The organism is Bacillus sp. N12A5 (assembly GCF_026790125.1).
Classification (GTDB): Bacteria; Bacillota; Bacilli; order Bacillales; family Bacillaceae; genus Bacillus.
Map to the genome: position 1 here is coordinate 57,672 of NZ_JALAMR010000004.1, position 57,671 is coordinate 115,342.

At 46.3% G+C, this 57,671-nt stretch carries 48 protein-coding genes and 3 pseudogenes (2 of these 51 cut by a window edge); 34 read left to right on the plus strand and 17 right to left on the minus strand.

The window, feature by feature from the left end:
* The 4 genes from MOC09_RS05580 to niaP form a co-directional block, all read left to right on the plus strand.
* On the plus strand, positions 1-729 hold the 3' portion of the coding sequence (locus MOC09_RS05580) for a TerC family protein (protein WP_268360107.1). 45 nt of this gene lie to the left of the window's left edge; only the last 729 of its 774 coding nucleotides appear in the window; its start codon lies beyond the left edge, outside the window; its stop codon occupies positions 727-729.
* A gap of 83 nt (positions 730-812) precedes the next feature.
* The gene (locus MOC09_RS05585) at positions 813-2,426 is read left to right on the plus strand and encodes a YceG family protein (RefSeq protein WP_268360106.1); all 1,614 of its coding nucleotides are present in this window, start codon (positions 813-815) and stop codon (positions 2,424-2,426) included.
* 15 nt (positions 2,427-2,441) lie between these two features.
* Positions 2,442-3,533: a toxic anion resistance protein gene (locus MOC09_RS05590; RefSeq protein WP_268360105.1), complete on the plus strand. Its 1,092-nt coding sequence runs from the start codon at positions 2,442-2,444 to the stop codon at positions 3,531-3,533.
* Between the two features lie 121 nt (positions 3,534-3,654).
* Positions 3,655-4,857, plus strand: a complete 1,203-nt coding sequence (gene niaP, locus MOC09_RS05595) for a niacin permease NiaP (protein ID WP_268369851.1) — start codon at positions 3,655-3,657, stop codon at positions 4,855-4,857.
* A gap of 29 nt (positions 4,858-4,886) precedes the next feature.
* Here niaP and MOC09_RS05600 read toward each other — a convergent pair.
* A pseudogene (locus tag MOC09_RS05600) lies at positions 4,887-6,058 on the minus strand (MFS transporter).
* A gap of 68 nt (positions 6,059-6,126) precedes the next feature.
* Positions 6,127-6,370: pseudogene (locus MOC09_RS05605) on the minus strand (helix-turn-helix domain-containing protein).
* A 237-nt stretch (positions 6,371-6,607) separates the two neighbouring features.
* On the opposite strand from MOC09_RS05605, the gene opuAA reads away from it, so the two are divergent.
* The 3 genes from opuAA to opuAC are packed head-to-tail and all read left to right on the plus strand — an operon-like array spanning position 6,608 to position 9,595.
* On the plus strand, positions 6,608-7,864 hold the full coding sequence (gene opuAA / locus MOC09_RS05610) for a glycine/proline betaine ABC transporter ATP-binding protein OpuAA (protein WP_268360103.1): 1,257 nt from the start codon (positions 6,608-6,610) through the stop codon (positions 7,862-7,864).
* Position 7,865: 1 nt separating this feature from the next.
* Positions 7,866-8,714: a glycine/proline betaine ABC transporter permease subunit OpuAB gene (gene opuAB, locus MOC09_RS05615; protein ID WP_003241221.1), complete on the plus strand. Its 849-nt coding sequence runs from the start codon at positions 7,866-7,868 to the stop codon at positions 8,712-8,714.
* Positions 8,714-9,595, plus strand: a complete 882-nt coding sequence (gene opuAC, locus MOC09_RS05620; protein WP_268360102.1) for a glycine/proline betaine ABC transporter substrate-binding protein OpuAC — start codon at positions 8,714-8,716, stop codon at positions 9,593-9,595. Before opuAB ends, opuAC begins: the two co-directional genes overlap by 1 nt.
* A 38-nt stretch (positions 9,596-9,633) precedes the next feature.
* Here the strand turns inward: opuAC and MOC09_RS05625 are convergent, their stop codons facing one another.
* Positions 9,634-10,785 (minus strand): M20 peptidase aminoacylase family protein, encoded by a 1,152-nt coding sequence (locus MOC09_RS05625; protein ID WP_268369853.1) that lies wholly within the window; start codon positions 10,783-10,785, stop codon positions 9,634-9,636.
* Between the two features lie 146 nt (positions 10,786-10,931).
* Between MOC09_RS05625 and MOC09_RS05630 the strand changes: the two genes are divergently transcribed.
* The 5 genes from MOC09_RS05630 (at position 10,932) to MOC09_RS05650 (ending at position 18,005) form a co-directional block, all read left to right on the plus strand.
* Positions 10,932-12,365 carry a YfcC family protein gene (locus tag MOC09_RS05630; RefSeq protein ID WP_268369855.1) on the plus strand — a complete coding sequence of 478 codons (1,434 nt, stop codon included), beginning with the start codon at positions 10,932-10,934 and terminating at the stop codon, positions 12,363-12,365.
* A 115-nt stretch (positions 12,366-12,480) separates the two neighbouring features.
* Complete coding sequence (locus MOC09_RS05635) at positions 12,481-12,972, plus strand: DUF6773 family protein (protein ID WP_419901008.1); 492 nt, start codon at positions 12,481-12,483, stop codon at positions 12,970-12,972.
* Between the two features lie 256 nt (positions 12,973-13,228).
* A complete protein-coding gene (gene amyE / locus MOC09_RS05640; protein ID WP_268369858.1) occupies positions 13,229-15,208 on the plus strand; it encodes an alpha-amylase in 1,980 nt (659 codons plus the stop codon).
* 172 nt (positions 15,209-15,380) lie between these two features.
* Positions 15,381-16,346: an L-lactate dehydrogenase gene (locus MOC09_RS05645; RefSeq protein ID WP_268360098.1), complete on the plus strand. Its 966-nt coding sequence runs from the start codon at positions 15,381-15,383 to the stop codon at positions 16,344-16,346.
* 33 nt (positions 16,347-16,379) lie between these two features.
* Positions 16,380-18,005 (plus strand): L-lactate permease, encoded by a 1,626-nt coding sequence (locus MOC09_RS05650; protein WP_268369860.1) that lies wholly within the window; start codon positions 16,380-16,382, stop codon positions 18,003-18,005.
* A 40-nt stretch (positions 18,006-18,045) separates the two neighbouring features.
* On the opposite strand, the gene bmr3 is transcribed toward MOC09_RS05650, so the two are convergent.
* Positions 18,046-19,584 (minus strand): multidrug efflux MFS transporter Bmr3, encoded by a 1,539-nt coding sequence (gene bmr3 / locus MOC09_RS05655; RefSeq protein ID WP_268360096.1) that lies wholly within the window; start codon positions 19,582-19,584, stop codon positions 18,046-18,048.
* Between the two features lie 112 nt (positions 19,585-19,696).
* Here bmr3 and MOC09_RS05660 point away from each other — a divergent pair, with 112 nt between their 5' ends.
* The 3 genes from MOC09_RS05660 (at position 19,697) to MOC09_RS05670 (ending at position 21,694) form a co-directional block, all read left to right on the plus strand.
* Positions 19,697-20,161 (plus strand): MarR family transcriptional regulator, encoded by a 465-nt coding sequence (locus MOC09_RS05660; protein ID WP_268360095.1) that lies wholly within the window; start codon positions 19,697-19,699, stop codon positions 20,159-20,161.
* Between the two features lie 72 nt (positions 20,162-20,233).
* Positions 20,234-20,863, plus strand: coding sequence for a LysE family translocator (locus tag MOC09_RS05665; RefSeq protein WP_268360094.1), 630 nt, complete (start codon positions 20,234-20,236; stop codon positions 20,861-20,863).
* 69 nt (positions 20,864-20,932) lie between these two features.
* Positions 20,933-21,694: a YqcI/YcgG family protein gene (locus MOC09_RS05670; RefSeq protein ID WP_268360093.1), complete on the plus strand. Its 762-nt coding sequence runs from the start codon at positions 20,933-20,935 to the stop codon at positions 21,692-21,694.
* A 1-nt stretch (position 21,695) separates the two neighbouring features.
* Here the strand turns inward: MOC09_RS05670 and MOC09_RS05675 are convergent, their stop codons facing one another.
* Positions 21,696-23,036, minus strand: coding sequence for an amino acid permease (locus MOC09_RS05675; RefSeq protein ID WP_268360092.1), 1,341 nt, complete (start codon positions 23,034-23,036; stop codon positions 21,696-21,698).
* Between the two features lie 129 nt (positions 23,037-23,165).
* Here MOC09_RS05675 and MOC09_RS05680 point away from each other — a divergent pair, with 129 nt between their 5' ends.
* The gene (locus tag MOC09_RS05680) at positions 23,166-23,762 is read left to right on the plus strand and encodes a DUF1989 domain-containing protein (RefSeq protein WP_268360091.1); all 597 of its coding nucleotides are present in this window, start codon (positions 23,166-23,168) and stop codon (positions 23,760-23,762) included.
* Positions 23,763-23,895: 133 nt separating this feature from the next.
* A complete protein-coding gene (nadE, locus tag MOC09_RS05685; RefSeq protein WP_268369863.1) occupies positions 23,896-24,714 on the plus strand; it encodes an ammonia-dependent NAD(+) synthetase in 819 nt (272 codons plus the stop codon).
* Between the two features lie 46 nt (positions 24,715-24,760).
* Here the strand turns inward: nadE and tmrB are convergent, their stop codons facing one another.
* On the minus strand, positions 24,761-25,354 hold the full coding sequence (gene tmrB / locus MOC09_RS05690; RefSeq protein WP_268369865.1) for a tunicamycin resistance ATP-binding TmrB: 594 nt from the start codon (positions 25,352-25,354) through the stop codon (positions 24,761-24,763).
* A gap of 288 nt (positions 25,355-25,642) precedes the next feature.
* On the opposite strand from tmrB, the gene MOC09_RS05695 reads away from it, so the two are divergent.
* Positions 25,643-26,203: a shikimate kinase gene (locus tag MOC09_RS05695; protein WP_268360088.1), complete on the plus strand. Its 561-nt coding sequence runs from the start codon at positions 25,643-25,645 to the stop codon at positions 26,201-26,203.
* A gap of 25 nt (positions 26,204-26,228) precedes the next feature.
* Here the strand turns inward: MOC09_RS05695 and MOC09_RS05700 are convergent, their stop codons facing one another.
* The gene (locus MOC09_RS05700; RefSeq protein ID WP_268369866.1) at positions 26,229-26,990 is read right to left on the minus strand and encodes a class I SAM-dependent methyltransferase; all 762 of its coding nucleotides are present in this window, start codon (positions 26,988-26,990) and stop codon (positions 26,229-26,231) included.
* Between the two features lie 116 nt (positions 26,991-27,106).
* On the opposite strand from MOC09_RS05700, the gene MOC09_RS05705 reads away from it, so the two are divergent.
* The 7 genes from MOC09_RS05705 to putR all read left to right on the plus strand — a co-directional run bounded on the left by MOC09_RS05705 (position 27,107) and on the right by putR (position 35,572).
* The gene (locus MOC09_RS05705; protein WP_268360086.1) at positions 27,107-28,081 is read left to right on the plus strand and encodes a LysR family transcriptional regulator; all 975 of its coding nucleotides are present in this window, start codon (positions 27,107-27,109) and stop codon (positions 28,079-28,081) included.
* A 71-nt stretch (positions 28,082-28,152) separates the two neighbouring features.
* Positions 28,153-29,109 (plus strand): cephalosporin C deacetylase, encoded by a 957-nt coding sequence (cah, locus tag MOC09_RS05710; RefSeq protein WP_268360085.1) that lies wholly within the window; start codon positions 28,153-28,155, stop codon positions 29,107-29,109.
* An 83-nt stretch (positions 29,110-29,192) separates the two neighbouring features.
* Entirely contained in the window at positions 29,193-29,975 is a 783-nt protein-coding gene (locus MOC09_RS05715) for a nucleotidyltransferase domain-containing protein (RefSeq protein WP_268360084.1), read from the plus strand.
* 189 nt (positions 29,976-30,164) lie between these two features.
* Entirely contained in the window at positions 30,165-31,076 is a 912-nt protein-coding gene (gene putB, locus MOC09_RS05720) for a proline dehydrogenase PutB (RefSeq protein ID WP_268360120.1), read from the plus strand.
* A gap of 15 nt (positions 31,077-31,091) precedes the next feature.
* Entirely contained in the window at positions 31,092-32,639 is a 1,548-nt protein-coding gene (gene pruA / locus MOC09_RS05725) for an L-glutamate gamma-semialdehyde dehydrogenase (protein ID WP_268369868.1), read from the plus strand.
* A gap of 91 nt (positions 32,640-32,730) precedes the next feature.
* On the plus strand, positions 32,731-34,185 hold the full coding sequence (putP, locus tag MOC09_RS05730) for a sodium/proline symporter PutP (RefSeq protein WP_419900972.1): 1,455 nt from the start codon (positions 32,731-32,733) through the stop codon (positions 34,183-34,185).
* Positions 34,186-34,336: 151 nt separating this feature from the next.
* Positions 34,337-35,572, plus strand: a complete 1,236-nt coding sequence (putR, locus tag MOC09_RS05735) for a proline utilization transcriptional regulator PutR (protein WP_268357953.1) — start codon at positions 34,337-34,339, stop codon at positions 35,570-35,572.
* A 36-nt stretch (positions 35,573-35,608) separates the two neighbouring features.
* On the opposite strand, the gene MOC09_RS05740 is transcribed toward putR, so the two are convergent.
* From MOC09_RS05740 to MOC09_RS05750, 3 genes are all read right to left on the minus strand, one after another.
* A complete protein-coding gene (locus MOC09_RS05740; RefSeq protein ID WP_268357954.1) occupies positions 35,609-36,460 on the minus strand; it encodes a TIGR03943 family putative permease subunit in 852 nt (283 codons plus the stop codon).
* A gap of 4 nt (positions 36,461-36,464) precedes the next feature.
* The gene (locus tag MOC09_RS05745) at positions 36,465-37,349 is read right to left on the minus strand and encodes a permease (RefSeq protein ID WP_268369869.1); all 885 of its coding nucleotides are present in this window, start codon (positions 37,347-37,349) and stop codon (positions 36,465-36,467) included.
* Between the two features lie 97 nt (positions 37,350-37,446).
* Positions 37,447-38,301, minus strand: a complete 855-nt coding sequence (locus tag MOC09_RS05750) for an alpha/beta fold hydrolase (protein ID WP_268357957.1) — start codon at positions 38,299-38,301, stop codon at positions 37,447-37,449.
* A gap of 162 nt (positions 38,302-38,463) precedes the next feature.
* On the opposite strand from MOC09_RS05750, the gene ffoR reads away from it, so the two are divergent.
* Positions 38,464-39,474 (plus strand): ferredoxin--NADP(+) reductase, encoded by a 1,011-nt coding sequence (gene ffoR, locus MOC09_RS05755; RefSeq protein ID WP_268369871.1) that lies wholly within the window; start codon positions 38,464-38,466, stop codon positions 39,472-39,474.
* Between the two features lie 30 nt (positions 39,475-39,504).
* Here the strand turns inward: ffoR and cobA are convergent, their stop codons facing one another.
* From cobA to nirB, 5 genes are all read right to left on the minus strand, one after another.
* Positions 39,505-40,956, minus strand: a complete 1,452-nt coding sequence (gene cobA / locus MOC09_RS05760) for a uroporphyrinogen-III C-methyltransferase (RefSeq protein WP_268369872.1) — start codon at positions 40,954-40,956, stop codon at positions 39,505-39,507.
* Positions 40,957-41,215: 259 nt separating this feature from the next.
* Positions 41,216-41,536, minus strand: coding sequence for a nitrite reductase small subunit NirD (gene nirD / locus MOC09_RS05765; protein ID WP_014662717.1), 321 nt, complete (start codon positions 41,534-41,536; stop codon positions 41,216-41,218).
* A gap of 33 nt (positions 41,537-41,569) precedes the next feature.
* Entirely contained in the window at positions 41,570-43,987 is a 2,418-nt protein-coding gene (gene nasD / locus MOC09_RS05770; RefSeq protein ID WP_268369875.1) for an NADPH-nitrite reductase, read from the minus strand.
* A gap of 120 nt (positions 43,988-44,107) precedes the next feature.
* A complete protein-coding gene (nasC, locus tag MOC09_RS05775; protein WP_268369876.1) occupies positions 44,108-46,240 on the minus strand; it encodes an assimilatory nitrate reductase catalytic subunit NasC in 2,133 nt (710 codons plus the stop codon).
* Entirely contained in the window at positions 46,237-48,564 is a 2,328-nt protein-coding gene (gene nirB, locus MOC09_RS05780; RefSeq protein ID WP_268369878.1) for a nitrite reductase large subunit NirB, read from the minus strand. The genes nasC and nirB overlap by 4 nt, the downstream gene beginning before the upstream one ends.
* 165 nt (positions 48,565-48,729) lie before the next feature.
* On the opposite strand from nirB, the gene MOC09_RS05785 reads away from it, so the two are divergent.
* From MOC09_RS05785 to zinU, 5 genes are all read left to right on the plus strand, one after another.
* Positions 48,730-49,935, plus strand: coding sequence for an MFS transporter (locus tag MOC09_RS05785; protein WP_268357968.1), 1,206 nt, complete (start codon positions 48,730-48,732; stop codon positions 49,933-49,935).
* Between the two features lie 116 nt (positions 49,936-50,051).
* Positions 50,052-50,966 carry a GTP cyclohydrolase FolE2 gene (folE2, locus tag MOC09_RS05790; protein WP_268357969.1) on the plus strand — a complete coding sequence of 305 codons (915 nt, stop codon included), beginning with the start codon at positions 50,052-50,054 and terminating at the stop codon, positions 50,964-50,966.
* Entirely contained in the window at positions 50,963-51,547 is a 585-nt protein-coding gene (locus MOC09_RS05795) for a L,D-transpeptidase (protein WP_268357971.1), read from the plus strand. The genes folE2 and MOC09_RS05795 overlap by 4 nt, the downstream gene beginning before the upstream one ends.
* An 83-nt stretch (positions 51,548-51,630) precedes the next feature.
* Positions 51,631-52,803 carry an NAD(P)-binding domain-containing protein gene (locus tag MOC09_RS05800; protein ID WP_268357972.1) on the plus strand — a complete coding sequence of 391 codons (1,173 nt, stop codon included), beginning with the start codon at positions 51,631-51,633 and terminating at the stop codon, positions 52,801-52,803.
* A gap of 37 nt (positions 52,804-52,840) precedes the next feature.
* Positions 52,841-54,034 carry a zinc metallochaperone ZinU gene (zinU, locus tag MOC09_RS05805; RefSeq protein ID WP_268357973.1) on the plus strand — a complete coding sequence of 398 codons (1,194 nt, stop codon included), beginning with the start codon at positions 52,841-52,843 and terminating at the stop codon, positions 54,032-54,034.
* A gap of 46 nt (positions 54,035-54,080) precedes the next feature.
* Here the strand turns inward: zinU and MOC09_RS05810 are convergent, their stop codons facing one another.
* Together MOC09_RS05810 and MOC09_RS05815 are read right to left on the minus strand one after the other, a co-directional pair.
* Positions 54,081-54,761 (minus strand): amino acid ABC transporter permease, encoded by a 681-nt coding sequence (locus tag MOC09_RS05810; protein ID WP_268357975.1) that lies wholly within the window; start codon positions 54,759-54,761, stop codon positions 54,081-54,083.
* Positions 54,762-54,770: 9 nt separating this feature from the next.
* Positions 54,771-55,634, minus strand: a complete 864-nt coding sequence (locus MOC09_RS05815; RefSeq protein ID WP_268369880.1) for a transporter substrate-binding domain-containing protein — start codon at positions 55,632-55,634, stop codon at positions 54,771-54,773.
* A 400-nt stretch (positions 55,635-56,034) separates the two neighbouring features.
* Between MOC09_RS05815 and MOC09_RS05820 the strand changes: the two are divergent.
* The 3 genes and pseudogenes from MOC09_RS05820 to bglC all read left to right on the plus strand — a co-directional run.
* A pseudogene (locus MOC09_RS05820) lies at positions 56,035-56,491 on the plus strand (RDD family protein).
* 82 nt (positions 56,492-56,573) lie between these two features.
* Positions 56,574-56,906 (plus strand): YckD family protein, encoded by a 333-nt coding sequence (locus MOC09_RS05825; RefSeq protein ID WP_268357977.1) that lies wholly within the window; start codon positions 56,574-56,576, stop codon positions 56,904-56,906.
* A gap of 152 nt (positions 56,907-57,058) precedes the next feature.
* A protein-coding gene (bglC, locus tag MOC09_RS05830) for a 6-phospho-beta-glucosidase (protein WP_268369881.1) crosses the window boundary here: on the plus strand, positions 57,059-57,671 show its 5' portion. The gene runs 821 nt beyond the window's last position; only the first 613 of its 1,434 coding nucleotides appear in the window; its start codon is at positions 57,059-57,061; its stop codon lies beyond the right edge, outside the window.

Consider the following 57,671-nt stretch of genomic DNA (forward strand, 5'->3'; position numbering starts at 1 on the left):
GATTGGAAAATGTGGGGGGAAGTGCTTTCTGATCCCGTTTCATGGGGTTTGATCGGCTCCCTTGTTGTTTTGGAAGGCCTTTTATCGGCCGATAACGCGCTTGTTCTTGCGGTCATGGTCAAACACCTGCCGGAAAAACAGCGGAAAAAAGCGTTAACGTATGGTTTGTTTGGAGCTTATATTTTCAGATTTATTTTCATCGGGCTTGGCATGCTCCTCATTAAGTTTTGGTGGATCAAGGTGCTTGGCGCGCTTTATCTCGCTTGGCTCGTCATTAAGCACTTCTGGATTGGCGAGAAAGAAGAGGAAACGGACGGCATCAAGAAAAACTCTTGGATGGTCCGCACGTTCGGTATCTTCTGGGCGACTGTTATTTCAGTTGAATTAATGGACCTTGCCTTCTCAGTGGACAGCATCCTGGCCGCATTTGCGGTATCTGAAAAAGTATGGGTGCTTCTGATCGGCGGTATGCTTGGTATTCTAATGATGCGTACAGTGGCAAAAGTTTTCCTTGTCCTGATTGATAAAATTCCTGAGCTGGAAAACACAGCATTCGTGTTAATCGGAATTATCGCGCTGAAAATGGCGGCGAGCGCTTTCCATTACGAAATGCCGCACTCTGTATTCTTCATTATCATAATCGCTGCATTTGCGGTCACATTGATCATTCACTACATCAATAAACAAAAGCAGGTGCGCGAACAAACAGCCGCTTCAAAAGAAGAATAAAACAAAACAAGGAGGGAGGTTCAATTTCCTTCCTTTTTTGTTACCGAAATATCGTCCGATGACAAACCGGAAAGGAGGAAATGATGAGACAAGAAGAATTAACCATTCATAAAGCGGTTCCGGCTGATGGAGATTGGAAAAGCCTGCTGTTCCAGCCATTGCCCGAGCGGGAACACTATGAAACAGAACAAGGCCTTTCTTTTTCTCGTCTTGCCGGGCAGGTATTGGGTACGCCTATTGATGAAACGGATTACTATAACGAGCTGTATGAGCTGTCTGTAAACGATCGCATTACCATTTTGAGTGAAACGCTTGATAAAACAATCGAGCCGGAAACATTTCAAAAGCTCCAGCATATTCATTCCATCAATCAGCAGGAAAAAGGGCTGTCAGTCAGCCGCTTCGTTGCCTTTCTGGACGGGGAAAGACTGATTGCGAAGCACTCGAACCCCTTGATGCACCGCCATTTAAGAAAAGCGCTGATGACGCTTTTACATACCTTTGCAGACCAGCATGAGCAGGGGCTGAATCATCCGGATTTTCGCAGAGTGCTGCTGGATGTCTCGAAGTTTTCTTTGAATCACCTGAATCCTTGGCTGGAAAAAACCGATATAGAGCGGGAGATGCCTAAGGTTGTTTGGTACGGGGATGCGACGAAAAGCCAGCTCTATTTCTTATATTATCTGATGTTAGTGGGCTGCGATGTCCTATTGTTCCATCCTGCGGGAATCGATCAGCTGGCGCTTGTTGACCCGAAGCAGGAGCTCAGTTTTACGGAAAAGCTCCCGGATGTTTCGGAGCTTCAGCCGTTTCCGAAAGAAAAACCAGACCGGAAATCAACGGTTGCCTACCGCTCAACAAAAGAAATTGAACATGTGCTGAATCACGAGGAATCCATGCTGTACAAGCCGTGGCAGTTCAGAGATCATACACCGATGTCTGTAACGCTGAAAACGACCTATGATGAACTGTTTTTAATCACGAAAGAGCGTGCCTTTATTCGTCCGAATTTCAAAGCCGATAAACATTCCATCGAGATACCGAATGTATTCGCAAAGATAATGGGTGTGTCGAAAGACAATAAGGAATATTGGAACAGGCTCCATACATTAGCGGATTATCAGGAAACAGAGATGGTAAGACGCTTTCCGTTTACAGAAGAAATAAAATCGAACTATCAATTTCACTACAGCCACGCGCTCGACCATGAAGGGAACATTGATCCGGATAAGCTGATGGCAAGCAATATATGGCAGTATAAGCAGCTTCCTGCGGGCGTTCAGACGGCTATTGCCAAGACGATTTCGAGAATGTGCAGGCACCCGCGGCTTAAGGCTTTGCATCAGGAACAAGTCAAGGATGTTCAAATCTACTTGTTTAAACAAACCACAAACCTGCCTGTTAACCTGCTGAAGTTAATTCAAATGTTCGACTATGCCCAGACTGTTCCGAAACTTGTTTTATATCATACGGAAATGAGCGGCGGACTCACGCGTTCAGATGCTGCTGCCCTGCTGTTCCTGAATGAAATCGGAATCGATATCATCATTTATAATCCTCCCGGCCATCAGGATATTGAGCCGTTTATTGAAGAGGACCAGTATGATATCCATTGGCTGGACGACATGGTGTTTCAGCAGGACTATAAAGAGCCTTCCCTTGTGAAAAGGCTGTTCAGAACGATTACTCAAAAGTAAGGAGAGAAGAAAAGCATGACCACAGAAAATCAAAACCCGCTTGTTCTCGATAAAAACGAAGAAATTTCCCAGCAAAAGGCTGACGATATCCGTCTCCAGCTCCGTCAGGAACCAGAGGTAAAGCGGCTTGCACAGCAGATTGACGTCAAAAACCAAATGGAGCTGCTTGAGTACGGAAAGGAGCCGGCCGTTGAAATTTCCAAGTTCTCTGACCGTATCTTAGGGATGATGAAAACAACAAGCGTGACAGACTCCGGCACAATGCTGACTCAGCTTGGGAAGATCATGGACCGCTTCGACAAAAATGATTTTGATGAGCCAAAGGGATTGATGGCGAAAATTTTCAAACGCGGCGGCAGCATGATTGAAAAAATCTTTAAAAAGTATCAGACGCTTGGCGGAGAGATTGAAAAAATCCACGTTGAGATTTCGAAATACAAAGATGAGATGACGAAGACGAACTACACGCTCGATGAAATGTATGAAAACAATATCAAGTATTATATGGAGCTTGAAAAATACGTCGTTGCCGGACAAATGAAGCTGGAAGAGATGCAGTCAATCCTTCCTTCGTATGAAGAAAAAGCGGCAAGCGGAAACCAGCTGGCGCAAATGCAGCTCGATACACTGCGCAACGGCATTCAGGCCCTTGAGGAACGGGTATATGATTTGGACATGGCACGAATGGTGGCTCTTCAAACGGCACCTCAAATCCGTCTCCTGCAGCGCGGTAATGCAAAGCTGATCGGGAAGATCAACTCCGCGTTTATCATTACCATTCCAATTTTCAAAAACGGCATCATTCAAGCTGTTACCGTCAAACGCCAAAAGCTTGTGGCTGACTCCATGAGCGAGCTTGACCGCCGGACAAACGAAATGCTGAGACGAAATGCCGAAAACATCTCGAGCCAAAGTGTTGAAATTGCCAGAATGGCCGGCAGACCGAGCATAGATATTGAAACGATCGAATCGTCCTGGAACACGATCGTCAGCGGCATGCAGGAAACCAAACAAATTGAAGAAGAAAATAAACGCCTCCGTGAAGACGGCGCAAGACGAATTGCCCAGCTTCAGGATAATATTAAAAAAGCAGCCTTGCAGCAATAAAAAGATCCCCGCTTGTGAAACATAAGCGGGGTTTTTCATTTACATGAATTAGCTAATGACAATGTGTAAAGACAGGTGTAAACTTAAACGGTAATCATTTTGTATATCAGAGGTGTTGGCAATGGGAAAACAACAGCCTATATCCCAGCGTAAACTGCTGGGCGTCGCCGGTTTGGGGTGGCTGTTTGACGCAATGGATGTCGGAATATTATCGTTTATTATCGCCGCGCTCCATGTCGAGTGGAATCTATCGCCTGAAGAAATGAAATGGATCGGAAGCGTTAATTCCATCGGCATGGCTGCGGGTGCGTTTTTGTTTGGTCTGCTGGCTGATCGAATAGGCCGCAAAAAAGTGTTTATCATTACCCTTTTATGCTTTTCGATCGGAAGCGGCATTTCAGCTTTTGTGACGAGCTTATCAGCATTTCTTATGCTTCGTTTCGTGATCGGGATGGGGCTTGGCGGCGAGCTTCCAGTCGCTTCAACACTTGTTTCGGAAGCGGTTGTGCCTGAAAAGCGGGGAAGAGTGATTGTGCTTCTGGAAAGCTTTTGGGCCGTAGGCTGGCTCGTGGCGGCACTGATTTCTTACTTTGTGATACCGAGCTTCGGCTGGCAGGCTGCTTTGCTGTTAACCGCACTGACTGCTTTTTATGCGCTATACCTGCGGACGAGTCTGCCTGATTCGCCGAAATATGAGGCGCTTTCTGACAACAAGAAATCGGTGTGGGAGAATGTAAAAAGCGTCTGGGCAAGACAGTATCTGCGGCCGACAGTGATGCTGTCGATCGTGTGGTTCTGCGTGGTGTTTTCTTATTACGGCATGTTCCTATGGCTCCCGAGTGTCATGCTGCTGAAAGGCTTCAGCATGATTCAAAGCTTTGAATACGTTCTTCTGATGACGCTTGCTCAGCTTCCCGGCTATTTTTCTGCCGCGTGGCTGATCGAAAAAGCGGGCCGGAAGTGGATACTCGTCATTTACCTGATGGGTACGGCAGGGAGCGCCTATTTCTTCGGAACGGCGGATTCCTTAGGCCTTCTGCTTACAGCTGGAATGCTGTTATCGTTTTTCAACCTTGGCGCGTGGGGCGTGCTGTATGCCTATACACCGGAGCAATACCCGACAGCGATTCGCGCGACAGGTTCAGGAACGACAGCAGCGTTTGGAAGAATTGGCGGCATCTTCGGGCCTCTGCTCGTCGGAACGCTCGCAGCCCGTCATATTTCGTTTTCAGTCATCTTTTCAATCTTTTGCATTGCCATCCTGCTTGCGGTAGCGTGTATTTTGATTATGGGAAAAGAAACGAAACAAACGGAACTGGAATAGGAAAAGCACCTCATTCAAGAGGTGCTTTTTTACATTTGCACTCGGGCTTTGGTTTGTCGTTTTTTGGTTTTGCTGATTGACTGGTAGAGCGTCATGGACAGGATGAACAGAACGGCAGTAAATCCTGTAACAGCTCCGAAATGCTCCGTGCTCTGATATAAAAAACCTGCAATACTTGTGCCGATAGTGATTCCGGCATACATAGCGGCATTGGAAAGGGAAGTGATGGTTCCTCGTGCGTTTGGTGAAATGGATTGAAAGACACCCATCATTAACGGAAAGATGATGCCGGCTGTAAAGAAAGTGAGAAAAAAGCTTGTTTCTACTAAAAACAAGGTAGGAAAGAAGGGAAGACAGCAATAGAGAGCACTCATCAGCAGCATGCCGTTGATCAAGGTCTTAAATATGCCCAGTTTTGCTGAAATCCGGCTACCGATAAGGCTTCCGAGCATATTTCCCAGACCGAGTACAAGCATCGCGGCCCCGATCTGCGACACGTTTAAATGAAAATCCGCAGAAAGCCACGTACCGAGAAAGCTGAACGAAGCAAAATTTCCGGTTTGAAAGAGAAAATAGGCAAGCAGGATAAATGATGCTTTCGGCAGTAAAAACAGCTCACGATATGGTTTGAATATGAACGGACGGTGTGCAAAATCAGAAGGGCGAATATCAGGCATAACGGCCGCCAGCATCAATAGAAGAATAAGAGAACAGGCCGACAGAACAAAAAAGGGTGTATGCCATGTAAAGGAAGCCAAAAATCCTCCGATAGGCAGTCCGAGCATCTGTGAAGCGGCCAATCCTGCTGTCGCAATCCCCATGCTTTTAATGATCTGAGAGGGCTGGACGATGACAGGGATGGACGCCCAAACTTGAGGTGTCACAAATGCAGCACTAACGCCTGCAGCAAAACGGAACAGGCACATGGCGGCAAAAGAGGGAGCCATGCCGCATAAAAACGTGGATACAATAAAGCCTGCAAGTCCCCACAGCATGACTGTTTTCCTATTAAGCCGGTCTGAGAACGGGCCCGCGATCAAAGCGAACAGCGCATAACCGAGCGCATAAGCACTAACCATCCAGCCTGACAAATCGGTAGAGACACCAAACTGATTCTGTAAAAGCGGGAGAAGCGGCGAAAGCAAAAAGGTATCCGTGCCGATAACAAACATCACGCTGAAAAAAGCCAAATACGTCTCAAATAAAATCACTCCTATAGTTTTATAATTTTGAAACTATGAAACAGATAAGTATAGAGAAAACCCTTTGTTAGAGGGTTTCCAAAAAGCCAGGCAGGTATGTTTGAAATGTGTCTTCACGCAGACTGACATATTTTGTCCGCGAATCTCCGGGTTGCCGTTAACCCCGCTTCACGCAGCGTTTTAAAATGATAAGATGCTGTGGTTTTGACAATATTGCATTTTTCACCTACTTCACCGCAGCTGAGTTCTTTTCCGCTGACATAAAGCGTACGGATAATGTCAATATTTTCCAGTCGAGAGCAGGAAGTAATAACATGAAAGAGGAATTCAGTTCCATTTAAAGCGTTTTCAACTAAAGATGGGCGAAATATCACCCGTAAAATACAATTATAAAGGAGGATTACAGAGCATTTAGAAGCATAAATAAGGTCATGTGGTCACATGGATGTTTATAATGAAATGGTACAGAATAAAAGAGAATATGCTGTTTGTGTGGGATGTTACATAAATGTTACGGTAATAAAGATTGCTTAATATGGAGGGAAAATATGAGTGTAGATGAGAAACCAATTAAGATAAAAGTCGAAAAAGTCTCTAAGATTTTTGGGAAACATACAAAGAAAGCAGTTCAAATGCTTGCCAACGGAAAGACAAAAAAAGAGATCCTGAAAGCGACCGGATCAACCGTTGGGGTAAATCAGGCAGATTTTGATGTATATGATGGTGAGATATTTGTCATCATGGGTCTATCAGGGAGCGGTAAATCAACTTTAGTACGGATGTTAAACCGGCTTATTGAACCGACTGCCGGAAATATTTACATTGATGGTGACATGATAACAAATATGTCTAAAGACCAGCTCCGGGAAGTCCGCCGGAAGAAAATCAGCATGGTCTTCCAAAAGTTCGCTCTGTTTCCGCACAGAACGATACTTGAAAACACAGAATACGGACTTGAGCTTCAAGGTGTAGACAAACAAGTGCGGCAGCAAAAAGCGCTTGAGTCCCTAAAACTTGTCGGACTTGAAGGATTTGAACACCAATATCCTGACCAGCTTTCCGGCGGGATGCAGCAGCGCGTCGGCCTTGCCCGCGCGTTGACGAATGATCCAGACATCCTTCTGATGGACGAAGCGTTCAGTGCGCTCGATCCATTGATTCGTAAAGATATGCAGGATGAGCTTCTTGATCTTCACGATAATGTCGGAAAAACAATCATCTTTATTACGCACGACTTGGATGAAGCGTTGCGGATCGGTGACAGAATTGTTTTAATGAAGGACGGTAACATCGTTCAAATCGGCACGCCTGAAGAAATCCTGATGAATCCATCTAACGAATATGTTGAAAAGTTCGTCGAGGATGTTGATTTGTCTAAAGTCCTCACAGCAGGCCACATTATGAAACGCGCTGAAACAGTGCGGATTGATAAAGGGCCTCGCGTAGCATTGACATTGATGAAAAACCTTGGAATTTCTTCAATTTACGCAGTGGATAAACAAAAGAAATTGTTAGGTGTTATCTATGCGTCTGACGCGAAAAAAGCGGCTGAGTCTGATTTGTCACTTCAAGACATCTTGAATACAGAATTTACGACTGTACCAGAGAATACGTATCTGACAGAGATTTTTGACGTTGTATCTGATGCGAATATTCCAATTGCGGTTGTAGATGAGAAGCAAAGAATGAAAGGGATTGTCGTGAGAGGCGCACTGATTGGCGCACTTGCCGGCAATAACGAGTATATCAATGCTGAAGGCACCGACGGACAAACACAAGATCCTTCTGCACAGGAGGTGAAATAAGATGGATAGACTGCCTAGAATACCTTTAGCAGATATCATTGACCGTTTTGTTGACTGGATTACAATGACGTTTGGCGGATTCTTCGATGGAATCGCAAACGGTTTGGCCGCTTTTGTAAATGGAATTGTCAGCGGACTTGGATTTATCCCATCTATTTTGTTAACAATTATTTTCGCTGCACTTGCGTGGTGGATCAGTACAAGGGGAATTGCGTTATTTACGTTGATTGGTTTCCTCCTGATTGATTATTTAGGATATTGGGATCCGATGCTGCAAACATTGGCGCTTGTTTTGACTTCTGTCATTATTTCGATTGTGGTCGGTGTTCCGATCGGAATTTGGGCGTCCCAGAAAGAGACGGTTCGCCGTATTGTAACGCCTATTCTTGATTTAATGCAGACAATGCCTGCTTTCGTATATCTATTGCCGGCGATTTTCTTCTTTAACATCGGTGTTGTGCCGGGGGTTGTTGCATCTGTTATCTTTGCGATGCCGCCGACAATCCGCATGACTGTTCTCGGTATTAAACAAGTGCCGGCGGATCTGATTGAAGCGACTGAGGCGTTCGGTTCTACGACAGCTCAGCGTTTGTTTAAGGTTCAGCTCCCGCTTGCGACAAAAACCATTTTGGCCGGGATTAACCAGAGCATCATGCTTGCGTTATCAATGGTTGTTATCGCTGCAATGGTCGGTGCACCGGGACTTGGTTCTGAAGTATACAGCGCCGTTACACAGCTGAAAACCGGGGTCGGCGTAGAGGCCGGTATCGCTATCGTTATCGTTGCCATTACGCTGGACCGCATTACTCAAAATATTAAAGTGAAGAAGAAAAGCAGGGGGAATGCCTGATGCTTAAAAAAATCATCGGTATCGGCGTTTCCGCCATGCTGGCGCTCTCACTTGCGGCTTGCGGTTCAGAAAACGATGAAAATGCATCCGCAGCAGAACAGGTGAATAAGACTATCATCGGGATTGACCCCGGTTCAGGGATTATGTCCCTAACCGATAAAGCGATGAAGGATTATGACCTAGATGACTGGACGTTGGTTTCGGCGTCAAGCGCCGCGATGACTGCAACGCTTAAAAAGTCATACGACCGTAAGAAACCTATTATCATTACAGGATGGACTCCGCACTGGATGTTCTCCAGATATAAGCTGAAGTATCTCGATGATCCGAAACAATCTTATGGCAGCGCAGAGGAAATCCATACGATCACACGCAAAGGCTTCAGCAAAGAACAGCCGAATGCCGTAAAGCTACTGAGCCAGTTTAAATGGTCGCAAGACGACATGGGCGAAGTCATGATCAAGGTGGAAGAAGGCGAAAAGCCTGCAAAAGCCGCCGCTGAGTATGTGAAGAAGCACAAGGATCAGATTGCGGAGTGGACAAAAGGCGTTCAAAAGGTGAAGGGAGACAAAATCAACCTTGCCTATGTGGCGTGGGACAGTGAGATTGCAAGTACAAACGTTGTTGGCAAAGTCTTAGAAGACTTGGGCTATGACGTAACGCTTACTCAGGTAGAGGCCGGTCCAATGTGGACCGCGGTAGCGACGGGAAGCGCCGACGTATCCCTTTCCGCATGGCTGCCAAACACCCATAAAGCATACGCCGCCAAATATAAAGGCAAATATGACGATATTGGCACCAGTATGACTGGCGTGAAGATGGGGCTTGTTGTGCCTCAATACATGAAAAACGTCAACTCAATTGAAGATTTGAAGAAATAATGAAGAAAGCAGCCTGTAGCCAGGCTGCTTTTTTTGCGTTAAGAAGCGTTAGTGGCAGCAAGTGATTCCGCCTTCTGAAATGTTTTGAGCACGGCGTTCGCTAAAATGTGAATGCCGTTGAACATCGCATTTCTATCAAAGGTCATGTGCGGATGGTGGAGCCCCGGCTGGAGCCCGCAGCCTAGTCCGAGCATCGTTGTTTTCAGATTCGGCACCTTCACGGCGTAAAAATGAAAATCCTCGCCTCCAGTGGTGACAAGCGGTTCATCGAGCTGCTCAGCCCCGATGATATCTGTGATTGCTTCTGCCATGATTGCTTCAGCTTCTTTGTTTTGTGTTGCCGCAGGAAGGCTGTGCTCCTTTTGCAGCTCGATCTTTGCGCCGAATGCCGCAGCGGCCGCTTCACATGCTCTTTCTGTTTCGACGATTAACGTCTCCATGGCTTCATTGGTCTGTGCGCGCAAATCAAGGCTGAACGACGCTTTCCCAGGAATAATATTGGAGCTTTCCCCGCCGGCTTGAAGTTTGGTCATTTTGACGGTATGCGGGATTTTCGGGTCAATATGAATGAGCCCGAGCTTATGTACAAGAAAGGCCGCAACTTCAATGCTGTTTTTTCCAAGATGCGGACGCGCGCCATGGGCCTCCTCTCCGATAATTGTTCCCTCAATATGCTGGCTTGACCCGTGCAGAATAGACGGAGCACAGCGGCCGTTCTGTGTTTCCTGAATCGGACGGACGTGAACGCCGTACAGGTAGTCAACATCATCAAGCACGCCTTCTTCTATCATTTTCAAGGCGCCGCCGCCTTTTTCTTCTGCCGGCTGAAAGATAAAACGGATTGTGCCCTTCGGAAGCTCGGGCTGTTTTTTCAGCAGCATTAACGTGCCCAGCGCCATTGTCATATGTGAATCGTGTCCGCAGGAATGGTTGGCGCGGAATGTGCCATTGACCTCCTGCCACAGCGCATCAATATCGGCGCGTACCGCTACAACCGGTGAGCCTGAACCGATTTCGCCGACAACTCCGGTGCAGTCTGAAAAAGTCCGCGTCCGGCATCCCAAATCCTCCAGCTTTTGTTTAAGAAATGCAGTTGTCTCATATTCCTTCCAGCTGACTTCAGGGTTCGCGTGCAGATGCTCGAAGATGTCCATAATGGTTTGTTTTATGTCTTCGGAGAGCTTTTGCATGGGAAGAAGTACCTCCTTCTATCAAAATGAATTTCTCTTCTTTCCTTTATTTATATTGAAACAGGAAGATAGGCTGTATATAATATAGCACATATTTATACTTTTCAGAATAATGAATATTTTCAAATAGAGGGGATGGATCGAACATGAGTATGCCAGCAGCCGAAACACAGCCTAAGAAAAAACGAACGACATTTAAAATGCCTGACGCCTATGTCCTCTTATTTATCATTGCTTTCATTTGCGCCGTTGCTTCATATGTTGTGCCGGCGGGAGAATTTGACCGCGTAACAAAGGGAGATATTACGACTGCGGTGCCGGGAAGCTATCAATCAATTGAACAGTCACCGGTCAGCCTGATCAGCTTTTTTACGTCTCTTCAGGATGGAATGGTCGGATCAGCGCCAATCATCTTTCTGATTTTATTTACAGGCGGCACCATTGCCATTTTAGAAAAAACGGGTGCCATCAACGGCCTGATTTACAATGTCATCAGCAAATTCCGCACCAAGCAATTATTATTTATTTGTATTGTCGGCGCATTGTTCTCCATTCTCGGAACAACCGGGATTGTCGTGAATTCAGTTATCGGTTTTATTCCCATCGGTATCATTGTTGCACGATCCTTAAAATGGGACGCGGTCGCTGGCGCCGCTGTTATTTACATCGGCTGCTACGCTGGATTTAACTCTACTATTTTATCACCGTCCCCCCTCGGTTTATCGCAATCCATCGCGGAGCTGCCGCTTTTTTCGGGGATTGGCCTGCGTGTTGTGATATACATATGCTTTTTGCTGTCTTCTATTATTTATATCTATCTTTATACAAGAAAATTAAAAAAATCAAAGGATGCCAGTGTGTTGGGGACAAATTGGTTTCCGGCGGCAGGAATGGGTCAAGCTGATCCAGAAGAAGATCAGTCAGTGCCGTTTACTGTTCGACATAAGCTGATTTTGGCTGTCGCGGGATTGTCGCTGATCGGGTTTTTATACGGCGCTTTAAAGCTGGGCTGGTCTGATTCCCAAATGGCTGCGACGTTTATTTTTATTTCTGTCCTTGCCGGTTTAATAGGCGGGCTTGCGGCAAACGATATTGCCAAAACCTTCATTACGGGCTGCCAAAGCCTTGTATATGGGGCACTGATTGTCGGGATGGCACGAAGCATTTCTGTCATTCTTGAAAATGGCAAGCTCCTCGATACAGTCGTGAATGCTTTGGCATCGCTTCTGGATGGATTCAGCCCGGTTGCCGGGGCGATCGGCATGTATATCGCCAGTGCGCTGCTTCATTTTCTCATCTCTTCAGGGTCTGGAGAAGCCGTTGTATTTATTCCCATCCTGGCACCGCTCGCTGATTTGATGGGAATTACGAGACAGGTTGCAGTGGAAGCGGTTATGCTTGGAGAAGGAGTCGTCAACTGTGTAAATCCGACATCCGGCGTCCTTATGGCGGTGCTTGCCGCCAGCGGCATTCCGTATATCAAGTGGCTGCGGTTTATGGTGCCGCTTGCTTTGATTTGGTTTTTGATCGGGCTTGTCTTTATTGTGATCGGCGTCATGATCAATTGGGGGCCGTTTTAACGATTGCTGCCCGCCGGCTTGTACGGCGGGCTTTTGAGTTATTCATTGCAGAAGCGCAGGCTGTTATTGTAACATGTAAGCCATAAGCCATTCGTAAAAATGCGGGAGGAAGGTCATGAATAATCTGCGTAATAGACTTTCAGGCGTGAATGGGAAAAATAAGAGAGTAAAAGAAAAAGAACAAAAAATCTGGTCGGAGATTGGGATGATAGCGGGTGCTTTTGCGCTTCTTGATGTGATGATCCGCGGCATTATGTTTGAATTTCCGTTTAAAGAATGGGCTGCAAGCCTTGTGTTTTTGTTCATGATCATCTTATATTACTGCATCAGGGCAGCGGCATCTGGAATGCTCATGCCGAGAATAGACACCGAAGAAGAACTGCAAAAACGGGTGAAGCAGCAGCGAATAGAATCAATTGCGGTCGCCTTTGCAGTAGTGGTGCTTACGATGTACGACAGGGGGATTCCCCATACATTCTTCGCTTGGCTGAAAATGATCCTTCTTTTTATCGTCTGCGGCGGCGCTCTGTTTCTGCTTCGGTATGTGATTGTGAAGCTGGCTTACAGAAGGGCGATAAAAGAAGAAGCAGAGAAGAAATCATCTTAGTGAGATGGTTTCTTTTTTTGTTTGTGAGGGGAACGTCTCACAGTTCGGGGGCAGCGTTTTCTATTTGGATAGGAATATAGATTTGAATTCTCTCTATCAAGTTGTTTTGCTGGGATGAATGTGATAATTTGAAATGTAAGCGTTAACAAAATTCTCCAGACTTCACATTCGTTTGAAAGGAGGAAGCGGAAGAATTAGTAAGAGGGATTTTTGACTCCACAGTAAGTTTTTAAAAATCAAATAAGGAGTGTCAAGAATGCTTGGAAAACGTTTTAAAACCTCTTTACTGCCGTTATTCGCTGGGCTTTTATTGCTGTTTCATTTGGTTCTGGCAGGACCGGCGGCTGCGGGTGCTGAAACGGCGAACAAATCGAATGAGCTTACAGCACCGTCGATCAAAAGCGGAACCATTCTCCATGCATGGAATTGGTCGTTCAATACGTTAAAACACAATATGAAGGATATTCATGATGCAGGATATACAGCCATTCAGACGTCTCCGATTAACCAAGTCAAGGAAGGGAACCAAGGGAATAAAAGCATGTCAAACTGGTACTGGCTGTATCAGCCGACATCGTACCAGATTGGCAACCGTTACTTAGGGACCGAGCAAGAATTTAAAGACATGTGTGAAGCCGCTGAAGAGTATGGCGTAAAGGTCATTGTTGATGCGGTCATCAATCATACCACCAGTGATTATGCTGCCATTTCCAATGAGATTAAGAGTATTCCAAACTGGACCCATGGAAACACACAAATTAAAAACTGGTCTGACCGATGGGATGTCACGCAGAATTCATTGCTGGGGCTGTATGATTGGAATACACAAAATACACAAGTGCAGTCCTATCTGAAACATTTCTTAGAAAGAGCATTGAATGACGGCGCAGACGGATTTCGATTTGATGCGGCCAAACATATAGAGCTTCCGGATGATGGGAATTACGGCAGTCAGTTTTGGCCGAATATCACAAATACATCTGCGGAGTTCCAATACGGAGAAATCCTGCAAGATAGTGCCTCCAGAGATGCTGCATATGCGAATTATATGAATGTGACAGCATCTAACTACGGCCATTCCATAAGATCTGCTTTAAAGAATCGCAATCTGAGCGTGTCAAATATCTCCCATTATGCATCTGATGTGTCTGCGGACAAGCTAGTCACATGGGTGGAATCGCATGATACGTATGCCAATGATGAGGAAGAGTCTACATGGATGAGTGATGACGATATTCGGTTAGGCTGGGCAGTGATTGCTTCTCGGTCAGGCAGTACGCCTCTCTTCTTTTCCAGGCCTGAGGGCGGCGGAAATGGTGTGAGATTCCCAGGGATAAGCCAAATAGGCGACCGAGGAAGCGAGCTATTTAAAGATCAGGCCATCACTGCGGTCAACACATTTCACAATGTAATGGCTGGCCAGCCTGAGGAACTCTCGAATCCGAATGGAAATAACCAGATATTCATGAATCAGCGCGGGTCACATGGCGTTGTGCTGGCAAATGCAGGTTCATCCTCTGTCACCATCAATACGTCAACGAAATTACCTGATGGCAGGTATGCTAATAAAGCTGGTGCCGGTGCATTTCAAGTAACGGATGGCAAACTGACAGGCACGATCAATGCCAGATCTGTGGTTGTTCTATATCCTGACGATATTGCAAATGCGCCTCACGTCTTCCTTGAGAATGTCAAAACAGGAGTCACCCATTTTTTCAATGATCAACTGACGATTACCCTGCGTGCAGATGGGAATACAGCAAAAGCTGTGTATCAAATCAATAAAGGGCAAGAGACAGCGTTTAAGGATGGAGACCAACTAACGATAGGAAAAGGAGATCCATTTGGAAAAGCATACACCATCACATTAAAAGGAACGAACAGTGAGGGCGTAATGAGGACTCAGGAATACAGCTTTGTAAAAAGAGATCCGTCTTCGGCCAAAACAATTGGCTATCAAAATCCAAACCATTGGGGCCAAGTAAATGCTTATATCTATAAACATGATGGGGGCAGGGCGATAGAATTAACCGGATCCTGGCCCGGAAAACCTATGGCTAAAAATGCAGATGGAATTTACACGCTGACGCTGCCTGCGGATACGGATACAACGAACGCCAAAGTGATTTTTAATAATGGCAGCGCCCAAGTGCCCGGTCAGAATCAGCCCGGCTTTGATTACGTGCAAAACGGGTTATATAATGACTCAGGCTTAAGCGGTTCACTTCCTTATTGAGGGCAAGCGATCAGAGGAAAAAATCAAAAGAAACCATCCTAGATGGTTTCTTTTTTGTTCATAAATCAGACAAAACTTTTCTCTTGCAATAGTTTGTGAAATGTTGCACAATATAAATGTGAAACACTTCACAAACAACATCAGAGAAAAACATACCCTGGAAGGATGATTAATGATGAACAAACATGTAAATAAAGTAGCTTTAATCGGAGCGGGTTTTGTTGGAAGCAGTTATGCATTTGCGTTAATTAACCAAGGGATCACAGATGAGCTTGTGGTCATTGATGTAAATAAAGAAAAAGCAATGGGCGATGTGATGGATTTAAACCACGGAAAGGCATTTGCGCCGCAACCGGTCAAAACATCTTTCGGAACATATGAAGACTGCAAGGATGCTGATATTGTCTGCATCTGCGCCGGTGCAAATCAAAAGCCTGGTGAGACACGCCTTGAATTAGTAGAAAAGAACTTAAAGATTTTCAAAGGCATCGTCAGTGAAGTCATGGCGAGCGGATTTGACGGCATTTTCTTAATCGCGACAAATCCTGTTGATATTCTGACTTACGCTACATGGAAATTCAGCGGCCTGCCAAAAGAGAGAGTGATCGGAAGCGGCACAACACTGGATTCTGCGAGATTCCGTTACATGCTGAGCGAATACTTTGGCGCAGCGCCTCAAAACGTGCACGCGCATATTATCGGAGAGCACGGTGATACTGAGCTCCCTGTCTGGAGCCACGCGAATGTCGGCGGTGTGCCTGTCAGTGAACTCGTTGAGAAAAACGATGCGTACAAACAAGAGGAGCTAGACCAAATTGTAGATGACGTGAAAAACGCAGCTTACCATATCATTGAGAAAAAAGGTGCGACTTATTATGGCGTTGCGATGAGCCTAGCCCGCATAACAAAAGCCATTCTTCATAATGAAAACAGCATTTTAACTGTCAGCACATATTTGGACGGGCAATACGGCGCAGATGACGTGTACATCGGCGTTCCGGCTGTCGTAAACCGCGGAGGTATTGCAGGCATTACTGAGCTGAGCTTAAATGAGAAAGAAAAAGAACAGTTCCTTCACAGCGCAGGCGTCCTTAAAAACATTTTAAAGCCTCATTTTGCAGAACAACAAGTCAACTAAAAATGCAACTATAGAGTAAAGGGCTGATTGTCAATGTGGGAGCAGTTGTATGATCCGTTTGGAAACGAGTATGTGAGCGCACTCGTGGCGCTCACTCCGATTCTCTTTTTTCTATTGGCTTTAACTGTTTTTAAAATGAAAGGCATTCTTGCGGCATTTCTTACCCTAGCCGTCAGTTTCTTCGTCTCTGTTTTGGCATTTCATATGCCGGTTGAAAAAGCAATTTCTTCTGTTTTACTTGGAATCGGGAGCGGGCTATGGCCGATTGGCTACATCGTCCTGATGGCGGTGTGGCTGTATAAAATCGCAGTGAAAACCGGTAAATTTACCATTATTCGTTCCAGCATTGCCGGCATTTCGCCTGACCAACGATTACAGCTATTATTAATTGGTTTTTGTTTTAACGCGTTTTTGGAAGGCGCGGCCGGTTTTGGTGTTCCGATTGCGATTAGTGCGGCACTGCTCGTCGAACTTGGATTTAAACCGTTAAAAGCGGCGGCGCTCTGCTTGATTGCCAACGCAGCCTCCGGAGCCTTTGGGGCGATCGGGATTCCTGTGATCACAGGGGCGCAGATTGGTGATTTGTCTGCTCTTGAGCTGTCACGGACTTTGATGTGGACGCTGCCGATGATCTCATTTTTCATACCGTTTCTGCTTGTTTTCCTATTAGACCGAATGAAAGGAATCAAACAGACATGGCCTGCCCTGTTGGTTGTGAGCGGTATCTATACAGCGGTTCAGACGCTGACAATGGCGGTGCTCGGGCCGGAATTAGCAAACATTTTGGCGGCCTTATTCAGTATGGGCGGGCTTGCGCTCTTCCTCCGCAAGTGGCAGCCGAAAGAGATCTACCGTGAGGAAGAGGCCGGCGATGCTGGTGAGAAAAAGGCATACAGTGCCGCTGACATTGCGAAAGCGTGGTCTCCCTTCTACATTTTAACTGCGGCGATCACCATCTGGAGCCTTCCTGCCTTCAAAGCGCTTTTCCAAGAAGGCGGACTGTTATATCAGACAACCCTTCTATTGAAAATTCCTTTTCTGCATCAGCAAATTATGAAAATGCCGCCGATTGCGCCATCTGCCATGCCGTTAGATGCAGTCTTTAAAGTCGACCTGCTGTCAGCGACTGGTACAGCAATTTTAGCGGCAGTCATCGTGACAGGGCTGTTCAGCCAAAACTTCTCTTATCGGGATGCCTTTGCTTCCTTGAAGGAGACTGGAAAAGAGCTGTGGGTGCCGATTATGACGATCTGCTTCGTGATGGGATTTGCCAATCTGGCCAACTTCGCAGGGCTCAGCTCTTCAATTGGGTTGGAACTGGCGAAAACAGGAGACTTGTTCCCGTTTGTCAGTCCAGTTCTCGGCTGGATCGGAGTGTTCATTACGGGTTCTGTTGTCAGCAATAACGCTTTGTTCGGACATTTGCAGGTTGTCACCGGAGCGCAGATCGGTGCGGGTTCTGATTTATTGTTAGCTGCAAATACAGCGGGCGGGGTGATCGCGAAACTTGTTTCTCCTCAGTCTATCGCCATTGCCGCCGCAGCGGTAGGCCAGACTGGCAAGGAATCTAAACTGTTTAAACGGACAGTGGCGTACAGCCTGATTCTGTTATTGATCATTTGTATATGGACGTTTATTCTAGCCAAATTAGGAGTGTAATAAAAAAAGCAGTACATGCCAGCCATGTACTGCTTTTTTGTTAATTTGCTTTCTTCTCCATTTCCGCTGTTGTTTTTACTCTGGCTTTACCCATAAACAAAACGGTAACTGCCGCGAGGACAATCGGAATCAAAGCGAGCAAAAAGACATATGTGATGCTTGATGACATCGCGTCAATGATGCGATTGAGGATCGCCTCAGGAATTTGGGAGCGTGTTCCTGCTTGGAAAATCTCCTGCGGGTCGCCGATATTTTGCGCGGCGCCAGAGCCCGCTGAGCCTTTCATGCCGCTGAAGGCGTCGCTCAGCTTGTTTGTGAATACGTTTGTTTGCACCGTTCCGAAAATAGTGACGCCCAGGGTCATCCCGAATGACCGCAAAAATGAATTTGTAGAGTTTGCCGACCCCCGAAAACGAGGTTCAAGATCATTCATTGATGCTGCCGGAAGCAGGGAGAAGTTAAAGCCTACCCCAAATCCTGAAATCATCATAAAGACGGTCAGCCAAACCCGTGCTGTGTCAGGCGTCATGTTGGATAGAAGCAGCATGCCGATAAAGAAAGCCGTAACAGATATCAGCATCAAATTGCGGAAGCTTGCCTTCGTTTGGAAGATCCCGCCGATCATGCTCCCGATGACTGACCCAATCATCATCGGCGTCAAAATGAAGCCAGCGCTCGTCGCTGAGCTGCCGTATACCGCCTGAACGAAAATCGGAATAAATACCGCTAAAATAATGAATGTTCCGCCATACAGGAATGCGAGAATCTGCGCTGTGGCAAACAAACGGTTTTTAAACATCCAGAAAGAAATAATCGGCTCTTCCGCTTTTCTCTCCACAATAAAAAAGGCAATGAAGAAAACGGCGAATACAATAAACAGGCCAATGATCTGAATGGAATTCCAATCGTATGTTTTGCCGCCAAGCTCAAGGGCGAACATCAGGCATACAATAGATACGACTAAGGTAATCGCACCGCCCCAGTCAATTTTCTGTTTTCTGTGCTCCAAAGATTCTTTGTAGTAGCGGATAATGAAAAACAATGACAATGCACCGATCGGCACATTAATGTAAAACACCCAGTGCCAGCTGATCGCATCTGTAATGATCGCGCCTAACAGCGGCCCAAGAACACTTGATAATCCGAATACAGCACCGAACATGCCGGACATTTTTCCGCGTTTTTCCGGCGGGAACAAATCAAAGATAATGGTAAAGGCAATCGGCAGGAGCGCGCCGCCTCCAATCCCTTGAATGGCCCGGTAAATGATCAGCTGATTCATCGTCTGTGCAATTCCGCATAAAGCCGACCCGATTAAGAAAAAAATAAGTCCAAACAGGAAAAAGCGTTTTCGGCCGTACATATCGGAAAGCTTTCCGTAAATCGGCATTCCAGCCATGACCGCCACCATATAGGATGCCGTCACCCAAGCGAATTTATCAAAGCTCCCAAGATCCGCTACGATGCTGCCCATTGCGGTCGCAACAATCGTATTGTCCATTGCAGACATCAAGATGCCCAGCAGGAGACCGAGGACCACAAATTTAGTGGAAGCCTGTTTTGCTGATGTGGTGTCCATTTGCTCTACCTCCTCTTACTTTTCTATGTAAGTTCTGCTATCATGATAATAGTTTGATCGTTAAATATCTCGATTATCAAGATAAATTTGATTCTATAGGGAGGACTGTCAGTTGTCAACAAGAAATTCCAGAAGTGAGTTGGAAAAGACTGCCGTTCAGCTTTTTCGGAAATTGGGCACGAGAACGGTTCTGTTTCATCAGGCAGCCGCTCAGGCTCTCGGTCTATTTCCCACCGATTTGAAATCAGCTGACATCTTAAATGAAGCGGGACCGATGACGGCCGGAGAGCTGGGGAAAAAGACGGGCCTCAGCACGGGTTCAGTCACGGCGCTTGTTGACCGGCTGGAAAAAGCGGGGTATGTGGCTCGTGAAAAGGACCCGAACGACCGCAGAAGAGTTATCATCGTTCCGTTGACCGCCTCGAAAAAACATGTGAAGGATTTGTTCCGCTCTCTGTCAGAGTCGACGATGGATTTGTGCCGCGAGTATACGGAAGAGGAACTGGAACTCATTTTCAGCTTCGTAGGCAAAGCTGCCGATATTATGGAGGAAGAGCTTAAACGTCTGAAACAGTAACAAAATTGTGCATAGCTTGGCCCGTTCCCGAATAAATTGTACAAGTTACGTAAGAGAAGGGAGTACGGGCCGGTGAACATTTTTTTGAGCTATATTGTGCTGGGACTGTCCTTGTCTGCGCCTGTGGGACCAGTGAATGCGGCGCAAATAGACAAAGGAATTAAAAACGGTTTTTGGCATGCATGGATTTTTGGTTTAGGCGCCATGACAGCGGACGGACTGTACATGCTTTTTATCTATTTCGGGCTGTCACAGTTTTTGACCGCTCCATTCGTGAAAACATTTTTGTGGCTCTTCGGCTTTTTTGTTCTGACCTATACCGGAATTGAAACACTGAAAAATGTTAGAGAACCGATGGATGTGCGAAGCTCGCGGGGAAAACCGTCATACAGGAAAACGTTCACTTCGGGTTTTCTTATTTCACTCTCAAATCCTTTGAGCATCCTTTTTTGGCTTGGAATTTACGGGAGCATTCTTGCGAAAACAGCAGAGGCCTACAATATGAATGAGCTTCTGATCTATAGCTCCGGCATCATGATCGGCATATTAATTTGGGATTTTTGCATGGCTATTACAGCCAGCATGTTCAGAAATCTGCTTCATGAAAAGCTCTTGAGAGGATTAACCGGAATTGCAGGTATATCCCTTCTTGTATTCGGCTTTTACTTCGGTTATCAGGGCATCAAACAGTTATTGGGCTGATTCATGAAGGACAGTCACCCGACGCCGCCAGTTTTAATATAGTATTCAGATGATACTGGAGGTGGATCAATGGTGAAGGGGATTTACACCAAAAGTTTTCTGGAACGTATGCAAGAAGAGCTTCCTGAATGGCAAAGAATCGCTTTTGAGCTGCTGGCAGAAACTCTGGCGGACGACGCGGATACGTTTCCGTGCATTCCCGGACGCCAGGCGTTTCTGACTGATCAGCTTCGGATTGCTTTTGCCGGAGATCCGCGGGAAAACCGTACAGCGGAGGAACTGGCTCCGTTGCTTGCGGAGTACGGCAGGATATCGCGGGACACGGGAAAATACGCATCCCTCGTTGTGTTGTTTGATACTCCGGAAGACTTGGCGGAGCATTATTCGATTGAAGCATATGAAGAGCTGTTTTGGAGCTTTTTAAATAAACTGAGTCATCAAGACAAAAAAGAGTGGCCGGAAGACATTCCGGCCGATCCCGAGCATTATAAATGGGAGTTTTGTTTTGACGGTGAGCCGTACTTTATTCTGTGTGCTACACCGGGGCATGAGGCGAGACGAAGCCGTAGCTTTCCCTATTTTATGATCACGTTTCAGCCAAGATGGGTGTTTGATGACTTAAATGGATCAACCGCATTTGGCCGCAACATGAGCAGGCTGATCCGCTCCCGGTTAAAAGCCTACGATCAAGCCCCTGTTCATCCGCATTTAGGCTGGTATGGAGGAAAGGATAACCGTGAATGGAAACAGTATTTCCTCCGTGACGACGAACAACAGGTATCAAAGTGCCCGTTTTCTTATTTAAAAAACATGTTCAACAAAATGAAATAAATCACGGGCTTGCAGGGCTGTCTTTATGTCCCTGCTTTTTTTGATAAATCATGGTAACGATGGCAATGACCACGAGAAAACCAATGCTCACAAAAAAACCGGGCCGGCTTGATTTTTCAAACAGTGTACCGGATACAGCCGCTGCAATCAGAACCATCGCTAAATAAATTTGCGTTTTTCCCATTCCTTCAGGATCAGTCAGCTTTTTGCTGGAGAACAGGATAAACAGCCAAGTGTATAAAAGCATAAGCCCCGCAGCAGTCGTCATGTGCTCATAAATGTTTTTGGGCAGCACTAAAGACAGAATGATGGATAGGACAAGCCCCGCAAACGTCAGTCCCAGTGCCGGCCAGCATATTTTTTTGCCTTCCTTTAAGGTAAAGCATTTTGGCGCGTCACCGTCATCAGCCATCGTACAAAGCAATGTCGTAACGGCAAAAAGCGAAGCAACGAGGGTCGAGAATCCGGCGATGATAAAAATCCCATTAAATATATCAAGGATGATCTCAAGGTTATATCCTTTTAATGACGTAATGAACGGGCTGTCCTGCTCAGTAAACCTGTGTAATGGAACAAGCAGCAAGGCCAGTCCAATCGAAATAATATAAATAATCGCCAGCGTCGCCAGCATCAGTTTTCCTGATTTAGACGCTTCTTCTGGTTTTTTTAAGTGAACCGCCATCAGCCCCATGACTTCAATTCCGCCAAATGCGTAAAACGCGTAGATTAAGCCTGTCCACAGCCCCATGGCACCATATGGGAAAAACTCACTCGTCTTATTTGGAACCTGTACATCGGGCCTTCCGCCGGACAGGATGCCGCATAATGCCAGGATGGCAATGACAATGAACATAAAAATAGCGGCTGTTTTGATGACCGCCAGCACGTTTTCTGTCTTCTCAAAAACAGACAGCCCGGTAAAGATAATCAGTAGCCCAAGTACCGCGTAGATTGAAGCAAATACCCATAGCGGCACCTGAGGAAACCAGTGCTTCGTAAATAACGAAATGGCTGTCAGCTGGCTTCCGGTAATCAGCATTTCTGATGACCAGTACACCCAGCCGTTGCTGAAGCCGGCCCACCTGCCAAACGCTTTTCGCGCATACGCACAAAACGAGCCTTTTTCAGGCTGCTTTGCCGACAGCTTGGCAAGCTGCTCGAATACAAAATACGTGCCGATCGCCCCAATTAGAAATGAAAGCAGAACGGAAAAGCCGCTTTTGACTATTGCAATGCTGGAACCGAGAAAAAATCCTGTTCCGATTGTGCATCCTATCCCGATTAATGACAGCTGCCACCAGGCTAGATTTCCTTTTTGCTGATCTTTTTTTGTTTGACTCATAATCATTTCAACCCCTTTTATCTAAGGTTAGATTGCGACCCGCCCGAAGCTTATATACATCGGATTTTTGCCTCTTTTTACATGGAGAAGGCGGAGGACGCTCATACTAATGAAAAAAGGAGCGAGCCGATGACACAGCAATATATCGTGGAGCCGAAGAAAGGGCTTGGGCTGAAACTGAAAAAGGGGCAGATTTTGAAGGTGGTTGATGTTGAAGGGCAGCAGGTTGCTGATTTTGTCGCGTACCATGCCAAGGATTTTTATGAGCACCTCGATCAGGGCGCGACAATTGATGCAAATCACTCCATTCATGTGAAAGTCAACGATCATATCTACTCGAATCTGTACAAACCGATGCTGACGCTGATTGAGGATACGGTCGGCAAGCATGATCTGCTACTTCCCGCCTGCCGTCCTGACATGAACAGGCTCTTATACGGCAAGCAAAAGGATGAGTTTCAGGATACGTGCTATGACAATATGAACCGTGCGCTTGAGCAGTTTGGCGTGCCGAAGCCTCACATGCATTATCCGTTTGCGATTTTTATGAATACTGTCCTTGATGAGAAAGGGAACTTGTCTGTGGAAACGCCGCTTTCGAATGCCGGTGATTATGTAAGGCTTCGGGCAGAAATGGATTTGGTTGTCGCGTTTTCTTCCTGCCCAATCGAAAAAGGAAAGTGCAATGGCGAAAGTGTCACGTCTATACGCGTGGAAGTCAGCTGATCTCTCTTGTTCACTGTGAATGAAGACCTGTGCTATATTTAATAGGGATACATAACTGGCATGATTCATTTTCATCAATTAGGGGAAATGATCAAATAAGTAACAGCGAAACTGTACAGGAGGAATGATTGGGATGAGCATGCAGGAAAAGATTATGCGTGAATTACATGTAAAGCCCTCAATTGATCCAAAGCAAGAAATTGAGGACCGAATCAATTTTTTAAAACAATATGTAAAGAAAACCGGCGCTAAAGGCTTTGTATTGGGAATCAGCGGCGGACAGGATTCAACTCTTGCGGGGCGCCTTGCCCAGCTTGCGGTGGAACGCATTCGCGAGGAGGGCGGAGACGCTCAATTTATCGCGGTCCGTCTTCCGCATGGCACACAGCAGGATGAAGACGATGCCCAGCTTGCTTTGAAGTTCATTAACCCGGACAAATCATGGAAGTTCGATATTAAATCGACCGTCAGCGCTTTTTCTGATCAATATGAGCAGGAAACGGGCGATAAGCTGACTGACTTTAATAAAGGAAACGTAAAAGCAAGAACAAGAATGATCGCTCAATACGCGATCGGCGGACAAGAAGGCCTTCTTGTCATTGGCACTGACCATGCCGCTGAGGCTGTGACTGGTTTCTTTACGAAGTACGGTGACGGCGGAGCGGACCTCCTGCCGCTGACTGGATTGACGAAGCGTCAGGGAAGAAGCCTGCTGAAAGAGCTGGGTGCACCGGAACGCTTATACTTAAAAGAACCAACTGCCGATCTGCTCGACGATAAACCGCAGCAGGCGGATGAAACAGAGCTTGGCATTTCCTACGAGGAGATTGACGATTATCTCGAAGGGAAAGAAGTATCAGCGACAGTGTCAGAAGCGCTGGAAAAACGCTACAGCATAACTGAACATAAACGTCAGGTTCCGGCGTCTATGTTTGATGACTGGTGGAAATAAGATAAAGAAAGCCCGCTCTCAGAGCGGGCTTTTGTGTGTGCAGTCTTTATTTGAAGCGGATATGATTCAGCTTTATCAGTAATCTGTCAGTGAACCTTTGGAGACTGCCCCTCTTGTCAGGGTCTAATGCAAGATTGGCTCTCGCGGCAATGGCTTCTGCCGCATCCTGAATCGACAGGCTGTCTGTTTCAATGTGGTCCGCAAAGATTGGTGATGATAATCCCTCAATACAGCGGTCAATTTGTTTGGCTGCCCATGAGTTTTTTCCTTCCGCTCTTGTGCGCAGCCGTTTTAACAAGGTTTCCTTTGAAGCCATCAGCGTAAAATGGTAAACGGTTCTGCCGTCCTGTCTGAGTCTGCCGATGATCTCATTGAAGTATTCAGGATGTACAATCGTCATGGGCACAATAATGATCCCGCGGTATGTATCGGTCAGGGAGGCAAGCAGGCTGTAATTGAACGTCCGCCATAAGGGATAGCTTTGAAAATCGTCCTCCGCGATCTCCGGCGGTATCATGGAGCGCATCGCAAAACCCATTTTCTCAGGATCATACACGTAGGATGGTTTCAGCCTTCTATGCAGTTCGAAAGCTGTTTGTGTTTTTCCGGAACCAAAAGCCCCGTTTATCCATATAATCATCGCCATCTCTCCCTTCCTATTTATCATACAAAAAAAGGCCCTTCCAACGAAGAGCCAGCGGCAAAAACATAAAGGCAGAAGATTTTAATGCTTTTTTGCGTCGAAGTATTAAAATATCTGCCGGAATGTTGTACAATGAATGTCATTCAGGCAAAAACGGTTGAACGGTAAAGCGAAGATGATAGGCTTGAACAGTAAAGGGCGGGAAAGCCGCTATCTATATAAATATTCGCTAATTAAGCATATAATGAATATAAAATTTCATTCCTTAGGAGGATTTCGCCGAAGATGAACGCTAAACGAGCCATCCCAGTAAGAGAAAGAAATATCGTCCTGATCGGATTCATGGGTGTAGGAAAAACAACAATCGGCCAATTGGTCGCGAAAAAATTATATAGAGATTTTATCGATATTGACCAAGAGATCGAAAAGGATTTCAATATGTCAATTCCTGAGATGTTTGAGAAAAAGGGAGAAGACTTTTTCCGGAAAACGGAGAAGGAATATATTTTAGACATCTGCCATCATAAACGATTCAAAATCGTATCTCTGGGCGGCGGATCTTTTAAACAAGAGGAAATTAGAAAGTGCTGTCTGGAAAACTGTCTCGTGCTTCATCTGGACCTGTCATGGGAGAACTGGAAGCAGCGCGCGGATTTATTGATTGAGAGCCGTCCTGTACTGCATAACCGTTCAATGGATGAAATGGAACAGCTGTTTAATGAAAGAAAAGTCATTTATGACAAGCACAATTCAAAAGTGGCAACAGACAACCTCTCCCCGGAAGAGGTTGCCGATTACATTGTTGAGACATTAAAAATTGGCTGGGATCTTTATCAGCCGATGTAAAAAGCCGTGCGCTGCGCACGGCTTTTTATCGTTTTATCCCTTGTATCAAAATCGCTTTTAAACAAAAAGAGTGGGGCTCTCCGTTTCGGTTTAATGTAATACAGAACGTGTCGCGTGCTTCGTCTGATGCGTGATTCAAGTGGGCAATGATTTGTTTTTCCCGGACAGCGGGGGTTCCACCCCGTTTGATCCAGTTTTTGTATTGAATCGGCAAATTCCACTTTTGGATGTCTTGATAGGCCAGCTGATTAGCGATGAACATCGACTGCCATTCAGATAGGGAGCTCTCCCGCACGTGGGATGGATCTCGGAGCCGGTTCAAATGATTGACAAACTCATCAAGATTGGGATCTTCAGGCGCGTAATGGTCAACCAAGAGAAAACGTCCGTCCTTCTTCAGCACGCGTGCAACTTCAGTGATGGCTTTGCGAACATCTGAAAAATGGTGGGCCGCGTATCGGCAGGTGACGATATCAAATGAATCGTCGGGGAAGGGGAGTGACTCAGCCGTTCCTTGCCGAAAGCTTATGTTTTCCGCTCCTTTTTCTTGCACAAACGAGGATGCAACCTCGACCATTTCCTTCGTCGCATCAACGCCGATGCATTCCTGTACATATGGGGAAAAAGCCAGCGCCGTATGGCCTGCACCCGCTCCGATATCCAGCACCCGCTGCTCTGCCCGGCATTCCGCCGTTTTGATCATCAACCCCAAATCTTCCCCCTCGGCAAATACCTTCTCATCCCGATACATCTCGGCGTTTTTAGAAAACGGTGTTTCATTTGTCATCAAAACCATCTCCTTTTTTTTGCAAATGTTAATATGGATTATGTTAGCAACTTCTGTTATGATTCGTCCAAGATATAAAAATGATAAAAACGATAGGTTCAACCTATGGAGGCTGTATGGATATTAAAGTGATGGAATACGCAGCGGAAATCGCCAGGCACCAAAGCTTTACAAAGGCAGCGGAGCATCTTCATATCGCTCAGCCATCTCTCAGCCAGCAAATCAAAAAGCTTGAGGCTGAGCTGGGGCTTACTCTCTTTCACAGATCCCACGGCTCTGTTACGCTGACACCTCACGGCAGGCGTTTCATTGAAAAAGCCGAGAACATCATTCGTTCCAGAGATGACTTGCTCCGGGAAATGCAGGAGCGGTCGCAGGGGCTCGGGCACAAGCTCTCCATTGGAATTCCTGCTGTAACGGGGAGATATATCTTTCCTCCTTTGCTGAAGCAATTTTTGGCGCGCTATCCGCATGTGGAGGTTCAGCTAGTTGAAAAAGATCCAGTTTCTTTAGAGGAGATGACGGCAAAGGGAGAGGTTGATCTATCTGTATTATCTTTGCCGATTGAGGATGAGCGGCTATCTATTACACCCTTGCTCACGGAGCCGATTGTGCTGGCAGTGCCGAGAGAAAAACAAAGGTGGATGCCGCCGGAAATGATCACGCTGATTGATAAGGCGCTTGAAGAAGAGGAAGGCCGTCAGCCGTGTGTGCCGCTTGAAATGGTGAGACACGTTCCTTTTATTCTCTTAAAAGAAGGCTTTGGTTTTCGCAGGACAGTTCTCGACCTCTGTGCGGAAAGCGGCTTTAAGCCGAATACAGCTTTTAAGACGAGCCATATTGAAACCGCGCAATCCCTTGTGGCCAATGGGTTAGGCGTGACAATGGCGCCGAATATGGTCAGAAGGGATAAAGATCCGGGAGTAATCTATTTATCTATACAATCCGCGCCATCACGCACCCTCGTCTTTGTATTTTTAAAGAACCGCTACGTCAGCCTGACAGCTCAGGCCTTTATGGTACTGAGCCAGGAAAGTCTTAAACAAACGTTTGATGAGGACAGCCTGGAAAACAAGAGTGAAAATATTTAGAAAATTATACGGGAACGTGGTAGTATAAGAATACAAATTAAATCTTATAAAACAAAGGAGAATAATCGGAAATGCAACTATTCGATATGCCGCTCGACCAATTGCAAACGTATAAGCCTGAAAAAACAGCTCCGAACGATTTTTCTGAGTTTTGGAAATCATCTTTGGATGAACTTGCGAAAGTCCAAGCAGCACCTGATTTACAGCTGGTTGATTATCCTGCTGACGGAGTAAAAGTGTACCGCCTCACATATAAAAGCTTTGGAAACGCCCGCATTGCCGGATGGTACGCGGTGCCTGACAAGAAAGGCCCGCATCCGGCGATCGTCAAATATCACGGTTACAACGCAAGCTATGACGGTGAGATTCATGAAATGGTGAACTGGGCGCTCCACGGTTACGCCGCATTTGGCATGCTTGTCCGCGGTCAGCAGAGCAGCGAGGATACGAGTATTTCTCCGCACGGTCATGCTTTGGGCTGGATGACGAAAGGAATTCTTGATAAAGATACATACTATTACCGGGGAGTTTATCTGGATGCCGTCCGCGCGCTTGAAGTCATCAGCAGCTTTGAGGAAGTCGACGAAACAAGAATCGGTGTGACAGGCGGAAGCCAGGGCGGCGGCTTGACGATTGCCGCAGCGGCTCTGTCAGACATTCCGAAAGCCGCGGTTGCCGATTATCCTTACTTAAGCAACTTTGAACGGGCTATTGATGTGGCGCTTGAACAGCCATACCTTGAAATCAATTCCTTCTTTAGAAGAAATGGCAGCCCGGAAACAGAAGAACAGGCGATGAAGACACTTTCATATTTCGATATTATGAATCTCGCTGACCGAGTGAAGGTGCCTGTCCTGATGTCGATCGGACTGATTGACAAGGTCACGCCGCCTTCTACCGTGTTTGCCGCCTACAACCATTTGGAGACAGAGAAAGAGCTGAAGGTGTACCGCTATTTCGGACATGAGTATATCCCTGCCTTTCAAACAGAAAAGCTTGCTTTCTTTAAGCACCATCTTAAAGGCTGATAAATGTGAAAAGCCGCCGCACATCATCAGGCGGTTTTTTTCTGCAAACTGCCGGAATGAGAACAGACTGGAGACGAATAGATATGAAACAAAGGATCATTGATGAATTGAAACGAATCGAGCGATCATACGGAGTTAAAATCGTATACGCCGTTGAGTCAGGAAGCCGCGCATGGGGATTCCCGTCGCAGGATAGTGATTATGATGTCCGCTTTATCTATGTGCCGAAAAAGGAGTGGTATTTTTCAATTGTGCAGGAGCGGGATGTCATTGAGGAACCGATTCACGATTTACTGGATATCAGCGGCTGGGAGCTGAGAAAGACGCTGCGCCTCTTTAAAAAGTCAAACCCCCCGCTCCTTGAATGGCTGTCCTCAGATATCGTGTATTACGAAGCTTTTACGACCGCAGAGCAGTTAAGAAAGCTGCGGACGGAGGCATTTAAGCCTGAAGCAAGCGTGTATCACTATATCAACATGGCGAGGAGGAACGTTAAGGATTACCTTCAAGGGCAAGAGGTCAAAATCAAAAAGTATTTCTACGTGCTTCGGCCTATTTTGGCCTGTAAATGGATTGAAAAGCACGGAACCATTCCGCCAATGGACTTTACGGTTTTGATGGATGAACTTGTTGCTGAACCCGAACTGAAGGCAGAAATGGAAACCTTGCTTGAACGGAAAAGAAGAGGCGAGGAGCTTGACCTCGAAGCAAGAATCGATGTCATTCACCAATTCATTGAAACAGAAATCGAAAGAATCATGGAAGTGGCAAAAACGCTGAAGGCAGAAAAAAAGGATATCACAACCGAATTGAATCGTTTGTTAATGAATACGGTTGAAGAAGTGTGGAAGGATGGAGGAAGCTGATGTTTTTTGTCGCTTCCTTTTCTCCTTTATTCGACAAGATGTCCCCCGACTTTCTAACTATCTGATTGTGGCAAACCCACAAAAATTATCAGAATCTTTGTATTTTGGGAATATTGTGAACCTAGGTTTTGTCCATTTACAATAAACTCATACAAATACTTCTTAGATTGCGGGGTGTTGAGGTTGGAAGTGATCACAAGAGATTTTTTCTTATTTTTATCCAAAAGCGGCTTTCTCAATAAAATGGCGAGGAACTGGGGAAGCCGGGTAGCAGCGGGTAAAATTATCGGCGGGAATGATTTTAACAGTTCAATCCCGACCATTCGACAGCTTAACAGCCAAGGCTTGTCAGTTACTGTCGATCATTTAGGCGAGTTTGTGAACAGCGCCGATGTCGCAAGGGAGCGTACGGAAGAGTGCATTCAAACCATTGCGACGATTGCGGATCAGCAGCTGAACTCACACGTTTCTTTAAAAATGACGTCTTTAGGTCTCGATATAGATATGGATCTAGTGTATGAAAACATGACGAAAATTCTCCAAACGGCGGAGAAGCATAAAATCATGGTCACCATTGACATGGAAGATGAAGTCAGATGCCAGAAAACACTTGATATTTTCAAAGATTTCAGAAAGAAATACGAGTATGTGAGCACAGTGCTTCAAGCCTATCTGTACCGGACGGAAAAAGACATTGACGATCTGGATTCTTTACACCCGTTCCTTCGCCTTGTAAAAGGAGCTTATAAAGAATCAGAAAAAGTAGCCTTCCCGGAGAAAAGCGATGTCGATGAAAATTACAAAAAAATCATCAGAAAGCAACTCTTAAACGGTCACTATACAGCGATTGCCACACATGACGACAAAATGATCGACTTTACAAAGCAGCTTGCCAAGGAGCATGGCATAGCCAATGACAAGTTTGAATTTCAAATGCTGTACGGCATGCGGTCGCAAACCCAGCTCAGCCTCGTAAAAGAAGGTTATAACATGAGAGTCTACCTGCCATACGGCGAAGATTGGTACGGCTATTTTATGAGACGCCTTGCAGAACGTCCGTCAAACATTGCATTTGCTTTCAAAGGAATGACAAAGAAGTAAAAAGGAGAGATTAACATGACAACACCTTACAAACACGAACCATTCACAAATTTCCAAGATCCAAACAACGTGGAAGCGTTTAAAAAAGCGCTTGCGACCGTAAGCGAATATTTAGGAAAAGACTATCCGCTTATCATTAACGGTGAGAGAGTGGAAACAGAAGCGAAAATTGTTTCCATCAACCCGGCTGATAAAGAAGAAGTTGTCGGCAGAGTGTCAAAAGCTTCCCAAGAGCACGCCGAGCAAGCGATTGAAGCAGCTGCGAAGGCGTTTGAAGAGTGGCGCTACACGTCTCCTGAGGAAAGAGCGGCTGTCCTATTCCGCGCTGCTGCCAAGGTCCGCAGCAGAAAGCATGAATTCTCCGCTCTGCTTGTAAAAGAAGCAGGGAAGCCTTGGAACGAGGCGGATGCTGATACGGCTGAAGCGATCGACTTCATGGAGTATTATGCACGCCAAATGATCGAACTGGCAAAAGGCAAACCGGTTAACAGCCGTGAAGGCGAGAGAAACCAATATGTGTACACGCCGACTGGCGTAACAGTCGTTATCCCGCCTTGGAACTTCTTGTTCGCGATCATGGCAGGAACAACAGTGGCGCCAATCGTTACTGGAAACACAGTGGTTCTGAAACCTGCCAGCGCAACACCTGTCATCGCTGCAAAATTTGTTGAGGTGCTTGAAGAGTCAGGGTTACCGAAGGGCGTAGTCAACTTTGTTCCAGGAAGCGGAGCGGAAGTCGGAGACTACCTTGTTGACCATCCGAAAACAAGCCTTATCACATTTACGGGATCAAGAGAAGTTGGTACGAGAATTTTCGAACGTGCGGCGAAAGTTCAGCCGGGCCAGCAGCACTTAAAGCGTGTCATCGCTGAAATGGGCGGTAAAGATACGGTTGTTGTCGATGAGGATGCGGACATTGAATTAGCGGCTCAATCCATCTTTACATCAGCGTTTGGCTTTGCGGGACAAAAATGTTCTGCAGGTTCACGTGCAGTAGTCCATGAAAAAGTGTATGATCAAGTATTAGAGCGTGTCATTGAAATTACAGAATCAAAAGTAACAGCAACACCTGACAGTGCGGATGTTTATATGGGACCTGTCATCGACCAAGGTTCTTATGATAAAATTATGAGCTATATTGAGATCGGAAAACAGGAAGGGCGTTTAGTAAGCGGCGGCACTGGTGACGATTCGAAAGGATACTTCATCAAACCGACGATCTTCGCTGACCTTGATCCGAAAGCAAGACTCATGCAGGAAGAAATTTTCGGACCTGTCGTTGCATTTTCTAAAGTGTCAAACTTTGATGAAGCTTTAGAAGTGGCAAACAATACTGAATATGGTTTGACAGGCGCGGTCATCACAAACAACCGCAAACACATCGAGCGTGCGAAACAGGAATTCCATGTCGGAAACCTGTACTTCAACCGCAACTGTACAGGCGCTATCGTCGGCTACCATCCGTTTGGAGGCTTCAAATTGTCCGGCACGGATTCAAAAGCAGGCGGACCGGATTACTTGGCACTGCACATGCAAGCAAAAACAATCAGTGAAATGTTCTAAAGCGGGACTAAATGGGCATCCTCCCTGCGGGGATGTCCATTTCATCCATATACTATAAAAAAGAGGAGGAAGTGCCATAGAAAACACACAGCTGATTATCTCGATTTGTATTTATATGGCTGGGATGCTGCTGATTGGCTACTTTGCCTATAAGCGCACGTCGAATCTGACGGATTACATGCTGGGAGGACGTTCTTTAGGTCCAGCTGTAACCGCTCTCAGTGCGGGTGCTGCCGATATGAGCGGCTGGCTGCTGATGGGGCTCCCTGGCGCCATGTTTTCAACGGGTCTGAGCGGAGTTTGGATTGTTTTCGGGCTTTGTCTTGGGGCGTGGGCGAACTGGCTCTATGTTGCGCCGCGGCTGAGAACCTATACTGAAAAAGCGGGGAATTCTATTACAATTCCCGGATTCCTGGAAAATCGCTTTGGAGATCAAACAAAGCTTCTCAGACTGTTTTCAGGAATTGTCATTTTAGTCTTTTTCACGTTTTATGTATCGTCCGGAATGGTATCCGGCGGCGTCTTATTCAACAGTATCTTGGGGATGGATTATCACACCGGCCTCTGGATCGTGACGGGTGTTGTTGTGGCATATACCCTGTTTGGCGGCTTTTTGGCAGTCAGCTGGACAGATTTTGTTCAGGGGATCATTATGTTTGCCGCACTCATTCTCGTTCCGATCGTTACGCTTTTCCACACAGGAGGAGCAGGTGAAACAGTTACTGAAATCCGCTCTGTTGATCCAGATATGTTTAATATTTTCAAAGGAACAAGCGTCCTTGGCATTATTTCTTTGTTTGCCTGGGGGTTGGGCTACTTTGGCCAGCCGCATATCATTGTGCGTTTTATGGCGATAACGTCTGTTAAAGAAATCAAAAGAGCGCGCAGAATCGGAATGGGCTGGATGATTTTGTCTGCAGTCGGCGCAGTGCTGACCGGTTTGGGCGGAATCGCTTATTACCATCAGCGCGGTATGACATTAAAGGACCCAGAGACGATTTTTATTCAATTAGGGAATATTTTGTTCCATCCAATTATCACAGGTTTTCTGATTTCAGCGATTTTGGCTGCGATTATGAGTACCATTTCTTCTCAGCTGCTTGTGACGTCAAGCTCACTGGTAGAAGATTTGTATAAGTCGATGTTCAGACGCTCAGCTTCTGATAAAGAACTGGTATTTTTGGGCCGTCTGGCTGTTCTGGCTGTTTCAATTGTTGCGTTACTGCTGGCTTGGGAGAAAAACAATACGATCCTTGGATTGGTCAGCTACGCATGGGCGGGCTTCGGTGCATCATTTGGGCCTGTTGTACTGCTCAGTCTGTTTTGGAAACGAATGACCAAATGGGGGGCACTCGCCGGCATGATTGTGGGAGCAGCAACTGTAATCATTTGGGCGAATGCCGGTCTTTCGGACTTTCTGTATGAAATGATACCTGGTTTTGCTGCGAGTCTATTATCTGTTTTTGTTGTCAGTGTATTGACGCAGGCTCCGTCACAAGCTGTCACAGACCAGTTCAATGACTACCAAGATACAATGTCACAATAAAGATCGAAAGGAGGAGGAAGGGGTTGTCCCTTTTTCCTCTTTTCTCCTTTTTAACGGCTGTTTTTTCTTTTGGAAACAAACGTATTTTTTTCTATACAAAAAGACCCCGTATGGATATGATTAAAGTAAAAAAAGTATAGGAGAAAAAGGTATGGAAGAGCTTTTAGAGAGAGTTTTTTCATTTTCAGATGTTGATAAGCTGATTGATTTTATCAGCTATGAACTGCAAAAACCAGTGATACTGGAAAGCGCGGATTTCTTTTTGTTAGCCTATAATTCTTACTATATTAACCATTTTGATTCTGCCAACCAGCAGACTATTTTTTCGAAAAAATGTCCGGTTCAGATCTTTGAGAGGTTTCTGAAGGACGGAATCATTGAAAAGCTGAAAACAGAACCTGAGCCTTTTCGCGTCAATAAAATTGAAAGCATTGGGTTAAACCAGAGGGTGGTCGTGAGTGCGAAGCACAAAGGGGAAGTCATGGGCTACATCTGGATTCAGGAGCTGGATCAAAATCTGACAGACGAAGAGCTTGATTTTTTATACGAGACCTCCTTCCATGTCGGGAAAATCATTTATAAAACGAACAAGCTGAAACAGGAAAAGGAAGAAAAAGCAGAGGATCTCATCAAACGGGCGATCTATCAGCAATTCACCTCTGAGAAGGAACTTAGGCGGGAGGCTGAAAAGATCAACACCGTGCTGCCTTCCATGTTTTCGGTTGTCATCCTGCACGCCGCGAATGGGGATGGGGAAGCGGTTGAGGATTTAAAGGAAAATATCAGGTCGTATCTGAATTTACGGGATAAAGTCAGTCATGTCTTAACGATCGAATCAAATATTGTCATCGTCGTAGCGAGTTTTTCCCAAAAAAGCTCCGTCTCCTCGGCAGCTTCAGAATTCATAAACAAGCTGTTAACACATTTTCACTTTCAAAAAATACCTACACCTATTTATATCGGTATCGGAAACGAATATGATCACCTATTAAAACTTGGCAAGAGCTACACAGAAGCACTTGAGGTCATCAAAGCCGCAGAAATCACCGGCAATCAGGAAAACATTCCATATGAATATGCCAAACTCGGCATTTACCGCTACTTAGAAAGCATTGAACAGAAAAATGAATTTTTAGAATACGAGAATAAGGACTTGGCTTTATTAAAAGCGAAGGACGAAGAAAGCAGCACTGAGCTGCTCAAAACCTTGGAAGTCTATCTCCTCAACAACTGCAAAACAAAACCAGCAGCAGAACAGCTGTTTATTCACCAAAATACATTGAATTACCGCATCAAACAGATTACTGAAATGACGTCCATCGATTTAAGCGATTTCAGGACACGATGCCAGCTCTATCTTGATTTGATGCTGATGAAAAAGAAATAAAAAAGAAACCAGTACTTGTACTGGTTTCATCTTCACTTAAAAACCTCTGTAAACATACGGATCATCAGGTTTTTTAATGGTGTTCCAGTCGGTTACTTTCACGACAGGAAGCGTTGATTTGAATGGCTGATAATATTCTGAGGCCAGAGTCCCCTTAATATGAATCCATTCATCATCCTTGATGTTCATGTCCTTCGGAAACTCCACAAGCATTCCATAAACGCCGGAATCAGCGATACAGTGAATGATGCCAAACCTCAACACGAACAGCTGGTTTTTGTTAATTGCATTTCCTTTGTACGCAAATCCATGAAACTCAATTGTCCGTCCGAGAAATTCACCCGGATAATTATAGATGGTTTCCATTCCTTTTAGGAAATCATCGTCGGTCAGAGAGATCTCTTTTTTGCTGGAATACTTATCAAACAGCTGTTTCATCTGTTTGTCATAGCTGTCTTGCGCGTAATAAAGGCTGGCGTCAGGCCGCAAATATTGTGTTTGGGAGTAATGATCTCCGCTTTCCATCGCCTTAAATGAAAACCCTTTTGTTTTGACAATAGATGAGTCAAGCGTCGCAATCGGGAAGAAGATGCCAGACACCAAAGGAAAAAGAAAAACAAGATAAATCAAATACCGCTGATAAAACGGCTTGTTTTGTTCATGCTCGTGATCATGGCCGCACCCGCAATCATGATCATGGTGATGCCTTCCTTTTTCAGGCGACTTGATAAATAGATACGCTTGAACGGCTGTCAAAATGGCCAGCAGGAAGATCGCAATAAAGGATAGATAGGCATATTTCATATTGATATATTTTGTTAGGTTTCCTGAGGCATGCAGATGATAAAAGAAAAACGTAAATCCCATCAGCACCAATAAACGAAACATCCAATCACCCCTTTACCAGTAGTGATCCCGCTAAGACAAGCACGACAATGTACGTAATCAGCAGGAAAACAAAACGTTTTTTGAAGGCCGCGAGCATCATCAATAGATTCTTAATATCCACCATTGCACCAAAGACGAGAAAGGCGATTAATGATCCTAATGAAAATGTGCTGCTGAAGGAAGATGCGATGAACGCATCGACTTCCGAACAAAGCGATAAGACAAACGCCAGACCCATCATCACGAGGGAAGAGGATATATCATTCTGCCCGATCGCAAGCAGAGTGGATGTTTTGACATACGTCTGCATCGCGGCGGCGATAAAGGCGCCGATGATTAAATATTTCCCCACGGAGAAAAATTCATCAATGGCGTGACGCAAGGTCCCTCCCAGCTTTTGAAGCAGGGTGTGGTGATGATGATGGTGGTGCCCGGGTTCATCAGGCTTTAACAGCTGATTATCCTTAAATTGATAGGATAAGATGACCCCGATGAGCACCGAAACGGCGAGCGCCAGACCGCCCCTGTAAAAGACAACGCTCCATCTGTTCCCGAACGCAATATAAGTAGAAAATAAAACGATAGGATTAATGATAGGCGCGGTCAGCATGAAAGCAACGCCCGCATGCAGAGGAACTCCCTTTAACAGAAGCCGCCTCGTAATCGGGATGATGCCGCATTCGCAGGCGGGAAATAAAACGCCGGCCAGCGCACCGAATAAAACGGCGAGAAAACGGTTTTTCGGCATGATTCTTGCAATCATTTCTTCAGAAACAAACATTTGAATGATTCCAGAAAGGATGACGCCAATCAGAATAAACGGAATGGCTTCTATTAAAATGCTGATAAAAATAGAATTCAGCTGAAGAAAAGATGATTGTGCTGTCACAATAAAACCTCCGCTCATGGTAAGCTGCCTCTAATGATACCAGAAAATAAGGCACTGCTTGTTTGACGGAGGAGGGGGAGGGATCGTTTCACTTTGTTTAGGATTCTAAAAATTCGAGTATGATGCTGTCTGTTTGAGCCGCTTCTTTCCCTAGCCAGATCAAGTGCCCCCACGTGTGAAGCAAACAGAGTGCAGCGTCTGGAATGTGTTCTTTTGCATGATGTGCATGTGACAAGTCAACAAATCCATCATAAACACTTTGCATAATCAGTACGGGGCATGAGATGGCCTGCAGTCTTTTCGAAGAGAAATCGGCGGTTTGTGACAAGTCCAGCAGAAATCCTTCACCTGAGCGCTGCCGGCTGTTCATTTTCCGAAATGCTTCTATATCTTTTTCGTCCATCAGGGTCTTGATTCGCTGAAACGAAAGCGTGCTGAATTGCGGGCTTAAGGCTTGAAACATTAAACGCGGGAAGGCGTTATTCAGGGAAGAAGTCAGCTTCCATATCCACTTTTCCACAGGCGGGCGGAAGAGAAGCCTCCCAACTTTGTATTCCGTGTCTTTTGGGGTGAGCCATTCTTTGGTGACAGCGGATTGCAGGGTCAGAGTGTTAACTCTTTCCGGGGCATATGAGGCAAAGTATATGCCGCTTGGGCCTCCTGCTGAGATGGCAATCAGATGGGCCCTGTCGATTTGTAAATGATCTAATAGCTTCACATAGAAACGGCAGGCGCTGGCAAGACTTTGCCCAATCTCTTTTGATGTTCGTCCGTAACCGGGCCGTGAAGGCGTGATGATGGAATACCCATGCTCCAACAGCGCCGTGTATCCAAATTCTTCGTAACAATTTGAATGCCCGCCATGCATGACAAGAATGGGGGCACCCTTTCCAGCCACAGAATATTCTAGTGTATGTCCTTCGAAGGTGATCGTTTCGACTCGTCTTTTCATCTGTTACTCCCATTTGTTTTCTGCCTATTATAGGGTTTTCAACAATTGATCACAAGGTGAAGAAATGAATAAACACAGGCTCGTGAAATATGATATACTTTGTATTGATATTCATTCTCAATTAAAATGATTTGATATAGGTGTGAACGGGAGGCAGGACGGATGGCTGAGAATCAAGAGATATATGACGTTACGATAATAGGGGGCGGGCCGATCGGACTGTTTACGGCTTTTTACTGCGGGATGCGCGAGCTAAAAACGAAAGTGATCGAATTTTTGCCGCGGCTTGGAGGGAAGGTGTCTTTATTCTTTCCTGAGAAAATCATTCGCGATATCGGAGGGATACCGGGGATTGCGGGAAAACAGCTCATCGAACAGCTGAAGGAGCAGGCCGCAACGTTTGATCCTGATATCGTGCTGAATCAGCGTGTGACCGGCTTTGAACGCCTGAATGACGGCACGATTGTGCTGACAGGTTCTGAAGGCGAAAAGCACTATACAAAAACGGTGATTTTGGCTTGCGGCATGGGAACGCTTGAGGTCAATGAGTTTGACAGTGAGGATGCAACCCGGTACGCGGGCAAAAATCTTCATTATGGAGTAGAAAAGCTTGATGGATTTAAAGGCAAGCGGGTCGTGATCTCAGGCGGCGGAGATACTGCGGTCGATTGGGCCAATGAGCTGGAACCGATTGCGGCATCCGTAACTCTCGTTCATCGGCGCGAGGAATTCAGCGGAATGGAAAGCAGCGTGACGAAAATGAAGCAATCATCGGTGCGGGTGCTTACTCCCTATCGGCTGGAGCAGCTGAACGGCTATGAAGAGGGCATCCAAAGCGTGACCGTTTGTCATACTGAGTCTGGCCAGAGGGAAGACATAGAAATTGATGAGCTGATCATCAATCATGGGTTCAAAATTGATCTTGGGCCGATGAAGGAGTGGGGACTGGAGATTGAAGAAGGCAGGGTGAAAGCTGACAGACATATGCGGACGAATCTTCCTGGCGTGTTTGTAGCGGGTGACGCGGCTTTTTATGAAAGCAAGCTGAGATTGATTGCCGGCGGATTTACGGAAGGCCCGACAGCGGTCAACAGTGCCAAGGCTTATCTGGACCCTAAGGCCGAGAATATGGCGATGTATTCCACCCATCATAAAAAATTGGTGCATAAATAAAACAGCCCTTGAAAAAAGGGCTGCCAGCCATCAGCTGTGAAGGAGCTTTTTCTGCGTCTGTTGATTCTGAATAAAAGCTAGCAATTCATCCTGTTCTTGTACAGCTGTGAATCCATAAGCTTCGGCAGCTGAGTCATCGCCTATGCAGACGATAGGGGGGCGGCTTGCTGACGGTTCCGGCGAGAGGCCAATTTGTTCACCACCACTGATCAATTGCTGAACGGACAGCTTGTTCGGGCAAATGACCATGTGCAGCGAGGATTCACTGATAGTACGCTGAATCATGTGGGTGAACCGGTCATCTATGACGTTTTCATGAGTGATATAAAACGAACAGGATTCATGCTTTGGCATGTTTTCCACTGCATGGCGGCTCCCGACAACCAGAGTTTTTTCTGAATCAGGCTGAATGGCGGAGACGAGAAACCCCCGTTTTTTAAGCTCCGTCTCTGCATATTCAGATGCTGCACACAGTCGGGCTGCCAGCTGGCGGATGTCGATGTTCCTGGAAGCCAGCGCTTGGAAAAATTCACAAACCGCACGGCGCGATGTGAAGAACATGTATTCAAAGGTGCCGATCTTTTGAAGAATCTCTTCATTGACAGGCATGTTTTCAGTTCGCCATTTCGGCCATTCAATGACATCAGCACCGGAATCACGCAGCCTGTCAGCCAGCGGATCTTCATCATCGCCATGCGTGACAACCATCATGTGCCGGCCAATGAGTGGTTTGCTTTCAAACCAGCTGTGTGTCTGAAGGTTGACGATATCTCCGATGACGATAATGGCAGGGTTTGTGATCTGGTGCTCCTGAACTTTTTGCTGAATGTTCTCAAGTGATCCTTTCACGCTCCGCTGGCGGCCCCATGTTCCCCATTGGACCACAATGACAGGGACGGAAGGGGATTTTCCGTACGCAATGAGCTGCTGGCAAATATAAGACAAATTCTTGACACCCATGTAAAAGACAAGGGTTTGAACACTTCGGGCAAGCCCTTCCCAGTCGAGATTCGGCGTGCCTTTTAATGATTTATCATGCGCGGTGATCATGGCAAAAGATGATGCGAAATCCCGATGTGTGACGGGGATGCCCGCATATAGCGGCGCTGCAATTCCAGAGGTGATCCCCGGCACCATTTCATAGCGGATGCCGTGCTCATGGAGAGCATCTGCTTCCTCGCCGACTCTGCCGAATACGCTCGGATCTCCGCCTTTCAAACGGACAACGGTTAGGCCCTTTAGTGCTTTTTCAACCAGCAGGGCGTTAATTTCTCTTTGTTTCATAAAATGGCGGTCTGGCAGTTTTCCGCAATAAATAAACTGGCAGTCCGGTGATGCAAATTCGAGCAGCTTCGGATTGGCGAGCCGGTCATATAAAATGACATCTGCTTTCTCTAGCGCCTGTTTTCCTTTGATGGTGAGCAGCCCTGGATCGCCGGGGCCGGCTCCCACGAAATATACGATTCCGTTCTTCATGATCATGTCATCCTTCCGTCACTGTAAAAAATGAAGGATCACTTGAAAAGTGATCTACAGCGTGTCGACAAACCTTCACATTCGTTTTCAGTCCTGCGCTTCGGTGCTCACGAATTTCACATTCACTTTGCTCCGATGCTCGGCCTTCCTATACTTCAAGGCTTTTCTATCACGCTGAAAGATGACAAAATCCTAAAACCATAACCCGTTTTAGGATTTTGCCAACAATCTGGGTGTCACTTGAAAAAGTGATCCGGTCTTTTGATTAATATACGAGATAAACATGTTCTCCTTCGATCAGCGTTTCGTATGTTTTGACGCATCCGTGATCCGGCTCTTGGACAATTCCGTCTTCTAAGGAGATTTTCCAGTCGTGCATCGGGCAGAAAACATATTCGCCGCTGACGATGCCTTCTGCCAAAACGCCGCCCTTGTGCGGACAGCGGTTTTCGATGGCGCGGATGCTTCCGTTTGAAAGCTTGAAGACTGCAAGCTCCTTATCTTCAATATACACTGTTTTGCCTAATTGTTCAGGCAATTCTCCAATTTTTCCGATACATACTTTTGTTACGTCTTTGTTTACCATGTCCATTCCTCCTCAATGATTGTTTTTTTGCCATTATGATGTCGTTACGACATTTTCGAATAATTCTTTAGAGGTTTGTTTGTTTTCCAGGAAGTTCTTCCAAGGATCCTTGTGGACAGAGAGTGTTTCATTCATTCGGTCGTTCAGCTCCTGCCGTTTTTCCGGATCGTTTAACACGGATTGGACATGGGATAAACCGACGCGCTCAAGCCACGCGGACGTACGCTCCAGATAGTTTGCGGTTTCCCGGTAATATTGCAGGTAAGCGCCTGCGTATTCTAACACTTCTTCATTTGTTTTCACCTTCATCAGCAAATCGCCGGCGCGCAAATGTGTTCCGCCGTTTCCGCCGACATAAAGCTCCCAGCCTCCGTCAATGCCGACAACGCCAAGGTCCTTAATGCCGGATTCCGCACAGTTCCGCGGGCAGGCAGACACGGCCATTTTGACTTTATGAGGCGTGTTCAGCCCTTCGAATTTTTTCTCAAGCGCAATGCCCAGTGCCATGGAGTCTTGTGTGCCGAAACGGCAGAATTGCTCGCCTACGCACGTTTTTACTGTGCGCAGTGTCTTTCCGTATGCGTAGCCTGATGGCATATCAAGATCTTCCCATACCTTCGGAAGGTCTTCTTTTTTCACGCCGATGAGGTCAATTCGCTGGCCGCCAGTCATTTTAACGAGAGGGATCTCATATTTGTCGACGACATCGGCGATCTTGCGCAAATCTGTAGAGTTGGTCACGCCGCCGTACATCCGAGGCACGACTGAGTATGTTCCGTCTTTTTGAATATTGGCGTGCATTCGTTCATTCACAAAGCGGGATGTCCGTTCATCCTCGTATTTGGTTGGATTGATCATGCCTAAGTAGTAGTTCAGAGCCGGCCGGCATTTGGAGCAGCCTTCTGGCGTTTTCCAGCCGAGCACGTTCATGATTTCTCTTGTATGTGACAGCCCTTTGGCTTTGATTTCTTCTACGACTTCATCTCTCGACAATGTGGTGCAGCCGCAAATCGCTTCTTTTTGCGCTGACGCATCAAAGTCTGATCCGAGCGTATGCTGGAGGATTTCTTCTACGAGCGGCTTACAGCCTCCGCATGAACGGGATGCACCGGTGCATGCTTTGATCTCGTCCGTTGACGAGCAGCCCTTTTCCTGTATGGCTTGAATGATGTCACCTTTTGACACGCCGTTGCAGCCGCAGATGATTTCATCGTCGCTCATCGCTGCGGTAATGCTTGTGCCTGCTTCTTGGTTAAGAGGCTGTAAGATTGATATTTTTGAGGTTTCAGAGATATCGGCTTCTTTTTGAATCATAGAAAACAGGCGGTTGCCCTCGCTGCTGTCGCCGAATAAAACAGCACCGACAATTTGGTTGCCTCTCAGAACGATTTTTTTATAGATGCCGTCCTGCTCATCGAATACTTTAATCGCTTTTTTGTCCTCTGATTCATCAAAGTCACCGGCAGAAAAGACCTCGACGCCTGATACCTTTAACTGGGTGGAGAGAACGGAGCCTTCATACGGTTTTGTTTCGATGCCGCAAATATGCTTCGCCAGCACTTTTGCCTGTTCGTAGAGCGGCGCCACAAGACCGTAGGCAATTCCGCGGTGCTCTGCACATTCGCCGACCGCATAAATGTGCGGGATTTCAGTTTGCATATAATCGTTAACAATGATGCCGCGGTTGACCGGAATGCCGCTTTCTGTGCCGAGCAGTGTATTCGGGCGGATGCCGACAGCCATGACAACTAAATCAGCTTCAATGCTTGTGCCGTCTTTGAAACGGAGGCCTTCAACACGGCCATCACCGACAATTTCTTCGGTTTGCTTTTCAAGTAAAAAGGTCATCCCTTGTTTTTCCAACTCGTTTTGCAGCAGGCGCCCTGCTGTTGCATCAAGCTGGCGTTCCATCAGGTATGGGGCGAGATGGATGACAGATACGTCCATGCCGAGATTCAGCAGTCCGCGTGCTGCTTCCAAACCAAGCAGTCCTCCGCCGATGACGGCTGCTTTTTTATATTTTTTTGATGCGGCAAGCATTGTGTCTGTATCTTTTATGTCCCGGAAGGCCGTAACGCCTTTTTTGTCTGCACCCGGAATCGGAAGAATAAAAGGAACAGAGCCTGTCGCCAGAATTAATTCGTCGTAAGGCTGGATTCGGTCAGCGTCTGTGATGACCGTTTTGTTTTCCGTGTCCACTTTGATGACTGTTTCATTTGTATACAATTGAATATTGTTTTCTTCGTACCAGTCCCAATCATTTAACGTAATATCTTTGATGTCTGTATCGCCTTGAAGCACTTTTGACAAAAGGATTCGGTTGTAGTTGGGATGCGGTTCGGCACCGAAAATTGTGATCTGAAACTCGTCTTTTGAAACACTCAGTATCTCTTCAATGGCCCTTACCCCGGCCATTCCATTTCCAACAAGAACTAGCTGTTTTTTTCCCATCAGATGATCCGCTCCTTATCAATGTTTTTTCCAGCGTAGCACAGCAAAAAGAAATATTTAAGATACATGTTATAAAATGTAACAAAATATACGAAAAGTTCTAAAAATTTTATGAAAAATTTAAATAGGTCTGATTCGGACGGCGCATACCTTAAAACCAGGCATTTTAGAGGCTGGATCTAAGGCTCCTCCGATTACATCATTCACATTTTGAGCGTCTGCCCAATGGATGGGAATAAAAACGGTGTCTTTTCTGATTTGTTCCGATAATTTGCTGCGGACCGTGATGCTTCCACGCGGCGATTCTACTGTTACCAGCACACGGTCCTCAATATTGTAAATCGCTGCTGTTTGCGGATGGATTTCCATAAACGATTCAAAATATCTCGCGGCAAGGGCGGCGCTTTTTCTCGTTTGGACGCCTGTTAAGTAATGGGACATGACTCTTCCTGTCGTTAAATACAGCGGATAATCGGCTGTCGGTTTCTCTTTTGGAACGGACGGTTCGTTTGGGATCACACTTAATGCCGCTTTTTGGTCCGGATGTGCAAATGTGTCCGAAAACAAGCGCCCGGTTCCGGGATGATCAGGTTCCGGACACGGCCAGTGAATCCCGCCTTCACGTCTGAGCCTGTCGTATGTGATGCCTGAATAATCGGCAAGTCCGCCTCGGCTTGCCTCTCTTAATTCATTAAAAATCTCCTCTGCTGACGTATAAGAAAAATAATGGCCTTTTCCAAGAGCAGATGCGATGTCACAAATGATCTGCCAATCGTGCTTTGCTTCTCCGGGACACGGCCGGCTTGCTTCTCTTAATGTCACGCGGCCTTCAACATTTGTCATAGTGCCCTCATCTTCTAAGTAAGAGGAGGCGGGCAAAATCACATCTGCGTATGCCGCTGACTCAGAAATAAACAAATCGATTGCGACAAAGAGTGTCAGTTTACTTAAAGCTTTTTTGACGAGATTCGCATTTGGGCTGGAAACAGCAGGGTTGGAGCACATGAGAAACAGTCCTTTGATGTCGCCGCCGTTGATTTTTTCCATCATTTCATAGGCTGAGACACCTTTTCGCGGGAGTTCGTCCTGATGGATTCCCCACACTTTCGCAATATGCGCCCGGTGTTGTTCGTTTTCAATAGAGCGGTACCCTGGAAGCTGATCGGCTTTTTGGCCATGCTCTCTGGCACCTTGCCCGTTGCCTTGTCCTGTGATCGCCCCGTAGCCCGAGTAAGGTTTGCCGATCTTTCCTGTGATCAGCACCATGTTTAAGAAGGCTTTCACAGCCGCAGTTCCATCGGTTTGCTGTTCAATCCCGCGGGCGGTAAACAGCATGCCGGACGTTTCCTTGGCAAACTTTACGGCCGTTTTTCTTATGTGCGCCAGCGGGACACTCGTCTGTTCGGCGATGTCATGCAGGCTCAGCGCGTCTGTATGCTGCTTCAGCTCTTCAAATCCATTTGTTCGCGATCGAATGAAATCCTCGTTTATGAGCTGTTCGTCGATGATGATTTTGACCAGACCATTGGCTAGGGCGGCGTCTGTGCCGGGTTTAATTTTTAGATGAAGATCGGCGATTTTCGTTGTCGCTGTTTCGCGGGGGTCAATGGCAATGATGTAAGCTCCATTTTCTTTCGCTTTTTCAAAATACGGCATTATCGTAGGCTGGCATTCCGCAATGTTGGTGCCGGCCAGAATGATCACACGGGTGTGGGGGATGTCTGATAAGGGATTTGTTAAGCCTCTGTCCGCGCCGAATGTTTGGTTGGCTGCGGTTGCTGCGGCGGACATACAAAGTCTCCCGTTGTAGTCGATGTATTTTGTCTGTAAGCCCACCCGTGCGAACTTTCCTAGCAAGTACGCCTCTTCATTCGTAATCGATGCGCTTCCGTATACAGCCATGGCATCACGGCCGTGCTCGTTTTGAATCAGAGTCACTCGGTCTTTAATGTAATTCAGTGCTTCTTCCCAGGAAACAGGCGTAAATTCGCCGTTTTTCTTCAGCAGCGGCCGGGTGATCCGGGAGGCGTTCAGGGCATGCTGATGGGCGTTCATACCTTTCATGCATAAACGGCCCTGTGTGGTAGGGTTGTCAATTCCAATTGCTGTGTATTTTTTCCGTGTGACGATGGTTTGTTCCACGAGCTGCATTTTGCACTGCATGCTGCAAAACGGGCATTGGGTGTCATACGTTTTTTCTGATTGGATGTCTTGCTGTTTCTCACGGAAATATCTAAGCAGTCGTTCAGTCAAAATGCCTCATCCTTTCTAGTGTGTGCGCCTGTTTCTATGGGCAGTTTTTGAATCAGTGACAGGTCGGATTGGAGGCTTTCCAGCAGCTGTGTCCTTAGCTCCTCTTCAAATAGCACTTCTCTGATATGCACGATCCCGAGACGGTCCATCCACTGATGTACGGTTTCTTCGTAATGAGCCGTTTCCCGGTAATACTGGATCAGTCCTTTGATCATGCGGGCAGTGCTGTCTGCGGTGTCTGTCACGCAAAACAGAGTTCCGCTCCGGGCATGGGTTCCCCGGATGCCGCCGATGTAAATGTCCCAGCCAGCTGGCGTCCGAACCGCACCGAAATCTTGTATGGCAGCATCGGTGCAGTCTGTTTCACATGATAAGCTGACAGAAATATAGGCAGGCATGGAAAGCAACTCAAGCTGTCTCTCAATCCGGGCTGCCAGCTCCTGAATCGATCGGTTTTGTCCGCATGTACATGCGCTGACACTTTGCAGCGTGCGGCGGTGTTCATTGGAGCAAATGGGCATTTTCAGGTCCTTTTTAATGTTCGGGAGATCCGCAGGCTTAATCCCGGAAAGCTTCAGTCTTTGGCCGTGAGTGATGGATACATCAGGAATGCTGTATGCCTCGACGATGTCAGCGATGTTTCTTAGCTGCTCCGCATCCGTCCGCCCGCCGTACATTTGCGGAATCAGGATGTATGTATCTTCGGCGGCTGATTCAGGCTGAACAAAACCAGGGTGCAGCATTTCCAGATAGTATTGAATCGCAGGGACACACTTGCTGCATCCGTTCTTCGTTTTCCAGCCAAGCTGGCTCATCGCTTCTGCCGGACCAGAGAATGGCCTGCGCTGAAGCTCAGCGATAATGCCGTCTTCTGTAAAATCGGTGCAGCCGCAAAACGAAGGCGTGCGTGCGGGCCATGTATATTCGCCGCTGGTCATGTGCTTCAAAAGATCTTCAACGAGCGGCTTACATCCTCCGCAGGAGCCGGATGCTTTGGTGCAGTGCCTGACTTCCGTAACAGTTGTTAAGCCTTTTGTGTGTACCGCTTCTTCAATTACGCCTTTCGTCACTGAGTTGCATTGGCAAATCGTTTCACTGGAGGGCATGGATTCAAAAAATGTGCCGGTTTTCTCTGGTGTAAAGATCTGCTTTTTGACAATGGAGATGTCTCGTTGTTTAAGCAGGCTGTCGAGAAATCGCTGCCTGTCACGCGTGTCTCCGAATAAAATAACGCCGGCCAGTTTGTCATCCTCAAAGAGTGCTTTTTTATAGATGCCTGCTTGTTCATCGCAGATGCTGATTCCCGTTGTGTGTTCGTCTTCGTGAACCTTTCCGGCTGACCACACATCAATACCGGCTATTTTTAAAGCTGCAGATGGCGCTGAGCCTTCATATCCCTCACATGGAATGCCGCAAATATGTTTGGCGAGAACTTTTCCCTGCTCATAAAGGGGTGCAGCCAATCCGTACACTGTTCCATTGTGCTCGGCGCATTCGCCAACGGCATAGATATTCGGTTTGCTTGTCTGCATGTAGTCATTCACGATGATCCCGCGGTTTACTGCGATTCCGGCTGATACAGCCAATTCAATATTCGGTCTCACGCCAGCAGCCATTACAATCAAGTCTGCCTTCAGTGAAGATCCGTCTTTAAAACGGATGCCGTCTGCCCGAGAGATGCCAGAAATGGATACGGTGTCTTTCTCCAAAAGAAAGGTTAAGCCTTTCCGTTCCAGTTCCGTTTGCAGCAGCCGCGATGCCGTATGATCAAGCTGTTTTTGCATGATGCCGGCGGAGTGGTGAATGACGCTGACATCCATGCCGAGATGCTGTAAACCAACAGCTGCTTCCAGTCCTAATAAGCCGGCTCCGATCACTGCTGCCTTTTGATAGTGCTCAGCCATGCTCATCAACGCTTGGCAGTCTTCTATTGTTCGAAATCCATAGACACCTTCTTTGTCCGCCCCGGAGATGGGGAGAATATGAGGGGAGGAGCCTGTTGCCACTATTAATTTGTCATACGACAGAGTGCGTTTCCGATCTGTGATGACCTGCTGCTGATCTGCATTGATTTGAATAACTGTTTCGCCCATGTAAAGCGTAATTCCGTGCTTGTCGTACCAATCCTTGCTGTTCAGTGTAATGTCATCGAGTGACGCCTCACCTTGCAATACAGAGGATAAAAGAATGCGATTGTAGTTGGGATGCGGTTCGCTTCCGAAAATGACAATCTCAAACATGTGGCGATTCAGCTTTAATACTTCTTCAATACAGCGGATTCCGGCCATTCCGTTTCCGGCTAACACCAATCTTTGCTTCTTCATGTGCCAGACCTCCTTTGACTCTCCTATTAAAAAATATGTCACAATGCATTGTTAACGCATTAAACGTGTCACAAAAACTTACACATGTCTTTTCCAGAAAAAAATGGTCATATATCCTTGATTCAGAAAATGTAAAATAATTTAGGGTCAAGAAAGGGGAATCTTATGAAGCTGTCGGAACTGAAAACTAGCGGTCATCCACTTACTTTACTCTGTTCCTTTTTATACTTTGATGTGAGCTTTATGATATGGGTTATGCTTGGGGCGCTGGGGGTTTATATTTCTCAGGATTTTGGCCTGTCTCCTTTTGAGAAAGGGCTTATCGTGGCTGTGCCGATCTTATCAGGGTCTGTTTTTCGCATCATTTTAGGTATTTTAACGGACAGAATCGGACCGAAAAAAACAGCTGTAATCGGAATGCTCGTGACAATGATTCCGCTGTTATGGGGGACATTTGGCGGCCGGTCGCTGTCTGAGCTGTATGCCATCGGGATTCTGCTTGGTGTGGCGGGGGCGAGTTTTGCTGTGGCGCTCCCTATGGCCAGCAGGTGGTATCCGCCTCATTTGCAGGGGCTTGCGATGGGAATTGCCGGTGCGGGGAACAGCGGCACGTTGTTTGCAACCCTGTTTGGCCCGCGTCTGGCAGAGCAGTTCGGCTGGCACATTGTCATGGGAATTGCGCTTATTCCTTTATTGATCGTCTTCGTTCTTTTTGTATCCATGGCAAAGGATTCTCCTGCACAGCCAGCGCCGCAGCCGCTCAAAAACTATCTGCATGTGTTCGGGCAAAAGGAAACATGGTTTTTCTGCCTGCTGTACAGCGTTACATTTGGAGGATTTGTCGGACTATCAAGCTTTTTATCTATTTTCTTCGTCGATCAATACCAGCTGTCAAAAATTCACGCAGGTGATTTTGTCACATTATGTGTGGCGGCGGGGAGCTTTTTCCGGCCTGTCGGCGGCTGGATTTCAGATCGTGTCGGCGGCACAAAGGTGCTTTCTGTCTTGTTTGTCATCGTGGCTCTGTGTATGGCCGGGGTCAGCAGCCTGCCGTCGCTCTCAATGGTCATCGTTCTTTTGTTTGTCGGAATGATGGGGCTCGGAATGGGCAACGGAGCCGTATTCCAGCTCGTACCGCAGCGCTTCCGCAAAGAAATCGGCATGGTGACGGGAATCGTCGGTGCGGCCGGAGGCATCGGAGGTTTTTTCCTGCCTAATATCTTAGGATCTTTAAAGCAGATGACAGGCACATATGCTATCGGTTTTATCACGTTTTCTTGTATCGCGCTGCTGGCATTTGCACTCGTGCTTGCCGCAGGCTATTACTGGAGAAAAAGCTGGAGCGCGGAAAGCAGCCCGGCGGATGTTTAGGTTGTGACGGACACGCATTTGTGCGTGTCTTTTTTATTTTCTCTTGATTTTAATCAGTGAACCGATCAAAATAAATAGTAATTATTACGATTTATCTAACGAGAGGAGTTTTCTGATTGAAACAACACACGCTGCTTCCGGGAAAACCGGAGCGCCTTCGATACTTTGGGTCGGTCAGTCCGATGAAAGGCGAGAAGCCTGTAGAAAAAGAGAAAATGAAGGATCTGCAAAATATCAGGAAGGATTATTTTTTTGACATTCAGCAGGTAGGTGTTGCTAATGTGTCCCATCCAGTCACAATCACTTCTGCCATGATGCCAGCTGAGCAAACAACGGCTGCGAATTTTACAATGACTTGTGATTTGCAAAGACATCAGAAGGGGATAAACATGAGCCGGTTAACAGAGCTGCTGCAAATCTATCATCAAAACGGCTGGATTCTCTCATTTTCCTCTCTGCAGCAATTTACAAAAGAGCTTGCAGAAAACATGGGCCAGACCTCTGCTTCAGTCGACGTGCGGTTTCCATGGTTTTTTGAACGGAAAAGCCCGAAGCTTGAGAAAGCGGGTCTGATGCATGCTGACATATTGATGTCTGTCACCTATCGCGAAGATGAGCCGTTTGAACAGCGTGCCGGCATCTCAGCGAAAGTAACGACGCTGTGCCCTTGCTCCAAGGAAATCAGTGAGTATAGTGCCCATAATCAGAGGGGAACGGTCAGCATTTTGGCGGATATTCGTCCGGCCTCATCGCTACCAAGCGATTTTAAAGCCGATTTGCTTCACACCGCAGAATCAAATGCATCCGCGAGACTGCATCCGGTGCTGAAGCGCCCTGATGAAAAAGCCGTGACGGAAACGGCATATGAAAACCCGAGATTTGTTGAGGATCTCGCCCGGCTGATTGCCGCGGATTTGTATGAGCTTGAATGGGTGTCAGCCTTTGAGATAGAATGCCGCAATGAAGAGTCAATCCATCTCCACGATGCCTATGCGAAGCTGCGTTTTTTGAAACAGGTGGATAAAATATGAAATGCTCATTATTAATTAGTACAGTTCTTATGTCGGCCAGCCTGCTGTCAGCATGTTCTCATCATGAGGAAGAACCCGCAAGTTCAAATACGAAGAAAACGGACGAGCACATAACGCCCGCCCGAAAGCCAGAAAAAACAAGCATTGATTGGACTAAGCCTTCTGGCGGTGAATTTCCGAATATCAAGCAGAAGAAGGTCTGGATTGATGTGAACGTGAAAGAACAGAAGGCTTACATCAAAGAAGGAAGCAATACCATCTATACAATGATAGTTTCGTCAGGACTTGATCAAACAAAGGATGACGCTACGCCAAAGGGCACCTTTTATGTAGAGCCTGAACGGGGAGAATGGTTCTTCTCCGAAGGATACCAGGAAGGTGCGGAGTACTGGGTCTCATGGAAAAACCATGGCGAATTTTTATTTCACAGTGTGCCAATGACAAAGGATAAAAAAGTCATCGAAAAAGAAGCAGAAAAGCTAGGAATGCAAGCATCACATGGCTGCATCAGGCTGACCATCCCAGATGCAAAATGGATATATGAAAACATCCCTGAACATACAAAGGTTGTGATCAGCTGAACGAAAAAGCGGTTGACAAAAAGGAAAAAAGAACATACGATTTAAATCGTAACAATTACGTTTTGTAGAGAGGAGATTCTCCCATGTATAAATGGCTGATCATCGGCGGCGGCATCCAAGGCACAACCTTGGCTGTGCATCTGGTGAAAAGCGGAAAGGCATCGATTAAGGATCTTGCTGTCATTGATCCCCATGAACGGCCGCTTGAATGCTGGAAACGAAACACGGGCCGCATTCAGATGAAATACTTGCGCTCTCCATCAGTTCATCACGTGGACACAGAGCCATTCAGCCTGCAAATGTATGCGGATAAAAGCCAATGGCCGGACGTGTTCTTTGGAAGGTATAAGAGGCCTTCGCTGTCACTCTTTAATCAGCACTGCGAGACTGTGCTGGATGAGATACATATTGAACAAGCATGGAAAACAGGCACAGTGACAGATTTGAGGAGGAAAAATGGGTTGTGGGAAGCAGAGACAGATGCCGCCGGAATAATCACAGGTGAACGAGTGGTTTTAGCCATGAGCTTTTCTCATCAGCCTTCTTGGCCGGAGTGGGCAAAACCATTTCAGAATGACGGCATTTATCATGTGTTTGATAGAAAGGTGCATGATGTAAGTAATGAAAGTGTACAAATGGCAGTTGTAGGCGGAGGGATAACGGCGGCTCATTACGCCATAAAACTCGCCGATGACGGCCATGATGTCACGATGCTGGTGAGGCATCCGTTCCGAATCTATGACTTTGACAGTGATCCGGGGTGGCTTGGTCCGAAATATATGAAAGCATTCAGTAAAACGTCAAACTATCAAAAGAGAAGGCAATGGATCACAAGCGCGAGACATCGCGGCTCTTTTCCAAAGGACATTTCAAGAACGCTTGCTGTCTATAGGGAAGAGGGCAGAATAAAAGTTATTCACGATGAAATGGACGCTTGCCAAAAAACAGATGACGGCAAGTTGCAGATACATGGCAGGTACAGCGAATCGCCATACGAATTCGAGCGTATCGCATTGGCAACAGGTTTTACCTCGGACATCAGCCGGTTCAAGTGGGTACAGCGAGCGGCAGAAGCGGAGCAGCTGCCATGTGCAGGATGCGGTTTTCCGATTGTCGGCAAGGATTTGCAATGGGGAAAAGGATTATATGTGATGGGAGCCTTTGCTGAGTTGGAAATCGGGCCGACAGCGAGAAATATTTCCGGAGCGCGAAAAGCTGCCTACACCATTACACATACGGCGAAGCATACGATTTAAATCGTAATCATTCTATTTTATAAGGAGGAACATTATCATGAAAAAAATTCCGGTTACCGTACTGAGCGGTTATCTTGGCGCAGGAAAAACAACATTGCTGAACAGCATTCTGCAAAATCGTGAAGGATTAAAAATAGCAGTCATCGTCAACGATATGAGCGAGGTGAACATTGACGCGGGATTGGTTAAGCAGGAAGGCGGCCTTTCCAGAACAGATGAAAAACTAGTGGAAATGTCAAACGGCTGCATTTGCTGTACGCTTCGCGAAGACTTATTAATTGAAGTCGAGAAGCTGGCAAAAGACGGGCGGTTTGATTATATCGTAATCGAATCGACAGGAATCAGTGAACCGATCCCAGTAGCCCAGACTTTTTCTTATATTGACGAAGAGATGGGGATCGACCTTACAAAGTTCTGTCAGCTGGATACGATGGTGACAGTGGTTGATGCCAACCGTTTTTGGCATGATTACCAGTCAGGCGATAGTCTTTTGGACCGCAAAGAAGCACTGGGGGAAGAGGATGAAAGAGACATTGCCGACCTCTTAATCGATCAAATCGAGTTTTGCGATGTTCTGATCTTAAATAAATGTGATTTGGTCAGCGAGCAAGAGCTCGAACAGCTTGAACAAGTCCTTCGCAAACTGCAGCCAAGGGCCAAATTTATACGTTCCGTCAAAGGAAATGTAAAGCCGCAGGAGATTTTGAATACAGGGTTATTTAATTTCGAGGAAGCGAGCGGATCGGCCGGCTGGATTCAAGAGCTGACGGCAGGCCATACGGAGCACACTCCGGAAACAGAAGAATACGGCATCTCTTCATTTGTGTATAAGAGACGTTTGCCGTTTCATTCCACACGATTTTATCGCTGGATGGATCAAATGCCAAAGAACGTGGTCCGCGCAAAAGGGATCGTCTGGTGCGCCTCACATCATAACCTCGCTTTGCTGATGTCGCAAGCCGGGCCGTCAGTGACGATTGAGCCTGTATCGTACTGGGTGGCGGCGTTGCCAAAGCTTGAGCAGGAGCAAGTCAAACAGCAAGAACCGGAAATTTTGGAGGACTGGGATCCGGAATTCGGCGACCGGCTGACGCAGCTAGTGTTTATTGGAACCGACTTGGATGAAGAAGCCATCACGAAAGAGCTTGATCAATGCCTGCTGACTGAGTACGAATTTGATTCCGACTGGTCGCTGTTTGAGGACCCGTTCAAGTGGAAGCTGAATCAATAGAAAAAAGCCGGCTCCTGCGGAGCGGCTTTTTTAATGAAACGTTTGTTTAAACATAATGAGCGTATTTTTTCTCAAGGATATTCTGAAAAGCGGCCGCTGCTGAGCAGATGGCCCAATAAATGAGAGCGGTCAGAATATACATGGTCATGTAATCAAACTCTCTGCCTCCGATGATTTTCGCATGCTGGAGCAATTCCGGCACTGTAATCATCGCAGCGAGAGATGATGCCTTGATTAAGTCGAGCAATACATTGGCAAGCGGAGGCAGCGCAATACGTATCGATTGCGGCAAAATGATGCCCCTCATCGTCTGCCAATAGGAAAGACCCAGCGAGGATGCGGCTTCCCACTGTCCTTTTTCGACGGATGAAATGGCTGAACGGTTAATTTCCGCAATGTAGGCGGCGCTGTTAAGGCTAAAACCGATTAAAGCGGCCGTGACGGCGGAAAATTCAATGCCGATGTAAGGGAATCCAAAATATAGGATAAATAAGATTACCAAAATCGGAACGCCCCGCATAAATGAGATATAGAGCTTCGCCGGCCATCTTAACAACGCAAGCTGAGACATTCTGGCGAGTGATATGAACAGGCCGATCACCGAACCCGCAAACATACTCACAAAAGAGATGAGCAGCGTATATCCAATGCCTTTTATAACATAAGGAAACGATTCAATGGCCAGCTTCGTGTTGAAAATATAGTCCCACTGAATACTATTGATCATGGCGTCCAATTACAAATCAACGTCTTGAACGTCGACATCCAGTTTCTTTGATACGTCTGCTTTATTGAAGAATTGCTTCGACAGCTTAGTCAAAGTGCCGTCCTTGCTCATTTCCTGCAATGTTTCGTCCATCTTTTCATGAAGTGCTGCATTGCTTTTTTTCATGACAAGCGCCTGTTTGTTCGGCATGTACTTAATGTCAGGATGGATCGTAATGTTGAGATCCGGGAATGCTGCGAGTGCAAGTGTCTGCAGGTAATAGTCGTTTAAAATAACATCAGTGCGTCCGTTGGCGACATCTTTTAAATATTGCTCGTTGGTCGCATTATCATAAATCACTTCTTTGGCGCCATATTTTCTCGCGACATCCATGTAGACGGTCGTTGCCGCACCAGCCGCTTTCTTCCCTTTTAAATCCTTTAGCGTTTTAATCCCGGATAAATCGTCTTTACGCACGATTGCTGTACCGTATGAATATTTATATGGAGTGGAAAATGCGAACTTCTTCTCGCGGTCCTTTGTCACATCGATGTCATTTGCAGCTGCGTCAACCTGTCCGCTGTTCACCGCTGTCAGCATCCCGTCAATGCCCATCTCCTTGAACTCAACCTTCAGCCCCAGGCGTTTTGCCGCTTCACGAACAACTTCAACCTCGTAGCCCGTCAGCTTATCGGAACCCGAATCGGTATCGTGATAAGAAGTGGGATAGAGCGTACCTGATGTAGCGACTACGATTTTCCCTTTGTCCTTGATTTGCTCCCAGCCTGCATCCTTGGAACCGGCTTCATTTTTGCCGGAACAGGCTGCCAATATAAGAAAGAAAGCCATTGTGAAACTAAATATAACGGCTTTGGAATGCTTGAATGATTTCACCTATAGTTCCCCCAATCTGTTAATCAACTAAAAAGATAGCATTGAACATAAGGGGTTGCAATATGTTGATCGCGTTTTCAAAAAGTTCGAATTGTGTATACAAAAGACGTGTGGCGGTTTAAAAGAGGCTATGAAGGGAAGAGGTGATAAAAGGAGTTGCCCAGGGATAGCATGTTGAAGTGAAGGGTGTATAAGACCCCGAAATTAGGCTGTTATATCACAATGGATCGGGCAACCGTCATTCATGTGATAGCAATACTGTATAAATGGGTGAAAAAAGCATGAACTCAATCTTCCGCATAAATTAAGTCTTGCTGAAGTCCATAAGGCATATGATATATTCGATAAGAAAGAAGCTGGAAACATCAAAGCTATATTGAAACCATAATGGGGGAGTCAAATGAATATTTACAAACCAGCCGGATTCTGGATCAGACTGGGAGCTGCATTGCTGGATTACATTATTGTCTCGGTGCCTCTTTTGCTGATCTATTGGCTAATTACAGGAAAAGATCCGAACGACAGCATGTTCATCAGTCTGATCGTGCTGCTGTACTCTATTTTGCTGCCGGTATTCTGGCGCGGCTACCTTATCGGAAAAAGAATCTGCGGAATCAGAATTGTAAAAAAAAGACGGATCACAAGTCAGCCTGTTAACAATGTTTTTACGGGTTATTGTAGCCGGCCTGGTTTACGGTATAACCTTCGGACTTGGCTTGATCGCCAGCCTGATTCTCATCGCCGTGCGAGAAGACAAACGGACCCTGCATGATTTAATCGCCGGAACGTATGTCACTTACGCGTCACCGGGTGAAGAAGAACTTGATAATGACGAACAGATCAGAAAGAGCGAATAATGGTTCGCTCTTTTTATTTTGTATGCATAAAAAATGCAAGGCAGCAAAACATATGAAAAATAGGATTGGAGGAATAAATTGGATGAGACGAATAAAAATCAATATCATCACAATGTTCATAGCCGCGGCTGTCATTTCGCTCACCGGCACAGCTGAAGCCGCTGAAAAACAGCAGCAGCCTCCCGCAAATGTTACACTGACAGATCAGCAAAAGAAAGAAATTGAACAGCTGGAAGCAGACATACTAAAAAAGCGCAAAGACGTGATCTCAAAGTATGTACAGTACGGTGTCCTGCCTAAAGAAAGAGGCGAACACATCAAAAATCATATGGACAAACACTTTGAAATGATGAAACAAAACGGCTTTGTTCCAAAGCCTCACCCTCATGCACATAAATTTGAAAAAAGGCATTAAGACAGTAAGCATCCAATGGGAATTGGGTGCTTTTGTGTTATTTGTAAATGGACATATCTGATGAGCTTTTCCGCGATTAATATCAAGTTGATCTGAAACGCGTTTCATAACCTATGATAGGTTTATCAAATATTTCAGGAGTGATAAACACTATGATCCACCAGCATCCAGAATCTTTTCCGAAACATTTTTTGTGGGGCTCTGCTTCTGCAGCGTACCAGATTGAAGGCGCTTGGAATGAAGATGGCAAAGGCCCTTCTGTTTGGGATGTGTTTACGAAAATACCGGGCAAAACGTTTAAAGGAACCAATGGCGACATTGCGGTTGACCATTATCACCGATTTAAAGAAGATGTCGCTCTGATGGCTGAGATGGGGTTAAAAGCGTATCGATTTTCCGTCAGCTGGCCACGGGTTTTTCCAAAAGGAAAAGGAGAGATCAATGAAGCAGGTCTAGCGTTTTACGATAGACTGATTGATGAATTGCTTTCTCATCACATCGAGCCGGTTCTGACTTTATATCACTGGGATTTGCCTCAAGCGCTTATGGACGAATACGGCGGGTTTGAATCCAGAAACATCATAGAGGATTTTAATCACTACTGTATTACTCTTTATAAACGTTTTGGAGACAGGGTGAAATATTGGGTTACGTTAAACGAACAGAACTACAATTTTAATCACGGATTTATTACAGCCATGCATCCGCCTGGAGTGAAAGACAGAAAACGATTTTACGAAGCAAACCATATAGCGTTTCTGGCAA

Bases quoted from the DNA above. Each gene is read 5' to 3' on its own strand.
- MOC09_RS05585 (WP_268360106.1), top strand. From the start codon at position 813: ATGAGACAAGAAGAATTAACCATTCATAAAGCGGTTCCGGCTGATGGA.
- MOC09_RS05590 (WP_268360105.1), top strand. From the start codon at position 2,442: ATGACCACAGAAAATCAAAACCCGCTTGTTCTCGATAAAAACGAAGAA.
- niaP (WP_268369851.1), top strand. From the start codon at position 3,655: ATGGGAAAACAACAGCCTATATCCCAGCGTAAACTGCTGGGCGTCGCC.
- opuAA (WP_268360103.1), top strand. From the start codon at position 6,608: ATGAGTGTAGATGAGAAACCAATTAAGATAAAAGTCGAAAAAGTCTCT.
- opuAB (WP_003241221.1), top strand. From the start codon at position 7,866: ATGGATAGACTGCCTAGAATACCTTTAGCAGATATCATTGACCGTTTT.
- opuAC (WP_268360102.1), top strand. From the start codon at position 8,714: ATGCTTAAAAAAATCATCGGTATCGGCGTTTCCGCCATGCTGGCGCTC.
- MOC09_RS05625 (WP_268369853.1), bottom strand. From the start codon at position 10,785: ATGCAAAAGCTCTCCGAAGACATAAAACAAACCATTATGGACATCTTC.
- MOC09_RS05630 (WP_268369855.1), top strand. From the start codon at position 10,932: ATGAGTATGCCAGCAGCCGAAACACAGCCTAAGAAAAAACGAACGACA.
- MOC09_RS05635 (WP_419901008.1), top strand. From the start codon at position 12,481: ATGAATAATCTGCGTAATAGACTTTCAGGCGTGAATGGGAAAAATAAG.
- amyE (WP_268369858.1), top strand. From the start codon at position 13,229: ATGCTTGGAAAACGTTTTAAAACCTCTTTACTGCCGTTATTCGCTGGG.
- MOC09_RS05645 (WP_268360098.1), top strand. From the start codon at position 15,381: ATGATGAACAAACATGTAAATAAAGTAGCTTTAATCGGAGCGGGTTTT.
- MOC09_RS05650 (WP_268369860.1), top strand. From the start codon at position 16,380: ATGTGGGAGCAGTTGTATGATCCGTTTGGAAACGAGTATGTGAGCGCA.
- bmr3 (WP_268360096.1), bottom strand. From the start codon at position 19,584: ATGGACACCACATCAGCAAAACAGGCTTCCACTAAATTTGTGGTCCTC.
- MOC09_RS05670 (WP_268360093.1), top strand. From the start codon at position 20,933: ATGGTGAAGGGGATTTACACCAAAAGTTTTCTGGAACGTATGCAAGAA.
- MOC09_RS05675 (WP_268360092.1), bottom strand. From the start codon at position 23,036: ATGAGTCAAACAAAAAAAGATCAGCAAAAAGGAAATCTAGCCTGGTGG.
- MOC09_RS05680 (WP_268360091.1), top strand. From the start codon at position 23,166: ATGACACAGCAATATATCGTGGAGCCGAAGAAAGGGCTTGGGCTGAAA.
- nadE (WP_268369863.1), top strand. From the start codon at position 23,896: ATGAGCATGCAGGAAAAGATTATGCGTGAATTACATGTAAAGCCCTCA.
- tmrB (WP_268369865.1), bottom strand. From the start codon at position 25,354: ATGATTATATGGATAAACGGGGCTTTTGGTTCCGGAAAAACACAAACA.
- MOC09_RS05695 (WP_268360088.1), top strand. From the start codon at position 25,643: ATGAACGCTAAACGAGCCATCCCAGTAAGAGAAAGAAATATCGTCCTG.
- MOC09_RS05700 (WP_268369866.1), bottom strand. From the start codon at position 26,990: ATGACAAATGAAACACCGTTTTCTAAAAACGCCGAGATGTATCGGGAT.
- MOC09_RS05705 (WP_268360086.1), top strand. From the start codon at position 27,107: ATGGATATTAAAGTGATGGAATACGCAGCGGAAATCGCCAGGCACCAA.
- cah (WP_268360085.1), top strand. From the start codon at position 28,153: ATGCAACTATTCGATATGCCGCTCGACCAATTGCAAACGTATAAGCCT.
- MOC09_RS05715 (WP_268360084.1), top strand. From the start codon at position 29,193: ATGAAACAAAGGATCATTGATGAATTGAAACGAATCGAGCGATCATAC.
- pruA (WP_268369868.1), top strand. From the start codon at position 31,092: ATGACAACACCTTACAAACACGAACCATTCACAAATTTCCAAGATCCA.
- putR (WP_268357953.1), top strand. From the start codon at position 34,337: ATGGAAGAGCTTTTAGAGAGAGTTTTTTCATTTTCAGATGTTGATAAG.
- MOC09_RS05740 (WP_268357954.1), bottom strand. From the start codon at position 36,460: ATGTTTCGTTTATTGGTGCTGATGGGATTTACGTTTTTCTTTTATCAT.
- MOC09_RS05750 (WP_268357957.1), bottom strand. From the start codon at position 38,301: ATGAAAAGACGAGTCGAAACGATCACCTTCGAAGGACATACACTAGAA.
- ffoR (WP_268369871.1), top strand. From the start codon at position 38,464: ATGGCTGAGAATCAAGAGATATATGACGTTACGATAATAGGGGGCGGG.
- cobA (WP_268369872.1), bottom strand. From the start codon at position 40,956: ATGATCATGAAGAACGGAATCGTATATTTCGTGGGAGCCGGCCCCGGC.
- nirD (WP_014662717.1), bottom strand. From the start codon at position 41,536: ATGGTAAACAAAGACGTAACAAAAGTATGTATCGGAAAAATTGGAGAA.
- nasD (WP_268369875.1), bottom strand. From the start codon at position 43,987: ATGGGAAAAAAACAGCTAGTTCTTGTTGGAAATGGAATGGCCGGGGTA.
- nirB (WP_268369878.1), bottom strand. From the start codon at position 48,564: ATGAAGAAGCAAAGATTGGTGTTAGCCGGAAACGGAATGGCCGGAATC.
- MOC09_RS05785 (WP_268357968.1), top strand. From the start codon at position 48,730: ATGAAGCTGTCGGAACTGAAAACTAGCGGTCATCCACTTACTTTACTC.
- MOC09_RS05795 (WP_268357971.1), top strand. From the start codon at position 50,963: ATGAAATGCTCATTATTAATTAGTACAGTTCTTATGTCGGCCAGCCTG.
- MOC09_RS05800 (WP_268357972.1), top strand. From the start codon at position 51,631: ATGTATAAATGGCTGATCATCGGCGGCGGCATCCAAGGCACAACCTTG.
- zinU (WP_268357973.1), top strand. From the start codon at position 52,841: ATGAAAAAAATTCCGGTTACCGTACTGAGCGGTTATCTTGGCGCAGGA.
- MOC09_RS05810 (WP_268357975.1), bottom strand. From the start codon at position 54,761: ATGATCAATAGTATTCAGTGGGACTATATTTTCAACACGAAGCTGGCC.
- MOC09_RS05825 (WP_268357977.1), top strand. From the start codon at position 56,574: ATGAGACGAATAAAAATCAATATCATCACAATGTTCATAGCCGCGGCT.